The sequence below is a fragment of the Stenotrophomonas sp. STEN240 genome (genome assembly GCF_056756175.1).
Genome location: NZ_JBRRBO010000039.1, coordinates 1 through 41,071 on the forward strand (window position 1 = coordinate 1; position 41,071 = coordinate 41,071).

Below are 41,071 nucleotides of genomic sequence, written 5' to 3' on the forward strand. Positions count from 1 at the left end.
CCGTTGCTGTTTTGTCACTCAAACAAAAAAAAAAAACATTCGCCCTCCCCAATCGGGGACTTTTTTTTGGACCCACGGGTTGTCCCGAGGATGGCCCGGCACTACCGAAGACGCCTTGTCAGCTGGAGATTGCCAGCCGCTCCTGGCGGTAACGCCATACCGCCACTGCCCACAGCAGCACCGCCAGCAGCACCGAGGCGGCCAGATACACCGCCCACTGCGTGGCCGATGGCATCTCGCCGCGGGTGACCTTCACCAGCATCTGGTTCTGCGACAGGAACGGCACCGCGTACTGCCACAGCTGGGTGTCCTTCAGCGGGTAGGCCATCAAGGCGTAACCCGGCAGCATCGGCAGCAGCATCAACCAGACCATATGGCTCTGTGCCTCCTTCATGCTCTTGGAGCTGGCCGACAGGCAGGTCAGCAAGGCGGTACCAATGAGCACCAGCGGCAGCAGGATCACCAGCAGCTTGCCCATCGCCGCGAAGCTGACATCCAGTGAACGCGCTGCGCCGCCGCCGATGCTGGCACTGATCTTGAACGAGATCAGGATCAGCAACATCGAAGCCAGGCCCAGTACCACCGCCGCCAGCATCTTGCCGCTGACCAAGGCGCCGCGTGCGGCCGGTGTGGCCAGCAAGGGCTCCAGCGATTGCCGCTCACGCTCGCCGGCGGTGGTATCCATCGCCAGGTGCGAGCCGCCGATGAAGGCGAACAGCATCAACACCAGCGGCAATACCACCGACAGGAAGATGCCGCGCTTGGCCTCGGCCGTTGCAAGGTCGCGGGTACCGACATTGACCGGCGCGGCCACCATCGGGTTGACGCCACGCGCCAGCAGACGCAATGCACCCACCGACTGCCCGTAAGCACTCAGCACGCTGCGTACGCGAGCAATCTGCACCTCGCCGGTGCGGCGGGTGGTATCGGCCACGATCTCCACCTTGGCCGGCTTGCCGGCCTGCCAGTCGGCGGCGAAGTTCTCGTCGATCACCAGCGCCAAGTCTTCGCGCTGGCTGCGGATCAGGCTTTCGATGTCGGCCGGTGCTTCGGTGGCATTGATGCCGCGGCTGGCCAGGAACGCGACCAGATTCGGCGCGCGGGCGATGCCCACCACTGGGATGCTCAAGTCTTTTTCCAACTGCGTTTCAGCGCGCAGGTTGGTGAGCTTGTTCATGCCCAGGAACAGCAGCGGGTAAAGCAATGGTGCGGTCAGCAGGGTCAGCAGGAAGGTGCGGCGGTCGCGGGCGAAATCGCGCAGCTCCTTGCGCATCACCGTGAAGATCGCGCGGAAGTATCCGGTCGTGCTCATGCGTGCAGGCCCTCCTCGCTGCCGATCAATTTGACGAACGCGTCTTCCAGGTTGTTTTCGTGGGCCTGCTCGCGCAGTTCCTCCGGCGTGCCCTGTGCAACCACCCTGCCCTGCGCGACGATCACGATGCGGTCACACAGCGCGGCGACCTCCTGCATGATGTGGCTGGAGAAAATCACGCAGCGGCCTTCCTCGCGCAGTTCCTTGAGGAAGCCACGCAGGCCACGGGTGGTCATCACGTCCAGGCCGTTGGTCGGCTCATCGAGAATCACGTTGCGCGGGTCGTGGATCAGCGCGCGGGCAATCGCGGTCTTGGTGCGCTGGCCCTGGCTGAAACCCTCGGTTGCACGGTCGAGGAAATCCTCCATCTGCAGTGCCTTGGCCAGGCGCGCGGTGCGCTCGACGATGGCGGCCGAACTCATGCCATGCAGTTCACCGAAGTAGTCGATGTTCTCGCGCGCGGTCAGGCGCTTGTAGACGCCGCGTGCGTCCGGCAATACGCCGAGGCTGCGGCGCACCGCGTTGGGGTCGACGGCGGCATCGATGCCATCGACCAGCACGCGGCCGCTTTCCGGCGTCATCAGCGTGTACAGCATGCGCAGGGTGGTGGTCTTGCCGGCGCCGTTGGGGCCGAGCAGACCGGTGATCTGGCCGTCGTGGGCAGTGAAGCCCACGTCATCCACGGCAATCACCGGCGTCTTGTCCTTGCCCTTGCCGGGGAAGGTCTTGCGAAGTCGTTCTGCAACGATCATGGAAGCGGATTCCTCAGTGATGCGGTGATGTCACGGTTCCCAGCCATTGAAGCTGGTGAACGGCGGCACGTAGTTGAGTTTTTCCAGACAGGCACCGTCGAGCGCCTTCGGGTCGGTCTTTTCAATGAACTGCGCAAACAGCTTGGGCATGCAGCCGGCACCGATCACGTTGTGGCCCTGGCCACGCAGCACGAACAGGCGCGCGTTATCCAGGTGCTTGACCACTTCCTCGCCGTAGCGTGGCGGGGTCACCGGATCGAACTCGCCTTCCAGCACCAGCGCAGGCACCTTGCCGGCCAGCGGCTTGTGGAAGTCGGCTGGCGCCGTGCCCTTGGGCCAGCTGGCGCACATCGCGCCCATGGCTTCGGCCATCTGATTACCGAGCACGGTGTCGGCATCGGCGCTGTTGGCGACCATGCTTTCGTTGTCCTCGCTGCACACCACCGAGAGCTGCATGCCCATCGCCATGCTGTCCTTCATCTCGCCCTGCAGCATCTGCGTCAGCGCCATCAGATTGTCGTAGCGGCCGCCGTTGGCTTCGTGGATGAGCTTGGGCAGCAACGCACCGGCAGCCGGCATGTAGGCATACATGCGCACCAGCCCGGCTACGGTTTCCGCACGCAGCTCGCCTTCGCGCTGCTCGCCCGTGCCAGCATCGCGGTATTGCACCGTCACCGGCTGCGCACGCAGCTTGGCCAGCAGCACGTCCAGCTCGGCGCGCGGATCGCCCAGCTTGTCCTTGCACGAGGCGGTCTTGGTGCACTGTGCGAACTGCAGCGCCAAGGCGTCATCAAGGTTGCGCGCGAAGATGTTGCCCAGCTGCAGGCTGTTCGGCACCACCGAGTCCAGCACGATGCTGCGCGTGGCCTGCGGATGACGCATGGCGTACTGCTGGGCCACGCGGGTGCCATAGCTGACACCGACCAGATTGATCTGCGCCGCACCGATGGCCTGGCGCACCGCATCCAGATCCGCCACCGCCTCGGTGGTGGTGTAGAAGCGCAGGTCGGCCTTCTTTGCCAGCTCAGCTGCGCAGCTGCGCGCCACTGCCACCATCGAGGCCGTGCTGAAATCCGCATCGTCCGGCGTATCGCAGGCCAGCAGGTTCGACTCGCCGGTGCCGCGCTGGTCGACCAGGATCACGTTGCGGTGCTTGCGCACCTCGGCAAATGCCGCGTCCACCTGCGGGTAGGTGGCAACCGCCGCCTGCCCAGGGCCACCGGCCAGGAAGAACACCGGGTCCGGCTGCAGGTCGCTTTCCTTCTCCGGGGCGACCCAGGCGATGTTCAGTGCAATCTTGCGGCCCTGCGGGTTTGCCCGGTCTTCGGGCACTTCCAGCGTGGTGCACTGCGCTTCCAGGCTGTCGCGGCTGCCACTCGCGCTCAGGCTGCAGGGCTGGAAGTGCAGGCTGCCCAGCGTCTGCGGCTTGCCCGCAGCAACCGCGGCAGCGGCTGCCTGCGGTGCGGCAGGCGCGGGGGTATCGGTGGACCGCACCAGGCGGTAGCCGACGATACCGGCGATCACGGCCAAGGCAAGGATGGTTTGGGTCTTGCGGGACATCATCGGAACAGCCCCTCACGGTTGAAGGAAATTAACGGGTCTACCTGCATCCAGACGCGGGCGCGGCAGCTATGTGACATCAGGAAAGAAAATTTCTTCGATGCGGCTTTCATACAGGCGGGCAATGCGGAACGCCAACGGCAGGCTGGGATCGTATTTGCCCGTCTCCAGCGCATTGACCGTCTGCCGGGATACCTCCAGCTGCTCGGCCAGTTCGCCCTGTGACCAGCCCTTGGCCTCGCGCAGTTCGCGCAATCGGTTATCCATCGCCGGCTCTCAGTTGTAGCGCCGCACGACCACGGCCTTGGCCAGCCCGTAGGCCAGGCAGACCAGCGGGAAAACCCAGATCATCGCCACACCGGAAGGAATGTCGATCACCTTGGCGACCTGCAGGAACCCACCGGTCAGGTAGACCAGCGATACAAAGCCAGTGGCGAAGCTGACCGCCTCCAGCTCGATGCGTTGCTGCAGTTCATCCACATCGCGGATGTAGCGGACCATTGCCCGCAACATCAACACCACCGGCGGCACCGGCAGCAAGGCGACCAGCGCACGCAGCAGCGGTTCGTCCACGCGCTTGAGCAACAGGCTCGATGCCACCAGCAGCACCATGTAACCGGCCATGGCCAGCATCACTTCGCGGGTATAACGCTTGCGCAGCTTGGCCGGGGCGGCGTCGCAGCCATCGGGCATGAAGCGGCGCAGCAGCGCTGCCAATGCCAGGCCCAGGGCGATACCACACAGAATGCCGGCAAACTTCGGCTGCGCGCCCATCGGCTGCCACTGCATCACGACCCAGGCGAGGACTGCGGACACCGCCGCCGCAAGCAGCATGCCCACGGTCCAAGAAGTACGGCTCATCGCCCTGCCCCTTGCGCCCGCATCTGCGGGCCGGCGGCCAGGGTAAGCGACCGGCTGGCGACGGAACCCGTCGCGGTGGAACGGACAAGACAGCTGCAATGACCCATGGCCCAACTCCTGTAAAGCACGCTTGACACATCCTGGGGCCGGCACGGCCGACCTGTCAAGCATCCTTTACAGATGGAAACGACGATTACGCTGCCCCTTGCCCGGGCCAAGCCGGCAAGACCGCATCCACAACGAAGAAAGGCGCGAACGAAGCGTCGCGCCTTTATGCGGATCAAAACCAAACCGGGGCCGGACACGCCGGCTCACCGGGAGAGGCGACTGCAGCGCAGCCGCCAAGGATCACTTGCTGCTGACGTACTTCTCGCGGCGGATCTGCGGCATCGACAGCCCCGCTTGCTTGAGCACTTCCACGCAGGTATCGACCATGTCCGGGTTACCGCAAAGGTAGGCGATATCGCGGGCCGGGTCCGGCGCGATCTCCGCCAGCTGCTGCTGTACATAGCCCTTGCGGACATCCGGGTGCGGGTTTTCAGGCAGTTCCCGCGACAGGCAGGGCATGTAGCGGAAGCCGGGGTTGGCGGCGGCAAAGGCGTAGAAGTCGTCGCTGTAGAGCAGCTCTTCCGGCGTCCGCGCGCCCTGCAGCAGCACCACCTCCACGCCACGCTCGACCATTGCCTCATGCAACTGCGGCAGCATCGAGCGGTAGGGGGTGACGCCGGTGCCGGTGGCGATCAGCAGGTAGCGGGCATTGTGGTCGCCCGGCTGCAGGCAGAACCGGCCAAAGGGACCGCTGCCACTGACGTGGTCGCCCAGGTCCATGCCCTCGAACAAGGCCGTGGCAGCGCCGCCGGGCACGAAACTGACCGCGATTTCCACCGCCTCGCCCGGGCCCAGGGCACGGTCATGGATAGTGGCCAGGGAGTAGCTGCGCTTGGTCGGGGTGCCGTCGGCGTAATCGAAGTGAATCTGAATGAACTGGCCGGGCAGGAAATCCAGCGGCTGGCCGTCATCACGGACGAACTGGTAATGGCCGATGCTCGGCGCCAGCATGTGGCGGCCGACCAGCTTGAGGGGGAATTGGATTGGCACAGGAGGGGAACAGTGTGTAACCGGGCATGGACCACGGGGGCTCCTATAATACCGGCCTGCACTTATCCGACGCCTGTACTCGGCGCGAAGGCCAAAGATTGGACTCCCGTACCCCTGCTCCTCCCGGCACAGCCGCGCTGCGCATCAGCGACCTGCGCAAGACCTACGACAACGGCGTCGAAGCGCTGAAGGGCGTGTCGCTGGAAGTCGCCCCGGGCGACTTTTTCGCCCTGCTCGGCCCCAACGGCGCCGGCAAGTCGACCCTGATCGGCATTGTCTCTTCACTGGTCAACCTCAGCCAAGGCCAGGTGCAGGTGTTCGGCAGCGACCTGGTCGCCGAGCGCAGCGCCACCATGCGGCTGATCGGCCTGGTGCCACAGGAAATCAACTTCAACCTGTTCGAGAAGCCCTTCGACATCCTGGTCAACTACGCCGGCTTCTACGGGATTCCGCGTGCGGAGGCTGAAGTACGCGCCGAGGAAGAGCTCAAGCGTGCGCACCTGTGGGGCAAGGCGCAGATGATGAGCCGCACCCTGTCCGGCGGCATGAAGCGCCGGTTGATGATCGCCCGCGCAATGATGACCCGGCCGCGCCTGCTCATCCTCGATGAGCCCACCGCAGGCGTGGACATCGAGATCCGCCGCGACATGTGGAAGACGCTGCAGGAAATCAACGCCGCCGGCACCACCATCATCCTCACCACCCATTACCTGGAAGAGGCCGAGCAGCTGTGCCGCAACCTGGCCATCATCAACCACGGCCAGATCGTGGAGCAGGGGCCGATGCGCGGCCTGCTGGCCAAGCTCGACGTGGAAGGCTTCCTGTTCGACATCGACGGTGAACTGCCCGCCCAGCTGCCGCATATCGAAGGCGCCACCCTGGTCGCCACCGACGCGCATACGCTGGATATGGACATGCCGCGCGCGATGGACCTGAACCGTGTTTTCGACGCCTTGAATGCCGCCGGCATCCGCGTGCGTTCGATGCGCACCAAGAGCAACCGCCTGGAGGAGCTGTTCGTGCGGCTCACCGGCAACCTGGAGAACAGCGCAGCATGAGTACCCCCGTTCCCGTGACCGACAGCAGCCGCAACTGGGTGGCGCTGGGCACCATCGTTCGTCGCGAGGTCAACCGCATCCTGCGCATCTGGGGCCAGACCCTGGTGCCGCCGGCCATCACCATGACCCTGTACTTCCTGATCTTCGGCGGCCTGATCGGCTCCAAGATCGGGCAGATGGGCGGTTACAGCTACATGCAGTTCATCGTGCCGGGCCTGGTGATGATGAGCGTCATCCAGAACAGCTACGGCAACATCAGCTCCTCGTTCTTCGGCGCCAAGTTCGGCCGGCATATCGAAGAACTGCTGGTCAGCCCGATGCCGAACTGGGTGATCCTCGGCGGCTATGTAGCCGGCGCGGTGCTGCGCGGTTTGATGGTGGGCGTGATCGTGCTGATCATCGCCATGTTCTTCACTCCGGTGCGCATCCCGCACCCGCTGGTGACGCTGACCACGGTGCTGCTAGGCGCGACGATCTTCTCGCTGGCCGGCTTCATCAATGCGGTTTACGCCAAGAAGTTCGATGACGTAGCGATCGTGCCGACCTTCATCCTGACCCCGCTGACCTACCTGGGCGGCGTGTTCTACTCGGTGACCTTGTTGCCGGGCTGGGCGCAGGCGATGACCCATGCCAACCCGATCTTCTACATGGTCAATGCGTTCCGCTACGGCCTGCTCGGCAGCAGCGACGTGCCGTTGTGGGTGTCGTATGCCTTGATGCTGGGTTTTGTTGTAGCGCTGACCACCTTGGCACTCTGGCTGTTGAAGCGCGGCGTAGGCCTGCGCAGCTGAAAGAAGGCGCCGAAAGGCGCCTTTTTTTTTGGCTTTTGTTCTCGCATTTGTGGGAGCGGCATAAGCCGCGAAACTCGTACAACATCAGACCAAGCTGGCTCTTGCATCCAGACTATTGCAAACCCTGTTTTTCCTGGCCGGATGCAATGTCAGCTTCGCGGCTCACGCCGCTCCTACAACACCCCGAGCCCCTATGATGGCTTCACTCCCCACTGTTGATGGATATCCAAGCGATGCGCATCCTGATTCTCGGTGCCGGTGGTACCGGCGGTTACTTTGGTGGTCGGCTGGCCCAGGCCGGCGTCGATGTCACTTTCCTGGTGCGGCCCAACCGCGCTGCACAGCTGGATCGTGATGGCCTGGTAATCCGCAGCCCGCTCGGCGATGCCGCATTTGCGGTCGCCCACGTCACTGCCGACGCCCTGCCGCAACTGGCGAAGGAAAATCCCTTCGATCTGGTCATCCTCAGCTGCAAGGCCTATGACCTGGAGAGCTCCATCGACGCCATCGCAGCGGCAGTCGGCGTCACCACCAGCGTGCTGCCGATTCTCAATGGCCTGCGCCACTACGCTGACCTGGATGCACGCTTTGGACGCGAGCGCGTGCTCGGCGGGCTGTGCTTCATCAGCGCGACCAAGGCCGAGGACGGCGCCGTGCTGCACCTGGACAAGCCGGCCAAGCTGACCTTCGGTGAGCGCGATGGTGCGGCCAACAGCGCGCGTGTGACTGCACTCGCACAAGCCTGCGAACAGACCGGCATCGACCACGTTGCATCGGCCGACATCGCCCAGGAGCAGTGGATCAAATACAGCTTCCTGACCGCGTTGGCGGCTGGCACCTGCCTGATGCGCGCCGATGTCGGCAGCATCGTTGCCAGCGATCACGGCACCGCTTTCATGCAGGCCTTGTACGCCGAATGCCTGGCGGTCGCCGCGCAGGCCGGGCAGCCGATTCCAGCGAAGGCACAGGACATCGCACTGGGCGCCATCACCAAGCCCGGTTCGCCGATCAAGGCTTCAATGCTGCGCGATCTGGAAGCCGGTCAACGCGTGGAGGCCGCGCATATCGTCGGCGACATGCTGGGCCGCGCGCTTGCGGCCGGGCAATCCGCACCGCTGCTGCAGGCCGCGTACTGCCACCTGCAGGCCTACGAAGCGCAACGCGCCGTTTGAAGCCTGCGCCTGCCGTCAGACCGGCGGCAGGCGGAAGAAGGCGCGCGTCGCGGCGGTAGCATTGGCGGCGGTAACGGCCACGTCTTCGCCACGATCACGTGCCAGTTCCTCGACGATATGCGACAGGAACGCCGGCTCGTTGCGGCGATCCTTGGGCAGCGGCCGCATCGTGCGCGGCAGCAGATACGGTGCGTCGGTCTCGATCATCAGGCGCTCGGCCGGGATGTGCTTGACCAGCTCGCGCAGGTGCGCGCCACGGCGTTCGTCGCACAGCCAACCGGTGATGCCGATGTACCAATCGCGGTCCAGGTAATCGAACAACTCGCGGCGTTCGGCGGTGAAGCAATGCACCACTGCCGGGCCCAGCTTGCCGTCGAAGTTCTTCATCATCGCCAGGAAGTCATCGTGCGCATCGCGCTGGTGCAGGAATAGCGGCTTACCGGCAAGGTCAGCGGAAATCTGCAGCTGCCGCTCGAAGGCCTTGCGCTGGGCCGGGCGCGGCGAGAAATCGCGGTTGTAATCCAAGCCACACTCGCCCACCGCCACCACTTCCGGATGCGCCTGCAATGCGCGCATTTCGGCATCGCACTCGTCGGTGTATTCACTGGCGTGATGCGGATGCACGCCGGCGGTGGCGTACAGGAAACCGGGATGGCGCTGCGCCAGTTCCAGGGCCATCGGCGAGTGCTCGCGGCTGGCGCCGGTGATCACCATCTGCGCCACGCCGGCGGCCTTGGCGCGCTCCAGCACCGCGTCCAGGTCGCGATCGAAGGATTCGTGGGTGAGGTTGGCGCCGATGTCGATCAGTTGCATTGAGCTGGAAGTAGGCAGACAGAAAGCGTGATTGTAGAGGTTTGGTCCCAGCCCGGCCCCCAAACCATGAACGAAGCCCGGTAGCCCGGGTAAGCACAGCGCACCCGGGGCAGTTCGCTGAATCGTAGGGGCCGCGCGAAAAGCCCCGGGTGCGCTGCGCTTACCCGGGCTACAGGCTTACCCGGGCTACGCGGCTACCGGGCGCCTGGCGTGCGCGGCTTCTACAATGCGCCGATGGCAACTGCATTCCCCATCACCCCGCTGCTCCCCGACATACTCCAACAGCTGGCCGCGCATTCGCGGCTGGTACTGGAGGCGCCACCCGGCGCCGGCAAAACCACCCAGGTGCCGCTGGCGCTGCTGGAGGCACCGTGGCTGCAGGGCGGCAAAATCCTCATGCTGGAACCACGCCGCGTGGCCGCGCGCAGCGCCGCCACCTTCATGGCCAAGCAGCTGGGCGAACCGGTTGGCGAAACCGTTGGTTACCGCATCCGCTTCGAGAACAAGGTGTCCGCGCGTACCCGCGTGGAAGTGGTCACCGAAGGCATTCTGACCCGCATGCTGCAGGACGACCCGCTACTGGAAGGCGTTGGCGCGCTGCTGTTCGATGAATTCCACGAACGTCACCTGTCGGCGGATCTGGGCCTGGCACTGGCGCTGGACGTGCAGGCACAGCTGCGCGAGGACCTGCGCATCGTGGTGATGTCGGCCACGTTGGATGGCGAGCGGCTGGCGCAGTTTCTGGATGCGCCGCGCCTGTCCAGCGAAGGCCGCAGCTACCCGGTGGAAGTGAGCCATTTCCCGGCGCGGCGCGATGAGGCTCTGGAAGCACAGACCCGGCGCGCGGTGGAGCAGGCGGTGGCCGAGCATCCCGGTGATGTATTGGTATTCCTGCCAGGACAGCGCGAGATTGCACGGGTGCAAGCCGCTTTAAGCCCCTCCCCCTCCGGGGGAGGGGTTGGGGAGAGGGTCGGGGGCGCTGCCCACATCGGCCAACTACAGCAGGCTTCGCCCGCACCCTCATCCGCCGCTGCGCGCCACCTTCTCCCGCAGGGAGAAGGCTATGAGGTGCTCCCCCTCCACGGCGAGCTGCCGATCGAGCAACAAACCCGCGTGCTGCAGCCCGATCCCGACGGCCGTCGCCGCGTGGTGCTGGCTACCAATGTCGCCGAATCCTCGGTCACCCTGCCCGGCGTGCGGGTGGTGATCGATGCCGGCCTGGCGCGCGAGCCGCGTTACGACCCCAACAGCGGTTTCTCGCGCCTGGATGCGGTGAACATCTCGCAGGCCTCGGCCGACCAGCGTGCCGGCCGTGCCGGACGTGTGGCATCGGGCTGGGCGTGGCGGCTGTGGCCGCAATCGCAGCGACTGGAACCACAACGCCGTCCTGAAATGGCGCAGGTGGAACTGGCCGGGCTGGCACTTGAGCTGGCCGCCTGGGGCAGCGACCAGCTGCGCTTCGTCGATCCGCCACCGGCAGGCGCTCTTTCCGCCGCGCGCGAACTGCTGCGTGGGCTCGGCGCCTTGAACGAAGACAACAGCATCACCGCGCTGGGCAAACGCATGCTGGCGATGGGCACGCATCCACGGATGGCGGCGATGCTGCTGTCCGCGCACAATCCGCGCGAACAAGCCCTGGCCGCCGACCTGGCCGCGCTGCTGGAAGCCCGCGATCCACTGCGCCAGGGCGGCGATGCGCTGGCCGCCCGCTGGCGTGCCTTGGCTGCATTCCGCAGTGGCCGCGCGCCGCAGGATGCCAACCGCGGCGGTCTGGCGGCGATCGACGCGGCCGCCAAACAGTGGCGCCGACGCCTGCGCTGCGAGGCGCTGCCCCCGGCCGATAGCGAAGCACACGCGCTAGGCGACCTGCTGGCCCATGCCTTCCCCGACCGTATCGCCACCCAGCACCCTACAGATCCGCAACGCTATCAATTGGCCAACGGCCGCAGCGCGCGCCAGTTCGACAACAGCGACCTGCGCGGCGAACCGTGGCTGGTGATCAGCGAGCTGCGCCACGATCCGCGTGATGCACTGATCCTGCGCGCGGCACCGGTGGACGAGCGGCGCCTGCGCCGCGACTTCCCCGAGCGTTTCAAGACCCAGGACGTGGTGCGCTGGAACAGCAGCAAACGTGCCCTGGAAGCACGCCGCGAAAGCAGCTTTGAGCGCATCGTGCTGGACAGCCGTTCTGCCGGCCAGGTGGATCCTGCACGGGCCGCACGTGCATTGACCGACGCCGTCCGTGAGCTGGGGCTGGACGCCCTGCCGTGGACCGAAAACCTGCAGCAGTTGCGCTGGCGGGTGATGGGGCTGCGGCAATGGATGCCGGAACTGGAACTGCCCGACCTCTCCGATGCCGCCTTGCTGGCCACGCTGGATGACTGGTTGCTGCCGGCCTTCAACGGCAAGACGCGGCTGGATGCGTTGGCCGAGGAAGAGCTGGGGGAAGCGCTGAAATCGGGTCTTGATTGGAGCAAGCGGCAGCTGGTAGACAAGCACGCACCGCTGCGCGTCAGCGTGCCCTCGGGCATGGAGCGGCGCATCGAGTACGCGCTCGACGATGACGGCATCAGCCCGCGTCCGCCGGTGCTGGCGGTGAAGCTGCAGGAACTGTTCGGCCTGGCCGATACGCCGCGTATCGCCGATGGCCGCGTGCCCTTGTTGCTGCACCTGCTGTCACCCGGCGGAAAGCCGCTGCAGGTAACCGGCGACCTGCGCAACTTCTGGCAGAACACGTATGCCGAAGTGCGGAAGGAAATGAAGGGGCGTTACCCCAGGCATCCATGGCCGGACGATCCGTGGAGCGCTACGGCGACGCACAGGGCGAAGCCGCGGGGGACCTGATTGGGGTTTGGCGGGGCTGCGGCACAGGCGGAAGCGAGAGAAAAAACGAGAGCAAAAGCACCCCTCCCCAACCCTCCCCTTGCCTACGGCAAAGGGAGGGGCGGTTCTTGGCAATCTGTCAGCGTGCAGCGCAGCCGCACTGGCCCCCTCCCTTGCGCGTAGCGCAGGGGAGGGTTGGGGAGGGGTCGCCGTTGGTTTTGATCCTGCCTTTGACTCCGATCTAACCTTTGACGGTGATCCTACCGCTCGATGCGAGCCTTGCCGGCCGTGCACCTCCGCGTTGCCGTTGCTTCAGCTTCAGCCACCCACAACCCGTATTTGCGCTTCCCGGCTAACATCCCCTACACGCCCCTCTGGTAAAACTTAGGGTCTGACCTGTAACCACAAGGAGTCCCCCACATGAGCAAGTTCAGCGATATCACCGGACCGGCACTGGAACGCGCCCTGGAACTGGTCAACAACGCCGGCGGCGGCATCAAGCACGGCGGCTCCAGCGCTGCGGAATGGCTGAAGACCGGCGCTGCGATTGGTGCGATGAAAAGTGGTGGCCGCGCCGTTACCCGCGTCGCCAAGCGCAACCCCACCGCTACCGTCGCCGTTGCCGCCGTTGGCCTGGGCCTGTTGGGTTATGCGCTGTACCGCCGCAACAAGCGTGACAACGAGGCCATCGAAGCCAAGTCGCGGCAGATCGCGCAGCGCCGTCGTCATGCGGCCAGCGTGACCGATGAAACCAGCGATATCGGCAGCGACGCCTGAGTCTGGTTTTTTGGGCGGGGTGCTTGAGGTAAGAGCTACCCCTCCCCAGCCCTCCCCTTGCCGCAGGCAAAGGGAGGGAGGAGGTCCTGCAGCTTGCTAGAGACCTAGTTCTGCCAATACGGCTGCGGTGGATTCGCCGATGTCGTCGAGCTGCGGATTGATACGCCCCGGCTCGTTGGCGAATTTGATTGGAATGCCCAGGTGGGTACCGCCCTGCGCATCGGTCCAGACCATCTCACGCGCACGCGTATGCGGATCGTTGAAGGCCTCGGTAAGCGTCTTGACCGGCGCCCAGCACACGTCGATGTCGTGCAGGAACAAGGTCCATTCCACCAGCGTGCGCCGCGAGAAGGTCTCCGCCAGGAATTCCTTTACCGGGTCCTGACCGGGCCCAGGCGGCAGATGGCACAGATGGATCAGATCGGCACGGCCCAATGCGTTGAGCAGGTTCTCGGCAAACTTGTGCTCAGCGCCGCCCAGTGCGATCCAGCGGTCATCGGAACAGCGGTACAGCTTGTACAGCGCATTGCCGCCCCAGCTGCGTTCTTCCTTGATCACCGGGTCGCGGCCAAGCGCGAACGGCGGGCCCAGCACATTCGGCAGCCAGGCCATCAGCGCGTCCTGCATCGACAGATCGATGTAATCGCCTTCGCCGCTGCGTTCGCGGCGGAACAAGGCCATCAGAATTCCGTTGAGCGCCATCAGCGAGCCGGCCATATCGGCCACCGGCATATGCGGCATGGCCGGCGTGCCATCCGGTGCACGGTTGAGGCTGACCACGCCGGTATCGGCCTGCATGGCCAGATCGTGCGCGGGGCGGTTGACCTTGGGGCCGGTCTGGCCGAAGGCACTGATCGCGCAGTACACCAGCCTGGGATTGATGGCCTTGCAGCTGGCGTAGTCGATGCCCAGGCGTTTGGCCACACCGGGGCGGAAGGCTTCCACCACCACGTCGGCCCATTCCACCAGCCTGGCGAATGCCGCCTTGCCTGCCTCACTCTTCAGATCGAGCACGATGCAGCGCTTGCCGCGATGGGTGTTGCGGAACCAGGTGCTGACCCCGGCCTGCTTCAGGCCGACCTCGCGCACCGGTTCGCCGCTGGGCGGCTCGATCTTGATCACCTCCGCGCCGTGATCGGCCATCACCATGGTCAGGTGCGGGCCGGGCAGGAACAGCGAAAGATCCAGTACGCGTACGCCTTCAAGCTTCATCATCAACTCCCGTGCCTCACGCGCCGAGCAGGCGCGCGCGGTCTGCATCGTTGTAACCGAGCTCGCGCAGCAGCGCGTCGGCATCGGCGTTCAGCGGCGGGCAGGCGCTGCCGCTCAGGCGCTGGCCATCGAGCTTGATCGGATTGCGCAGCAGCCGCTGCGTGCCTTGTGCATGTTCGACGTCCTGCAACATGTCGACATCGCGCACATAGGGATTGTCCAGCGCCTGGGCAATATCCAGCACCGGCGCGATCGGAATGCGGCCAGCGAACAGCTGCGTCCAGTGCGCGGTGGGCTGGGTGCCGAGGATAGCGTCGACCAGCACGGTCAGTTCATCGCGCACCTTGCGGCGCTCGGCGAAGTTGGCGAAGCGCGGCTCGGCGGCCCAGGCCGGATTGCCGATACCTTCGACAAAGGTCTGCCAGAACTTCTCCAGCATGCACATCACCATCACCCAGCCATCGGCGGTGCGGTAGACCTGGCACGGCACGGTGGACGGATGCGCGCTGCGCGACAAGCGCTCGGTGCGGTGGCCCTCGTTGAGATACCAGGTGGCCGGGTAGCTGAGCTGGTGCAGGGCCACATCGAAAAGACTGACATCGACATCGCGGCCCTGGCCGGTGCGCATGGCACCGATGATGGCGGCCAGCAGGCCCATCGACATGGTGGTACCGGTCATGAAATCGACCATCGACAGGCCGAAGCGCGCCGGCGGCGCGTCGGGTTCACCGGTCAGCGCCATGAAGCCGGCCTCGGCCTGCATCAGGTAGTCATAGCCCGGCCACGCCGCGCGCTCGTTGTCGCGGCCATAGGCGGACAGATGGGCGCAGACGATCTTCGGGTTGAGTTTGGACAGCGTGGCGTAATCCAGGCCGAGCTTGCCGGGCTGATCACCACGCAGGTTGTTGAGTACGGCATCGGCGCTGGCGACGAGCTTCTCGAAGACTTCGCGGCCTTCGGCGGCCTTCAGGTCCAGGCGCAGCGAGCGCTTGTTGAGGTTGAAGGTCTGGAAGAACAGGCTGTCGCCTTCGCCGAGGAAATACGGGCCGGTGGCGCGCGAGACATCGCCGCCCGGCGGGGATTCGATCTTGATGACCTCGGCGCCGAGATCGGCCAGGTGCATCGAACCATAGGGGCCGGCACCGTACTGTTCGACGGCAAGGATGCGTAGTCCCTGCAGGGGAAGGTCTTTCATGTGTGGCCTTTGGTTTGCAAAAAGCACCGCGGCTGGTTGAGGACCGCGGCGAAGAGATGCTGCTTCCCTTCTCCCTTCGGGAGAAGGTGCCCCGAAGGGGCGGATGAGGGTTGGATCTGCTGCTAGCGCCGGTGCTTTGGCTTTGGCTTTGGCTTTGGCTTTGGCTTTGGCTATTGCTTTGGCTTTGGCTATTGCTTTGGCTTTGGCTTTGGCTTTGGCTATTGCTTTGGCTTTGGCTTTGGCTATTGCTTTGGCTTTGGCTATTGCTTTGGCTTTGGCTTTGGCTTTGGCTATTGCTTTGGCTTTGGCTTTGGCTATTGCTTTGGCTGTTGCTTTTGGCTGTTGCTTTTGGCTTTGGCTTCTAGCTGTTGCTTTGCTTCGTCCCTTCTCCCGCGTGCGGGAGAAGGTGCCCAAAGGGCGGATGAGGGGAGCTTTTAAAGCTTTGGCTCCGCTTGCTAGAAGCTTCCCCTCACCCCAACCCCTCTCCCGCAAGCGGGAGAGGGGCTACTAGGGCTCTGGTCTGCTTGGGCTTTCAGATCTTGTTTCTTGCCACCAGCTGCTTGGCGATGATGATGCGCTGCATTTCGTTGGTGCCTTCGCCAATGCACATCAGCATCGCATCACGGTAGAAGCGCTCGATGTCGTATTCCACCGAGTAGCTGTAACCACCAAAGATGCGCATGCCTTCCTGCGCACAATACGCGCCGGTCTCGGTAGCGAAGTACTTGGCCATGCCCGCTTCCATGTCACAACGCTCGCCCTTGTCATAGGCATTGGCCGCGCTCTCGATCAGCAGCTTGGACGCCTCCACCTTGGCCGCCATCTCGCCCAGCTTCAGCTGGATGGCCTGGTGCTCGGCGATCGGCTTGCCGAAGGTCATGCGCTCCTGCGCATAACGCACCGACAAACGCAGCGCGCCTTCGGCGATACCGCAGCCGCGTGCGGCCACGTTGATGCGGCCAAGTTCCAGGCCACCCACAGCGTGCTGGAAACCCTGCCCTTCCACACCGCCGAGCAGGCAGTCGGCCGGCACCTTGTAGTCCTGGAACACCAGCTCGCAGGTATCAATGGCGCGGTAGCCGGACTTCTTCATCTTCTTGGCAACGATGAAGCCCTCGCCCTTCTCGGCGATGAACATGGTCATGCCCTTGTGGCGCGGCTGCGCCTCCGGGTCGGTCTTGACCAGCAGCAGCACCATGTCGCCGTACATGGAATTGGTGATCCAGGTCTTGGCGCCATTGATGACGTAATGGTCACCCTCGCGCTTGGCAACACTGCGGATCGCCTGCAGGTCGGTGCCGGCGTTGGGCTCGGTCAGGCCCAGCGCGCCACGCAGCTCACCGGTAGCCATGCGCGGCAGGTACTTGCGCTTCTGTTCTTCGGTGCCGCAACGCTCGATGGCCGCGGCCATGATCAGGTGCGAGTTGAAGATGCCGGTCGGCGCCATCCATACCGCCGACACCTTGATCACGATCTTGGCGTAGATGCGCGCCGGCAGGCCGAGGCCACCGTACTCGGGCGAGATGGTGGCACCGAACAGTCCCAGATCCTTCATCTCCTCGACGAGGTGATGCGGGTACTTGTCTTCGAGGTCGTATTCCTGGGCGATCGGTGCAACGGACTTCTCGACCCAATGATCGATCGAATCCAGCAACGCCTGCTCTTCGTCAGGGCCCCACAGCTGTTCCTGTTCCGTGCTCATCATCGTGTCCTCAGTAGTTGACCTTGTCTTCCACCGAGTGACCCTGCTTGGCGATCAGCATGGTCCGGCTGAAGCTGCAGATCAGCTTGCCGTCCTGGTTGAAACCCTCGGTCTGCACGGTGACGATGCCGGCGCCCGGGCGCGACTTGGACTCGCGCTTGTCCAGCACCTTGGACTCGGCCACCAGGGTGTCGCCGACAAACAGCGGGTGGGTCATCTTGATGTCGCTCCAACCCAGGTTGGCCACGGCCTTCTGGCTGACATCGGTGACGCTCATGCCGACCATCAGTGCCACGGTGAACGGCGAGCAGACGATGACCTTGCCGAATTCCGAGGCCTTGGCGTACTCCTTGTCGAAGTGCATCGGATGGGTGTTCATCGTCAGCAGGGTGAACCAGGTGTTGTCGGTCTCGGTGATGGAGCGGCCGGGGCGGTGCTCGTAGATGTCGCCGACATTGAACTCTTCGTAGTAGCGGCCAAAGGTTTCGCGGAAGCGGTTTTCGGAGATCTGCTTGACGTTCTGAACCATGACAATGTCCTTTTGGTACGGGTTGGGCTGGCGCTGGGCGCAGCTTGGTCAAAGAGGGGCGTGAATCAGGTGTTCAATGGAGCGGTGAGGTCAGCCGGCGCGCACGCCAAGCGCACCCAGTGCGATGGCGCGTTCGGCGGCGATTTCGATGGGGCGGTCCACCAGCTTGCCGTCGAGCTGGATGGCTTCGCCGCCGCTGGCGGCAAGTGCCGCGACCACGCGTTGGGCACGGTCGTACTCGGCGGCGGTGGGCAGGTAACGGGCCTGGATGGAATCGACCTGGGCCGGATGGATTGCAGCTTTGGCGGTGAAACCAAGATCGATGACGCGGTCGGTTTCGCTGACCAGACCAGCGTCGTCCTTGATGTCCAGGTAGGGCACGTCCATGCAGGCGACGCCGGCTTCGGCGGCAATCGTTGCCAGCTGCACGCGCGGATGGAAGAAGCTCTCCCAGCTGGCGCGGCCACGCAACGCAACGATGTAGTCGAAGCCACCAAACATAAGCGCCTGCAGGCGCGGAATGGCGATGGCCAGCGCGCGCGCATCCAGCAAGCCCTTCGGCGTTTCGATCTGCGCGATGAAGGCGGTGTCGATTGCTGCCAGCGCGGCATCGGCCTGCTGCAGTTCGGCCACGGTTTCGACCTTGGGCAGCATGACGAAGGCCGGCTTCAGGCCCGAAGCGGCGAGCGCCTTCAGATCTGCCTGGCCCAGTTCGGTGGACAGCGGGTTGATGCGCAGGCCGATCTCGCTGCGGCTCTGCGGCAGTTCGGCGAGGAAGGCAAACAGCGAGGCACGCGCGCTTTCCTTGTCGCCCGGGGCAACCGCGTCTTCCAGGTCAATGCAGACCTGGTCGGCACCGGTGGCCACGGCCTTGGAATAACGCTCCGGGCGCGAGCCCGGCACGAACAGCAGGCAGCGGCGCGGGTTGTTCATCGATGCGCTCACGCCGCACCGACCTGGGAAGCGAAGTGTTCAGCGATCTGGCGGCGCGTTGCGTACCAGGTGCCCGGCTTCTGCGCCACGTACTGCAGGAACTTCTCGAACGCGCCGATGCGACCCGGGCGGCCGATGATGCGCAGGTGCAGGCCCAGCGACATCACCTTTGGGCTGTGCTCGCCTTCGGCGTACAAGGTGTCGAAGCTGTCGATGGCGTAGTCCAGCCAGTCCTTGGGCAGGTAGGACGGGGCCACCCACATCTTCATGTCGTTGGTGTCCAGCTGGTACGGCACCACGATCATTGGTTTGTCGCTGCCGTCGACATCGCCCCAGAACGGCGCATCGGCCGAGTAGTCGTCCATGTGGTACAGGAAACCTTCTTCCTGCAGCAGGCGACGGGTTGAAGCGGTGTGCAGGTAACGCGACAGCCAGCCCGCCGGGCGCACGCCGGTGGTCTTTTCGATGCTGTCGGCGGCATCGCGGATGAACTGCCGTTCCTGCTCTTCGTTGAAGCGGAACTGGTGGATCCAGCGGTGGCCGTGCGAGCAGACCTCATGGCGGCTGCCACGCAGGTAATCGGCGATTTCCGGCGCTCGCTCGAGCGATACCGCAGCGGCGGTATAGGTGCTGGTGACGTTGTATTTGTCCAGCAGCGCGGAAACGCGCGCATGGCCTTCGTTGACGCCGTAACGGTAATTGGATTCGTTGCCGTAGTTGCGCACCGGCTTGGACAGGGTCACATGCAGCTCGTCGACCGGCTCGGTGATCTTGTCACCCTGGCCGACGTTGTACTCGGACAGCTCTTCGACATTGACGACCACCGACAAGGCCAGGCGTGCGTTGTTGGGCCACTGGTAGACGGGTTTGGACATGGCAATCTCGTTACGTTTATGGGGTGCGTGGTGGGGACTGCGGTGCTGCTTTGTTCTCATGCCGTGCGTCGCGCGGGCGGGAACGACGCGCTAGAAGTGACGCGGCAATGCTTCAGTGGTTTTCCTCGCCACCAGAGACATTGATCGCCTCACCGGTGATGTAGACCGCGTCGTCCGAGCACAGAAACGCCGTAGCCGCCGCCGTATCCGAAGGCAAACCGGCACGCCCGGCCGGAATGCGCGCACGCATGTCCGCCAGGTATTGCTCCACGCTCTTGCCCTGCTTCTCGGCGAAATATTCGTTCTGCCACGCGCCCAAACCGGTAGTGACATGGTTCGGGCACACCGCATTGACGTTGATGCCATGCGTAGCCAGTTCCAGCGCCGCAACCCGGGTCAGGCCGACCAGGCCGTGCTTGGACGAGCAATACGCCGCTGCATGCGGGAATGCCGACTTGGCGGCCTGCGAAGCGATGTTGACGATGCGCCCGCCGCCTTGGGCAATCATCTGCCGGCCGGCGTGCTTGATGGTCAGGAAGGCGCCGCGCAGGTTCACGCCCAGCACCGCGTCCCATTCCTTGGCATCGATGTCGACCAGCGACTTCATCAGGTAACCGATGCCGGCGTTGTTGACCAGGATGTCGAGGCGGCCGAAGCGTTCCACCGTGGCCTTGACCACCGCTTCCACCTGCGCTTCTTCCAGCACGTCCAGCGCCATGGCCACGCACTCGCCACCGGTGCTGGCGGCCAGCTCGGCGGCCACCTGGGCCAACTCCTCGTCGGTACCGACGGCAGTGACCGGCATCTCCGCGCCACGCACCTGGCCGATGTCGGTCAGCACCACCTTGCAGCCTTCCTGCAGCAGGCGGCGGGCAATGCCCTCGCCCAGCCCGGCGCGGCGACCGGCGCCGGTGATGAGTGCGACCTTGCCCTGCAATTCGGGGAAACGAGCCATGACCAATGTTCCTTGTGCGCTTACAGCGCGCTGGTGAGGATGAACAACGGATTGTCAGCGTATTGCTGGAACTGCGCCGCACCGGCTTGAACCGCCGCATCGGCCATGTCGGCACCAAACGCCGCCATGTCCGGGATACGTATCAGCTCGATGTACGCGTACGGCGAGCTGCCCTCACCAATCAACAGACCGCTGGCCTTGAGTACCTCGAACTTCTCCACCGACGGCAGCGCATTGACCACCGGCAGGTCGCTGGCACGGGCCCAGGCCTCGTATTCCTCGGCGCTGACGCCGGGCTTGAGGTTGAACAGGACGATGACGGTTTGCATGGCTTCCTCCCAGGTAAAAGACTGTGGCACACTTTGTCCGGACAAAGTGTAGGCATGCCATCCGTCCCGGGTCAACGCCAGGGACGAACCCCCACCGGCATATCTACCTGCCGTAACCCACTCTTGAGGTGCTTGATGAAGATGAAGCGTTATTTCCCGTGGTTGATGGCACTGGTGGGGATGTTGGTGCTGCTGGTCTCCAACGGCTTGACCGTGACCGGCCTGACCGCCTTTGACGAATCCCTGCTCAAGGACTTCGGCTGGACCCGCAGCGAGCTCAAACTGCGCGACCTGATCACCCTGGTGCTGGCCGGCTGGATGGCACCGTTCCTGGGCGCGCTGATCGACAAGGTCGGCCCGCGCAAGCTGATCCTGGGCGGCATCGCCCTGCTGGCCGCGCTGTATGCGGCCTATGCGCATATCCATTCGCTGGCCCACCTGTACTGGATCCACGTCGGCTTTGCCGCGGTGCTGGTCGCCGCCGGCCTGAATGTGGCGGTGATCTTCGTCTCGCAATGGTTTGCCACCCATCGCGGCACCGCCATTGGTATTGCCCTGGTCGGCACCAGCCTGGGCGGCATGGTGTTCCCGAAGCTCGGCGTACATCTGATGCAGACCATGGACTGGCGCGCCGCGCTGCTGTGGGAGACCGCCGTTCCGCTGGTCTTCCTGGTGATTGCCTTCCTGCTGGTGCGCAGCCCGCGCCCGGGCGGCATCCAGCCGTGGGGCGCCGACACGCTGGCCGCCAAGGCGGCAGCAGGCAAGCCGGCTGCCGCCTCGCTGCCGGACCTGAGCTACCAGCAGGCCATGCGCACGCGCACCTTCTGGGTGCTGGCGTTCGTGGCGATGACCACCTTCTTCTCGATCATGGCGGTGGCCTCCAACCTGTTCCTGCACATGCGCGACCTCGGCTTTGAACCGGCCACCGCCGGCAACGGCCTGGGCCTGATGTTCGGCCTGGCGATGGTGGGCAAGTTCGTATTCGGTTTCCTTGCCGACGTGCTGCCGCCCAAACGCGTGTTCCTGGTCAACCTGGCCATCATGGCGGTGGGTGCGGTGATCCTGGCAACCCTGCGCGCCGACCTGATCTGGTATTCGCTGGCCCTGTTCGGGCTGGGCTGGGGCGGCCTGTACACGATGATCCAGCTGCTGGCGGTCAATGCCTTCGGCCTGAGCTCGGCCGGCAAGATCCTCGGCACCATCACCCTGCTCGATGCAACCACCGCCGGCCTGGGCATCTGGGTGACGGCCAAGATCTTCGACATCACCAAGAGCTACCACATCGCCTTCAGCCTGATCTGCGTGCTGATCGGGCTGGCCCTGCTGGCCGCAACGCTGGTGCGCGACGAACGTTCGCGCGCCACCCAGGCCTGACCCCAACCACTGCTGCAACGGAGAGACCCCATGCCCGTGATGGAAACGTCCAACCTCACTGCCCGCCAGTACTGGGAGCAGGTCAAGGCCAACCCGAACCGCGCCAAATTCGGTTTCGGCGCACGCCCGGCCATCGTCAACATCGATGTGCAGCGCGCCTATACCGACCTGGCCGCGTTCAAGACCGCGTACGAAACCGACCCGCGCCAGATCGAGCACATCAATGCGCTGTCGGCGCAGGTGCGCGCGCTCGGCCTGCCGGTTGTGTGGACGTATGTGGCCTATCTGGAATCGGGCGAAGACGCCGGCACCTGGGGCACCCGCACCAATACGCCCGACTCGCTGCAGAACATCAAGCATGGCTCCGAGCGCGCCCAGTTCGATCCGCGCGCCGACGTGCAGCCGGGCGACATCGTCATGCACAAGCGCATGGCCAGCCCGTTCTTCGAAACCAACCTGTGGTCGCTGCTGACTTTCCACAAAATCGACACGCTGATCATCACCGGCGGTTCCACCTCCGGCTGCATCCGCGCCTGCGTGATCGACAGCCTGTCGCGCGGCTACCGCAGCATCGTTCCTGAGGAATGCGTGGCCGACAAACACGAGATCCCGCACTTCGCCAACCTCAGCGACATCATGCTCAAGTACGGCGACGTGGAATCGGTTGAGCACGTGGCCGCCCAGCTGCAGGCATTGCGCGCATGAACGGCGCGCCGAAGTCCGACCCGGGCCTGTTCGATTACTGGCCCTACGACGGCCGGCCGAAGATCCAGTGGCCGGGCGGTGCCCGCGTGGCGTTGTGGATCGCGCCCAACATCGAGTTCTACGAGTACGCGCCGCCGGCCAACCCGCAGCGCAAGCCGTGGCCGCGCCCGTTGCCTGATATCCAGGGCTACGGCACCCGCGACTACGGCAACCGCGTCGGCCACCAGCGGATGATGCGGGTGATGGACCAGTACGGCCTGCGTGGCTCGGTGTCGCTGTCCACGGCCATGCTCAAGCACCATCCGGAAGTGATCCAGATGGCCGCCGAGCGCGACTGGGAATTCTTCAGCCACGGCATCTACAACACCCGCTACACCTACGGCATGGACGAGGCGCAGGAGCGGGAGATGATCGAACACTCGATGGAGCTGATTGCCGAGCACACCGGCCAGCACTGCGATGGCTACCTGGCGCCGGCGCTGTCACATTCCGACGCCACCATCGACCTGTTTGCCGAAGCCGGCGGCCTGTATACCTGCGACCTGTTCCATGACGACCAGCCGACGCCGGTGAAGACCCGCTCGGGCAAGCGCTTCGTGTCGGTGCCGTACTCGCTGGAGCTCAACGACACCATCGTTTACGTCACCAACAAGATCGAACCGCGCCGCTACGGGCAGATGATCAAGGACGCCTTCGACCGCCTGTACGCCGAAGGCGAGAACTCCGGCACGGTGATGTGCGTGCCGCTGCATGCCTACCAGGTGAGCCACCCGCACCGGCTGGCGGCGTTCCACGACGCGATGGACTACATCTGCAGCCACGACAAGGTGTGGAAGGCCACCGGCCGCGAGATCGCCCAGCACTACCTGGACAACCACTACGACGACGCGCTGGCCTCGATGGCGGCGATCAGCGCGGAGGACGCGGCATGAGCCTGGATCGCAGCTTCCTGGAATACCCGCATCTGCACTACGGCATGGACCACGACCGCTACAGCTGGTCGATGTTGGCGCAGCGCCCGCCCGTGCGCTGGCCGGACGACAAGCCGCTGGCGGTGTGGATCAACCTGAGCCTGGAGCACTTCCCGCTCAACCCCAAGGGTGAGGGCTTCAAGCCGCACGGCTCGATGGTCATGCCCTACCCGGACCTGCGCCATTACACCCTGCGCGATTACGGCAACCGGGTCGGCGTGTTCCGCGTACTGGACGCGCTGGAAAAGTACGGTCTGCGTGCCAGCACCGCGGTCAACGGCGAGCTGGCCGAACGCTACCCGGCCCTGCTGCGCCGGCTCAAGGCGCGCAGCGCCGAGCTGGTGGCGCATGGCTGGAACATGGACAGCGTGCACTACGGCGGGCTGGACCCGGCGCGCGAAGCTGAATACATCCAGCGCAGTTTGGCCGCGCTGGCCCCGTATTCGGACACCCCCATCCAGGGCTGGTTGTCGCCGGCCCGCTCACAGTCGCAGAACACCCCGGAACTGCTGCAACAGGCTGGCCTGCAATGGTTTGGCGACTGGATCAACGATGAGCTGCCGTACCCGTTCCAGACCGCCAACGGGCCGCTCACCGCCCTGCCGTTGTCACTGGAATTGGAAGATCGCTTCATCGTCGGCGAAAATCTGCATGCCGAGGCCGAGTATGCGGACCAGATGGTCGATGCCTGCGATTTCCTGCTTGAGGAGGCGCAGCGCACCGGACAGGGTCGCCTGCTCGCGCTCAACATCCATCCGTGGGTGATGGGGCAGCCGCACCGCATCAAGCACCTGGAACGCGTGTTCGCCCACCTGGCCGACCGCGCAGGGCTGATCTGGAACGCTGCGCCTTCGCAGATCATCGCCGCCTCACGTTGAGGCGGCGGTTCCAGGCAACCGTCGTCGCCACAAACGCGCCGGCCTTTACCCAAGAGCCCTTGCATGAACACTGAAGCCAACACCGCCCTGCCGCCGCGCGAAGCGATGGAATTTGACGTCGTCATCGTCGGCGCCGGCCCTGCCGGCCTGGCCACCGCCATCCGCCTGCGCCAGCTGGCCGTGGAGAAGGGCCAGGAGCTGTCGGTGTGCGTATTGGAAAAAGGCTCCGAGCCGGGCGCGCACATCCTGTCCGGCGCGATCATGGACCCGCGCGCGCTCAATGAGCTGTTCCCGGATTGGAAGGAACGCGGTGCGCCGCTGAAGCAGGCCGTCACCCGCGACGAGTTCCTGTTCCTGGACGAAACCAAGGCCAAGGCCACCCCGCACGCGCTGCTGCCGGAGTGCTTCCACAACGACGGCAACTACATCGTCAGCCTGGGCGAAGTGAGCCGTTGGCTGGCGCAGCAGGCCGAGGCGATGGAAGTGTCGATCTTCCCGGGCTTTGCCGCCGCCGAAGTGCTGTACGACGAGAACGGCGCGGTGATGGGCGTGGCCACCGGCGACATGGGCATCCACAAGGACGGCACGCCGGGCCCGAACTACGAGCGCGGCATGGAACTGCATGCCAAGTACACGATCTTCGCCGAAGGCTCGCGTGGCCACCTCGGCCGCCAGCTGATCAGCAAGTTCAAGCTCGACGCCGGCAAGGACCCGCAGTCCTACGGCATCGGCATCAAGGAGCTGTGGCAGATCGACCCGGCCAAGCACGAGCCGGGCCTGGTGGTGCACGCCGCTGGCTGGCCGCTGGACAACGACACCTACGGCGGCGCCTTCCTGTACCACGCCGACGGCGGCAAGGTGTCGATCGGCTATGTGGTCGGCCTGGACTACAAGAACCCGTGGCTGAGCCCGTTCGAGGAGTTCCAGCGCTTCAAGACCCACCCGGCCATCCGCAAGCACCTGGAAGGCGGCAAGCGCATTGCTTATGGCGCACGTGCGATCACCGCCGGCGGCATCCTGTCGCTGCCCAAGACGGTGTTCCCCGGCGGCGCGCTGGTCGGCTGCGAAGCCGGCTACCTCAACGTCAGCCGCATCAAGGGCAGCCACGCCGCGATCAAGACCGGCATGCTGGCCGCCGAGGCCGCGTTCGATGCGCTGGCCGCCGGCCGCTCGCGCGATGAGCTGAGCGCCTATCCGGAAGCCTTCGAGAACAGCTGGCTCAAGACCGAGCTGCTGCAGTCCAAGAACTTCAAGCAGTGGTTCAAGAAGGGCCGCACCCTGGCCACGTTGATGACCGGCATCGAGCAGTGGCTGCTGCCCAAGCTGGGCATCCGCAATGCACCGTGGACCATCCACCGGACCAAGGCCGACCACGAGTGCCTGGAGCCGGCTGCCAGCCAGCCCAAGATCGTCTATCCCAAGCCGGACAACGTGCTGACGTTCGATCGCTTGAGCTCGGTGTTCCTGTCCTCGACCAACCACGAGGAAGACCAGCCCAGCCATCTGACGCTGAAGGACGCCAGCATTCCGGTGAAGGTCAACCTGGCCACCTATGCCGGCCCGGAAGCGCGTTACTGCCCGGCCGGCGTATACGAATTCGTCGGTGAAGGCAGCGACACCCGCCTGCAGATCAACGCGCAGAACTGCGTGCACTGCAAGACCTGCGACATCAAGGACCCGACCCAGAACATCGTGTGGGTAACCCCACAGGGCGGCGGCGGTCCGAACTACCCGGCGATGTAAGCATCGCCAACCAACCACAGGAGTTTCGATGAGCATTGTCAGTCCAGGTGCCCGCTTCCGCGCGGCGCTGAAGGAAGAGAGCCCGCTGCAGATCCCGGGCGCCATCAACGCCAACCACGCGTTGCTGGCCAAGCGGGCGGGTTTCCGTGCGGTCTACCTGTCCGGTGGCGGCGTCGCCGCCGGCTCGCTGGGCCTGCCGGACCTGGGCATCAACACCATGGACGACGTGCTCACCGACATCCGCCGCATCACCGACGTCTGCGACCTGCCGCTGCTGTCGGACATCGACACCGGTTTCGGCCCGAGCGCGTTCAACATCGCGCGCACGGTGAAGTCGCTGATCAAGGCCGGTGCGGCGGCCTGCCATATCGAAGACCAGGTTGGCGCCAAGCGTTGCGGCCATCGCCCGAACAAGGAAATCGTGTCGCTGGGCGAGATGGTGGACCGGGTAAAGGCCGCGGCCGATGCCAAGACCGACCCGGATTTCTTCCTGATCGCACGTACCGACGCCATCCAGATGGAAGGTGTGGATGCGGCGATCGAGCGCTCGCTGGCCTGCGTGGAAGCCGGCGCTGACGGCATCTTCGCCGAAGCTTCGTATGACCTTGAAACCTACAAGCGTTTTGTCGACGCGGTGAAGGTGCCGGTGCTGGCCAACCTGACCGAGTTCGGGCAGACGCCATTGTTCTCCACCGAGGAGCTGGGTTCGGTGGGCGTGGCGATGTGCATCTACCCGCTGTCAGCGTTCCGCGCGATGAACAAGGCGGCGGAGAACGTGTACACCGCGATCCGGCGAGATGGCCACCAGCGCAATGTGGTGGAGACCATGCAGACCCGTGAGGAGCTGTATGAGCGGATCGGCTATCACACGTTTGAGCAGAGTCTGGATAAGACGCTTGCTGCGAAGAAGTGAGGGTGTTGGGCTGGGTGCGTTGAGGCTTTAAAGCTTTAAAGCTTGAAAGTCCTGAAGGACAGAGGCTTAAAAGCTGCCCTCACCCCTACCCCTCTCCCGTAAACGGGAGAGGGGATTACTTCGGCTCGGATTTGCATGGGCTGGCATTACTGACTTCGGCGTACTCCGCTAGCTTTTCCCGGAGCCGAAGACCCACACCTTCATCAAAGTATTGAAGCATTCCGGCCCCTGAACGCGACAAGCTCAACCCGCAACAGGTGAGAGGCTTTTGCTTCTGGCTTTTGCTTCTGGCTTTTGCTTCTGGCTTTTGCTTCTGGCTTTTGCTTCTGGCTTTTGCTTCTGGCTTTTGCTTCTGGCTTTTATCGGCAGACCCGAAAATGCATGAAGCCTCCCTTCTCCCGCTTGCGGGAGAAGGTGCCCGAAGGGCGGATGAGGGGGCTTCTGCTTCCGGCTTCTGCTTCCGGCTTCTGCTTCCGGCTTCTGCTTCCGGCTTCTGCTTCCGGCTTCTGCTTCCGGCTTCTGCTTCTGGCTTCTGCTTCTGGCTTTTTTCGACAGACCCGAAAATGCATGAAGTCTCCCTTCTCCCGCTTGCGGGAGAAGGTGCCCGAAGGGCGGATGAGGGGGCTTCTGCTTCTGCCTTTGCTTTCCCCTCCCAACACCCGCCATCATTGCCAGCGCCGTACAACCACGGCCGCCAACGCAATGAGTCAGCAATGTCCCGTCCGCTCTTGATCGCCCTTGTCTGCCTGGCACTCACCGCCTGCGGCCAGCGCGACGCCTTCAACCACAGCGCCAGCGCCGACCCGCACCAGCGCGAACTGCAACGCGCCTTCGCCATCTGCGCCGGCTGCCACGACACCCGCGCCGAGCTCGGCCATCGCGTCGGCCCCAATCTGCACGGCGTGATCGGCCGCAAGGCCGGCACCGCGCCGGGCTACAACTACTCTGCAGCGATGAAAGCCAGCGGCATCGTCTGGGATGCGCAGACATTGGATGCCTTCATCAAATCACCGGCCAAGCAGGTGCCCGGCAGCAAGATGGTCAATGCCACCGCCGACCCGGCACGCCGCCAGGCGGTGATCGAATACCTGTCCTCGCTACCCGACTAAGCCGGGCATCAATCCAGCGTCTGCACGCCACCGCCATTGACGAACAAAGTCTGGCCGCTGACCCAGTTGGATATCGGCGCGGCAAAGTACAGCACCGCACCGGCGATGTCGTCCGCTTCACCCAGGCGTTTGATCGGCGTATGCGACAGCATCCGCTGCTCGATTTCCGGCGTGAGCACGGTCGCCAGCGCATCGGTACGCACCGCACCCGGCCCTACCGCATTGACCCGGATGCCGGCCGGGCCATAGTCATGCGCCAGGTTCGCGGTCATGTGGTTGATCGCCGCCTTGGACGCGGCATACGCGCTGATTGCTGGGCTTTTGTTGATCGAACTCATCGACGACATGTTGATGATCGAACCGTAGCCACCCTTCTCCATGTGCGGCGCGCACAGCTGCGACAAGCGCCAGGCGCTGAACACATTGATCTGGAAGGGCCGCTCGAACTGCTCCAGGTTGATCTTGTACGGACTCTCACGGCCGGCACCACCGCCACCGGCATTGTTCACCAGGATGTGGATGCCACCCAGTTCATTGGCGGTGCGCTCGACCGTGCGCACCAGGTCTTCATCCTTGAGCACATTGCATTCCAGCGCCAGCGCCTTGCCGCCGGCGGCGACGATCTCCGCCGCCACTTTCTCGGCCGCCGCCAGCTTCAGGTCGGCGATGGCCACGGCCGCACCATAGGCGGCCAACATCAGTGAACTTGCGCGGCCTATGCCATTGCCGCCACCGGTGACGATGGCGACTTTTCCACTCAGGTCGAAATGCGCTTGCGGGATCATGGCTGTGTGCTCCGTTCCTGGCGATTCATTCGTCCCGCCACGATACACACAAGCCCGTACAGCAAGGTTAGCGCCCTGTGTTTTTGGTGCCGCGGACGCTGCCTTCAGGCGGCGCCGACGGTCACGTCACTCGCCGATGTTCCTGGCAAGAAAACCTTCCAACGCACGATAGAACGCTGCACTGTTGTCGTCGTTGTAGAACCCATGGCCTTCGCCGGCAACGGCCATCCACTGCGGCGGCCGGCCGGCGGCGACCAGTGCGGCACGCATCGCATTGGCCTGGGCGATCGGCGTACGCTCGTCGCGTTCGCCATGGGCAAGGAATACCGGTATCTGGATGCTCGCGGCCAAGGCCGCAGGCGAGTTGGCGACAAGCTCTGCATCACTGTTGCCGATTGCCCGCCGCAGGTAATTGCGGCCGTAGGCGTAGTCGGCGATATCACCCTTGTTGTACATCATCTTCAGATCGTAAACGCCAGCCAAGCCTACCGCGCAACGGAACCGCGTTGGCTGCCGCGCGGCCAGCATCATTGCCGAGTACGCGCCAAAGCTGGCGCCATAACTGCAGACACGGTTCGTATCCGCCAGGCCAAGTGCCACCGCTTGATCCAGCCCATCAATGATGTCCTGCTGGATGCGCGTTCCCCACTGCAGGTAACCGGAACGCTCAAAGGCATCGCCACGGCCGCCGCTGCCACGGTAGTTGACCTGCACCACCAGGTAGCCGCGATTGGCCAGGAATTGTGCATCGGTATCGTAGAACCAACCGTCGCGCACCCCATGCGGGCCGCCATGCGGCAATACCACGGTTGGCAAGGCGCGGCCTTCGCTGTTGCGTGGCACCGTCAGTATCGCTTCCAGCTCCATGCCGTCGCTGGCCTTGAAGCGCAGCGGGCGCCGCTCAGCCATCAACGCCGCATCTATTCCCTCATTGGCGATCAGCACCTTTTCCAGCTTGTTGCTGGAGCGGCGGAAGATCGACCAACTGCCGGGGTCGCGGTCACTGCCCAGGTGCACCAGCAGGGTCTGCCCGTCGCGGCTGCTGTCGACGAAACTCACTTGCTGTTCCGGCAGCAATCCGGCCAATGCCTGGTGCAGCTGCGCATCAGGCCGGCCAGGATCAAAGTAGCTCAGCACAGGGCGCCCAGCCAGCGGTGCGGCGGCGAACGGAATCGCCGGTGCATGCGTCCATTGCAGGCGGCCGACACTGCTGAACGCATCGCTGGCCAGCACGTCCGGATCTGCACCGGTCAGATCAGTGGAGACAAGCTGGGCCGGCCCATCATTACGCGCAAGCTGCCCGTACACACGCTGGTTGTCGGCCGAGAACGCCAGCGGCGTCCACTTGTACGGCAACTTCATCGGCTGCCATTGGCGGCCGTCCACCGACGCATACAGCAGGTAGTTGTCCTGCTTGTCCGCGCCCCAGGCATAGCGCGCCACGCCGGCACGGTCGATGACGAACTCCAGGTCGGGCACGTTGATGCTGGCGATCAGCTTGAAGGTGGGCCGCTGTGTATCCACCAGGTACAGCATCGATGAGGTGGGATTGCGCTGCAGTTGGCGCATATAGAAGCGGCCATCGTTGCTGTCGGCAATGCCGTCGATAAAGCCGAAACCACGATCCAGGCCGGCAGCGGCGTTCTGCTGTTCATAGCCGTAGATATAACGCTGGTTCTGTCCGTCGAAATCGCTGGCGAGGATCTCGCCCAACGGTATTGGCTTTTCCAGCGAACCCAGTTTGCGGCCCTTGGCCACCACCAGGCGTTTATCGCTCACCCAGCCAAGCTGGAACGGACTCTGGTACCGCGGCAGCCGCAGCACCGCGGTGCGCTGCATGTCGCTCAGCCGCAGTATCTGCACCGCATGGTTGCCCTCACCGAAATCGGTCGCCACCGCCAGGTATTCGCCGCCGGGCGACAGCGTTGGCATCGTGAACGGGCTGGCCTTGGCGAAGGCCTCCACCGGCACCTGCTGTGCGGCTGCCGGCCAGGCCAGACTTGCCAACATCAGCACGGAACAGAACAGCCACTTCCCCGCATTCCCCATGACGCGCTCCCCAACGGTCAGAATTCTGAATCGGAGCCTATGTCATTTCCCGGCCGGCTAGAAGATCCAAACAGTTGCGTCTCCGCTCGCCGACAACTGAGCCCAATGCGCGTCATGTGACCTTGCAGCTTTTCTTCCCGCGCCCATTCTGATATTTGTTTGTCCGGACAAATTGAAGGCACCCGCCATGCGGGCGAAGGACGGGACGTGGCTGCACTGCAGTATCCAATCCTGGTGTTCATGCACCTGCTGCTGTTCGTGCTGTGGCTGGGCGCCGATGTCGGCGTGTTCCTGCTCGGCCAGCACTTCCGTCGTCGCCACGCCTATTCGCTCGAGCAGCGCATCGCACTGCTGAAGCTGCTGGTGGAAGTGGACATGGTGCCGCGCAGTGCATGGGCACTGATGGTGCCAGTCAGCCTGAGCGTGGTGCATGTTGGCGGCTACTGGACGCTGCCGGGCTGGGCGCTGCTGCTGGCCTGGCTGATCGGTGGCTTCTGGTTGTGGCTGGTGTGGGATGCGCATCGCCACGACCAGACCCCGCGTGCGGCACGCGCGCGCCGCATCGAATCGGTACTGCGCTGGCTGCTGGCGCTGTTCTACCTGTGGCTGGGCCTGGCCTCGCTGCTGCAGGGCGCGCCGCTGGCGCCCACCTGGTTGGCCAGCAAGGCGCTGATGTTCGGCGTGATATTCGCTGCCGCCATCATGATCGACGTCAGCTTCAAGCCGGTCGGCGCGCAGCTCGGCGCCCTGCTCAAGCAAGGCAGCAGCGATGCCACCGAACTGCCGCTGCTGCGCACCATGAACCGCACCCGGATCTGGGTGTGGCTGGTCTACCTGATGTTGCTGGCCACCGCCTTCCTCGGCGTGGTCAAGCCTTTCTGACCCCCAACAGGATTTGTCATGCGCTCTTTGTTGATAGTCGTCGCCGCCCTGCTTGCGGTGGGTTGCAGCAAGCCGGCCGAACCGCCCTCGATGGCTGCCACGCCGCCCACCGCTGCAGGCGACGCGGTTGTGTCGGCCGCGCCCGCCGTTGTTGCGGTAGAAGCCACGCCAGCGGCCCCGGCAATCAGCGGTGAACAGGCCTTCGCCATGTGTGCGGCCTGCCACAGCCGCGATGCCGGTGCGCATCAGGGCATGGGGCCCAACCTGCACAACCTGATCGGTCGCAAGGCCGGCAGCAACCCCGGTTTCGACTATTCGCCGGCGTTGAAGGCCAGCGACATCACCTGGGATGCCAAGCAACTTGACGCCTATCTGAGCGCGCCAACGAAGCGGGTACCCGGCACCCGCATGGCCATCGCGGTGCCGGACCCGGCACGTCGACAGGCACTGATCGAGTACCTCTCGGCCCCCTGATTCTCTCTCCGTGGCAGTGCGGCTGCGGACACCGCTGCCGTTGCTGCCCTGCGCAGCAACGAGGAGTGGCATGAAACTTCAGTTCGAACGCTTCACCGTGTTCTGCCGTGATCTGGATGCATCGCTCGGGTTCTATCGCGATGCACTGGGCCTGGTGGTTGTCGAGGAAAAGACCCTGGAAGGCGCGATGGCAGGCGGCCTGCTGCAACTGCCCGCCTGCCGCATGCGCATCGCCCTGCTGGCGGCCGACGCGGATGCACCGGTCATCGTCGGTCTGTTCGAAATCAGCCAGACACCGCTTGCGGCGCTCAGCCCGCCACTGGGCAAACCAGCGCATGGGCAGAGCGCGCTGGTGCTGTCCACCGATCACTTCGACGCCCTGCACGCCGCGCTCAGCGCCGCCGGCCATCGCTTCCTGACGCCGCCGCTGGCCTACCCCAAGCGCGTGGCCAGCGCGCGGTCGCCGGCCGGCCTGTACCGCGAAATGATCGTCTACGACCCGGACAACGTGCCGGTGAGCATCCTGCAGATCGACCCGCTTCCCGAGGAGACCATGGCATGACCGGCATCGCCCGTTCCATCAGCGGCACCATCCAGTACACCAGCAACCAGAGCCACCGCCAGGGCGCCGAACGCGGCCGCGAGAACTTCCAGCTTGATGTGCACCGCGATGGTTCGCGGGTGCTGGCCGCACATTGCGAGATCGACGATGCACCGCCGGTGGTACGCGACGTCAACCTGCGCGTGGATGCGGACAACCTGCCGCGTGAGTGCTTCGTGCGCATTGCCGTCGGCGGCCAGTTCCGTGGCTCGGGCTGGTTCACCTTCGGCCCGACCGAGGCGCAGTGCGAATCCAACACCACGGTCGAAGGCCGGGTTTCGCAGCGCTTTCCATTGCAGTCACCGCTTCTGGCCTTCGGCAACCACGCCATCATCAACGATGCCTATGCGATGTCCTTGTATGACCTGTCGCAGGGGCCGGGCAAGCAGAGCTTCTTCATGCTGCTGTCCTCGCCAGATCATCGTGGCGCCACCGGGCCGATGATCTTCCCGGTGCAGCTGGCCATCGAGTACGTGGGCGAAGAGGAGATCGAGGTGATCGCCGGCCGCTTCAAGGCCCGCCACTTCCGCATCCTCGATGTCGGCATGCCGGAAGAACACCCCGACTACGATCTGTGGGTGACCGCCGACGAGCACTACATCGTGCTGCGCGCCACCGTCACCGGTTACATGCAGACCGCTTACGAACTGAGCAATTACACCGTGGTGGAGCACTGAGGTGCTGCTGCAGATCCTGCTGGTGGCGCATATCACCGTGCTCGGCTATTGGCTGGGCTCGGAGCTGGTGATCAACAGCACTTACCGCTATGTCTCCTACGGCAGCAACATCCCCTTCGCCGAGCGCAACCGGCTGATGGAGCACGTGATGCACGTGGACCAGCACGTGCGCTATGCGCTGGTGCTGCAGGCAGGCTTGGGCTTCGCGCTGGCCGCGCTGTATGGCCTGATCCCCGGCGCTGAAACCACCGCCAGCATCGCCGGCGTTCTTTGCGTGCTGTGGCTGGCGTTTGTCGAAGCGGTACATCGGCTGCGCCATAGCCGCATCGGTGCCACCCTTGGCGCGATTGACCGCGGCTCGCGCTACGTCTTCATGGCGCTGATGGTGGCGCTGGCCACCGGCCTGCTCGGCGGCAGCTGGGAGATGCCACTGTGGCTGCGCCTGAAGCTGGCGCTGTACGCCGGCGTGATGGCATCGGGCGTCGGCATCCGTCTTGCGCTGATCAGTCATTTCCGGACCTGGAAAGTGATGGCACAGGAAGGCCCGACCGATGCCACCAACGCCATCATTCGCCGCACTTACGTGAAGGCAACTTCGGTGCTGGGCGTGCTGTGGCTGTTCATCGCCGCCATCGTCGTTGTCAGCGTGTTCAAGCCGACATGAGCGTGGATGACAACGCCACGCTGCTGGCTGATCTGCGCGCCATGCTGGGTGAGGACGCCGTGTTGTGCGATGCCGCCACCCTGCAGCTGATGGCCGGTGATCTGTACAGCAGCGGGCCGCTGCCATTGGCGGTGATCCGCCCCTGTGACAGCGCGTCGCTGGCGCAGGCGGTCGCGCGGATCACCGCTGCCGGCCTGTCGGTTGTCCCGCGTGGCGGCGGCCTGAGTTATACCGGCGGCTATCTATGCGAAGACAGCGGTAGCGTGCTGGTCGATCTGTCGGCATTGAATCGCATCGAGCACATCAGCGCAGAAGACATGTATGTGGTGGCACAGGCAGGCGTGAGCTGGAAGCAGCTGTATGACGCACTCACTCCGCTGGGCTTGCGTCTGCCCTACTTCGGTACGTTTTCCGGTGCGGCTGCCAGCGTCGGCGGTGGTCTCAGCCATGGCGCGCTGTTCTTCGGCAGCGCGCGTTACGGTTCCGCCGCCGACAACGTGCTCGGCGTTGAAGTAGTTACCGCCGATGGCACGCTGCTGCGCACCGGGCAATGGGCGTTGAAGGCGGATGCGGAGCCGGTATTCCGCAATTTCGGCCCCGACACGACCGGCTTGTTCATGCACGACGGTGGCGCCTTCGGCATCAAGACCCGCGCTGCATTCCGTTTGATTCCGCTGCCCGCACACAGTGGCTACGCCTCATTTGCTTTCGCTGATTTCGAGGCTGCTGCGCGGGCATTGTCAGCGGTTGCCCGCGCCGGCCTGGCCGAGGAGGCCTATGTGCTCGATGCCGGTGCGGTGGCGGCCAATGCCGAGCGTGACCGCAGCCTGCGCGCTGCATTGCGGGCGCTGCGGCAGGTGCTCGGCAGCGCATCGGGCCTGCGCGGCAAGTGCAGGGCGCTGGCCGGCATGGCGAAGGCCGGGCGCCAGCTGGTTCCCGACAATGCCTTCAGCCTGCACCTGGTGGCGGCGGGCAACTGTGCAGCCGCAGTCGCACATGATCTGGCCTGCGCGCAGGCGCTGGCGCACCAGCACGGCGGCATCGACATCGCTGCGACCGTGCCGCGCATTGCCCGCGCCGATCCCTTCCCCGGCCTCGATGCGGTGCTGGGTGCCAACGGCAGCCGCTGGGCCGCATTGAATGTGAAGGTGGCGCATTCACGCGCACCGGCCTTGATCCACGCACATCAGCAACTGATAGCAGCACACAGCGCGGCCATCGAACGATGCGGTGTGCGGGTGACCTATCTCTGCTCGGCGCTGTGCAACTACAGCTTCAGTTTCGAAGCGGTGTTTCATTGGCAGGACAGCTGGCAGCCATTGCATGCTGCCGCACTGCCACCGGCACGCTTGCAGATGCTCACAGCGGGGCCGGACAACCCGGACGCGCGCGCCCTGGTCGCGCAGTTGCGGCAGCAGACCTGCGCCTTGTTCGCGCAGATGGGCGGTGCATCCAACCAGATTGGCCGCACCTACCCCTTCCTGTCCGAACTGGAGGCGCCGCCTGCGCGCCTGTTGCATGACATCAAGCATTTGCTGGATCCACAGCGGCGCATGAATCCGGGCGTATTGGGGCTCTGAACGCAAGTTGTGGCAGGATCAAGGCCTGACGCATCCATTCGGGGAATCGTCCACATGCCATTTGCTCCACCGGGATTGTCCCGGCCGCTGTTCGCCGTCGCCCTTTACCTGGCCTCGCCGCTGGCCATGGCCATGACCCAGTGCCCGCAGGAATTCGGCGAAAAATCCACCGCGTTCTGGCTGCTGGGCTGGGCGATATTCGCGCTGTTCGTGATCGGCGGCGTGGTCTTGATGCTGTTGATCTTCCGCGCCACCCGCCATGCGCAGCGACGCCCACGCTGGTTGCTGCGCATCGCCAGCATCCCGGCGATGCTGGCGCTGTGGATGCTGGGCTTCGGTATCTTCCTCAGCCAGTTCGTGCTGGTGTGCTGAGGCAGCGCGTCACGCTGCCGGGAACCACCATGGCGATGCGCTGCCGGTATTGATCAGCAAGGCACGCGCACGCACGAAGCGCCGGATCGAGGCGGTGCCCATGCGCGAGCCCCCCATGCCGGACAACTTGAAGCTCTGCTTTTCAGCGGTCTGCACCATGCCGGTCAAACATGCGTCGTTGATCGAGATGCCACCGGCCTGCAGCTGACGCGCAACGCGTTGCGCGCGCTCCGGGCTCTGCGTGAACACCGCTGCGGACAGGCCGAACTCGGTGTTGTTGGCGCGGGCAATGGCCTCGGCCTCGTCGGCCACCACCATCACCGGCAATACGCTGGCAAAGCTTTCATCGGCGACCACGGCCATCTCGTCGGTCACATCGACGAGCACGGTCGGCGGGCACCAGATGCCGCCATGGTCGATCAGCTCGCCACCGGTCAGCGCACGCGCGCCCTTGGCCTTGGCATCGGCCAACTGGCCGCGCACCAGCTCCACCTGCGATGCGGCAATCACCGGGCCGATCTGGCCCTGCTTCGGGTCTGGCCACGCCAGTTCCAGCGCGGCGGTTTCTTTCACCAATGCAGCGATGAAGGCATCGGCCACCGGCGCTTCGACGTAGACGCGCTCGATCGACATGCAGCTCTGGCCGCCGTTGACGAAGCTGCCCCACGCCAGTGCGCGCGCGGCATGGTCGATATTGGCATCGGACAACACCAGCGCCGGGTCCTTGCCGCCCAGTTCCAGCGAGGCCGGAATGAAACGGCGCGCGCAGGCTTCACCCACCTTACGGCCGGTGGCGACCGAACCGGTGAAGCAGATCTGGTCGCTGGCCTCGATCACCGCCTGGCCGGTGGCACCGGCGCCGGTGACCAGCTTGAATACCTCGCCCAGCCCCGCTTCTTCCAGCGCATCGCGCAGCAAGGGCACGAAGCGCGAGGTGACTTCGCTGGGCTTGGCCAAGATGCTGCAACCAGCAGCCAGTGCCGGCACCGCATCGATCAGTGTCAGCATCAGTGGGAAGTTCCATGGGCTGATCACGCCGACCACGGCGTAAGGCACCCAGGTCTGCTGGCTCTGGATGAAGGGGATGGCTTCCTGTTGCGCGGGCTTTTCCAGCAGACAGGCGGCAGCCTGCTGCGCCCAGCGGCGGATCGCACCCACCGTGCCGTCCACTTCAATCTGCGATTCATGCCAGCGGCCGGTATCAGCCAGCAAGGCATCAAGAAAACCGTCGCGGCGCGCCACCAAGGCATCGGCCAGGGCATTCAAATGCGCGCAGCGCTCCTCGATGCTGCGTTCGGCCCAGCCCAGCTGCGCCTGGCGCAGGCGAGCACCCAGCGCGGCGACGTCGGCGGCTGCGGTGATCGGCAGTTCGCCGTCAGATTGGCCGGTGCGCGGGTTGCGCAGTGGCAGCGTTGTGGCTTCAGTCATTGCCCAGAACTCCAGCGCTCAGCAGTGCATCAAGGGTGGCTTTCTGGCGGGCGGCGAAATCCGCCCGCTGCGGAATCTTCAGCGTGTCGCCGTCGAGCAGCGCATTGGGTTTCAACGCGGTGCTGCCGAGGCCGGCAGTGATCGCGGCCTGCGGCAGACGCGACAGGAAATTGCCCATGCCCGGGCGCAGGCGGCGACGGCGCAGCCCGGCGATATCCAGGTCGGCATAGGCCGCCATCGATTCACCGGTGCCGGCGGCCGACAATACGCGGCCCTGGTCGTCGACGATCTTGCTCATGCCATCGGCGCTGCCCAGGGGAATGTCCACGCCACTGATACCCGCCGTATTGGCCGAGACCACATAGGCCATGTTCTCCAGCGCGCGGGCGCGCTTGGCGATGTCCTTCGGGGTCAGTTCCGGGCTGCCGACTTCGCTGGTGGAATGCAGGAACACCTCGGCACCACGCAGGCCCATCGCGCGCGCGATTTCCGGGTAGAGGATTTCTTCGGAGGCGATGCACGACAAGCGCCCGATCGGCGTGCGTGCCACCGGGAACACGCCATCCACGCCATAGACATCCAGGTACTTGTCCCAGACATCGTGCGGGCTCGGCGCGTACAGGGAGATCAGCCGGCGGTAGCGCAGGATCTGGTTGCCGCTGTCGTCCAGGATCACCGAGGACTGGAAGTACAGCCCGGGGAAGTTGGGGTCACGCTCGTAGGCGTTGGAGCACAGGTAAACGCCGTTGTCCTGGGCGATGCGGCCCAGTTGTTCGTACTCGGCGCCGTCCATCGCGAAGCAGCCCTTGGCCGCCCAACCCGGAATGGTGTCGCCCAGCGGATAGCTGGTGGCGAAGTATTCCGGCAGCACCACCAACTTCAGGTCGGCGCCGATGAAGGCCTTGGAGGCGCGGATCTGGCGGCCGACACGTTCGATATTGTCGGCCACGGCGGCAGCCGCGTCTTCCGGCGTGGTGCAGCTGTTGATGGCGCGACAGGTGGTCTGCAGCGCCAACGCACGATAAGCATCGATCATGGAACCTTACCTTCGGTTGCGGTGTCGGGGAGGAGCTGGATCTGCACGCCGTCGGCCAGCAGCACGCGGAACGTGCCGGTACCGGCGCGCAGCGGTTTGATCGCGGCATATTCGGGGCTGTGCCAGAACGCCAGCGCGGCGGCGCGGTCCGGCCAGTGCGAGATCACGGTGCGGGCCGGGGCGTGTTCGCCTTCCAGACTCTGCTGCGCGCCGCCCATCACCAGGTACTGGCCGCCGTAGCGGGCAGCGACGTCCGGGGTTGCGCAGGCGTAGGCGGCAAAGCCCTGCGGGTCGGTGATATGCGCTTCGATGATCAGATAGGCGGACATGGCGGGCTCAGCTGAAGCGCGGGGCGCGTTTTTGCAGGAAGGCGGCAGCGCCTTCGACAAAGTCACTGCTGCTGAAGGCATCGGTGAAGCCCGCATCGGCCTGTGCCAGGGAGATGCTGGCGTCGCCACCCAGGTGGCCGAGCACGGTCTTGATCGCGCGCCGGGCCTGGCCGGAGGTGGCCAGCAACTGCTGTACCTGTGCCTGTTGCAGTACGTCGATGCCCTCCTCGCCCGCCAGCTGGTTGATCAGCCCCCACTCCAGCGCGGTGGCGGCGTCGAGCAGGCGGCCGGTGAGCAGCATTTCGCGGGCGCGGGCCATGCCAACCGTGTTGACCAGCCGGCGACTGTCATCGGCGCTGTAAACTAAGCCGAGCTTGGCTGGGGTGATAGCGAAGCGGCTGCGGCTGCTCGCCAGCCGCAGGTCGCAGGCCAGGGCCAGGCCAAGGCCGCCGCCCACGCAGGCACCGTCGATGACGGCCAGCGTGGTCTGCGGCAGGCGTTGCAGTTTGAGCTGGGTGCGTTGCACCTGGGCGTTGTTGGCGGCAAAGGCGGCCGGAGCGGTGAGCAGCTGACCGAGTTCGTCGATATCGGCGCCGGCACTGAACGCCCCCGGCACGCCCGACACCACCACGATCTGGGCGTCACTGGCGGCAATGGCATCCAGTGCGGTTTCGATCGCGGCCCAGTGGCGGGTGGCCAGGGCGTTGCGCTTGTCGGGTCGTTGGATGTCGATGCGGGCGAGCGCGCCGTCACGGCTCCAGCAAATCACGGCTTCTTCAGTGACCATGGCCTATCCTATTTGTTCTATCGTTATAGCATTAAGCCAAAGGAGGGTGAAGCGAGATGTCCCAAGACACACTGGCCACACTATTGAGTGCCAACGCGCACAAGCTGCTGCGTAACGACTTGCCGACGCCGCTTTACCACCAGATGTTCAGCCTGCTGCGCGACCGCATCCTCAATGGCGAGATCCCGCGCGGCGCACGTATTCCTACCGAATTCGACCTGGCCGACGGCTTTGGCGTGTCGCGCATCACCGCCAAGCGGGCGCTGGACGAGCTGGCCGCTGAGGGCCTGGTGGAGCGCCGTCGCGGCAAGGGCACCCACGTCATCCACCGCTCGCGCCCCAAGCCCATGCACAGCCCGCTGACCGGGCTGCTGGAGAGCCTGGAAGTGCTGGCCGAGCACACCAAGGTGCAGCTGCTGCAGTTCCGCCGTGCGGTACCACCGGAGCCGATCCGGGCCTTGTTCGATACCGGCCCGCGCGATGTGCTGGTGCACGCCATCCGCCTGCGCCTGCGCGGCGACACCCCGTTCGGCTACTACAACAGCTGGACCAATACCGATCACCCGGACTTCAACGAAGCCAAGCTGGCCAACAGCTCACGGCTGAAGCTGTTCCAGGCCGCCGGCATCCAGATCAAGCAGGTGGAGCAGGTTTTGTCGGCGGTCAACGCCGATGCGATTGCCGCCCTGCACCTGAAGGTGGAGCCAGGCACCGCCCTGCTGGCGCTGGAGCGCCGCTCCTATGACGGCGACGGCAACATGGTCGACCTGCTGAGCGTGCAATACCGGCCGGATCAGTTCACCTACCAGATGACGCTGGATGTGGATGCCGGCGGCCACGACTGAAGGCAGGCAGGCCATGTAGTGCCGAGCCATGCTCGGCATGGGGCGATACCCATGTAGTGGGGGGGGGGGGGGGGGGGGGGGGCGAGAAGGCGCGCCGACCGACAGGCACCGGGGGAGCTGAG

The 41,071-nt window shown here is 64.8% G+C and carries 42 protein-coding genes; 21 read left to right on the plus strand and 21 right to left on the minus strand.

Annotation, left to right across the window (positions count from 1 at the left end; genetic code table 11):
- Nucleotides 1–118: 118 nt before the first annotated feature.
- The 6 genes from ACVOKO_RS14905 to ACVOKO_RS14930 form a co-directional block, all read right to left on the minus strand.
- Nucleotides 119–1,312, minus strand: a complete 1,194-nt coding sequence (locus tag ACVOKO_RS14905; RefSeq protein ID WP_346499677.1) for an ABC transporter permease — start codon at nt 1,310–1,312, stop codon at nt 119–121.
- A complete protein-coding gene (locus ACVOKO_RS14910) occupies nt 1,309–2,064 on the minus strand; it encodes an ABC transporter ATP-binding protein (protein WP_346499678.1) in 756 nt (251 codons plus the stop codon). The genes ACVOKO_RS14905 and ACVOKO_RS14910 overlap by 4 nt, the downstream gene beginning before the upstream one ends.
- A gap of 30 nt (nt 2,065–2,094) precedes the next feature.
- Nucleotides 2,095–3,624, minus strand: a complete 1,530-nt coding sequence (locus ACVOKO_RS14915; RefSeq protein WP_346499679.1) for an alpha/beta hydrolase — start codon at nt 3,622–3,624, stop codon at nt 2,095–2,097.
- A gap of 69 nt (nt 3,625–3,693) precedes the next feature.
- Nucleotides 3,694–3,891, minus strand: a complete 198-nt coding sequence (locus tag ACVOKO_RS14920; protein WP_057629134.1) for a helix-turn-helix transcriptional regulator — start codon at nt 3,889–3,891, stop codon at nt 3,694–3,696.
- Between the two features lie 9 nt (nt 3,892–3,900).
- Nucleotides 3,901–4,485: a hypothetical protein gene (locus ACVOKO_RS14925; protein WP_346499680.1), complete on the minus strand. Its 585-nt coding sequence runs from the start codon at nt 4,483–4,485 to the stop codon at nt 3,901–3,903.
- Nucleotides 4,486–4,833: 348 nt separating this feature from the next.
- A complete protein-coding gene (locus ACVOKO_RS14930; RefSeq protein WP_346499681.1) occupies nt 4,834–5,583 on the minus strand; it encodes a ferredoxin--NADP reductase in 750 nt (249 codons plus the stop codon).
- A 98-nt stretch (nt 5,584–5,681) separates the two neighbouring features.
- Here ACVOKO_RS14930 and ACVOKO_RS14935 point away from each other — a divergent pair, with 98 nt between their 5' ends.
- The 3 genes from ACVOKO_RS14935 to panE all read left to right on the plus strand — a co-directional run bounded on the left by ACVOKO_RS14935 (nt 5,682) and on the right by panE (nt 8,604).
- Complete coding sequence (locus tag ACVOKO_RS14935; protein WP_346499682.1) at nt 5,682–6,641, plus strand: ABC transporter ATP-binding protein; 960 nt, start codon at nt 5,682–5,684, stop codon at nt 6,639–6,641.
- Nucleotides 6,638–7,432 carry an ABC transporter permease gene (locus ACVOKO_RS14940; protein ID WP_346499683.1) on the plus strand — a complete coding sequence of 265 codons (795 nt, stop codon included), beginning with the start codon at nt 6,638–6,640 and terminating at the stop codon, nt 7,430–7,432. The genes ACVOKO_RS14935 and ACVOKO_RS14940 overlap by 4 nt, the downstream gene beginning before the upstream one ends.
- Nucleotides 7,433–7,665: 233 nt before the next feature.
- Nucleotides 7,666–8,604: a 2-dehydropantoate 2-reductase gene (gene panE, locus ACVOKO_RS14945; RefSeq protein WP_346499684.1), complete on the plus strand. Its 939-nt coding sequence runs from the start codon at nt 7,666–7,668 to the stop codon at nt 8,602–8,604.
- A gap of 15 nt (nt 8,605–8,619) precedes the next feature.
- Here the strand turns inward: panE and ACVOKO_RS14950 are convergent, their stop codons facing one another.
- A complete protein-coding gene (locus ACVOKO_RS14950; protein WP_346499685.1) occupies nt 8,620–9,417 on the minus strand; it encodes a TatD family hydrolase in 798 nt (265 codons plus the stop codon).
- Between the two features lie 234 nt (nt 9,418–9,651).
- Here ACVOKO_RS14950 and hrpB point away from each other — a divergent pair, with 234 nt between their 5' ends.
- Nucleotides 9,652–12,261, plus strand: coding sequence for an ATP-dependent helicase HrpB (hrpB, locus tag ACVOKO_RS14955; RefSeq protein WP_346499686.1), 2,610 nt, complete (start codon nt 9,652–9,654; stop codon nt 12,259–12,261).
- Nucleotides 12,262–12,660: 399 nt separating this feature from the next.
- Complete coding sequence (locus ACVOKO_RS14960) at nt 12,661–13,017, plus strand: hypothetical protein (protein WP_346499687.1); 357 nt, start codon at nt 12,661–12,663, stop codon at nt 13,015–13,017.
- A gap of 96 nt (nt 13,018–13,113) precedes the next feature.
- On the opposite strand, the gene ACVOKO_RS14965 is transcribed toward ACVOKO_RS14960, so the two are convergent.
- Nucleotides 13,114–14,277, minus strand: coding sequence for a CaiB/BaiF CoA transferase family protein (locus ACVOKO_RS14965; protein ID WP_346499688.1), 1,164 nt, complete (start codon nt 14,275–14,277; stop codon nt 13,114–13,116).
- A complete protein-coding gene (locus ACVOKO_RS14970; RefSeq protein WP_346499689.1) occupies nt 14,246–15,424 on the minus strand; it encodes a CaiB/BaiF CoA transferase family protein in 1,179 nt (392 codons plus the stop codon). Before ACVOKO_RS14970 ends, ACVOKO_RS14965 begins: the two co-directional genes overlap by 32 nt.
- Before the next feature lie 103 nt (nt 15,425–15,527).
- Here ACVOKO_RS14970 and ACVOKO_RS14975 point away from each other — a divergent pair, with 103 nt between their 5' ends.
- Nucleotides 15,528–15,935 carry a hypothetical protein gene (locus ACVOKO_RS14975; RefSeq protein WP_346499690.1) on the plus strand — a complete coding sequence of 136 codons (408 nt, stop codon included), beginning with the start codon at nt 15,528–15,530 and terminating at the stop codon, nt 15,933–15,935.
- Between the two features lie 21 nt (nt 15,936–15,956).
- Here the strand turns inward: ACVOKO_RS14975 and ACVOKO_RS14980 are convergent, their stop codons facing one another.
- The 6 genes from ACVOKO_RS14980 to ACVOKO_RS15005 all read right to left on the minus strand — a co-directional run bounded on the left by ACVOKO_RS14980 (nt 15,957) and on the right by ACVOKO_RS15005 (nt 20,747).
- The gene (locus ACVOKO_RS14980; protein WP_346499691.1) at nt 15,957–17,126 is read right to left on the minus strand and encodes an acyl-CoA dehydrogenase family protein; all 1,170 of its coding nucleotides are present in this window, start codon (nt 17,124–17,126) and stop codon (nt 15,957–15,959) included.
- 10 nt (nt 17,127–17,136) lie between these two features.
- Nucleotides 17,137–17,655: a MaoC family dehydratase gene (locus tag ACVOKO_RS14985; protein ID WP_062171143.1), complete on the minus strand. Its 519-nt coding sequence runs from the start codon at nt 17,653–17,655 to the stop codon at nt 17,137–17,139.
- 90 nt (nt 17,656–17,745) lie between these two features.
- A complete protein-coding gene (locus tag ACVOKO_RS14990; RefSeq protein WP_346499692.1) occupies nt 17,746–18,588 on the minus strand; it encodes an HpcH/HpaI aldolase/citrate lyase family protein in 843 nt (280 codons plus the stop codon).
- An 8-nt stretch (nt 18,589–18,596) separates the two neighbouring features.
- Nucleotides 18,597–19,463 carry a polysaccharide deacetylase family protein gene (locus tag ACVOKO_RS14995; RefSeq protein ID WP_346499693.1) on the minus strand — a complete coding sequence of 289 codons (867 nt, stop codon included), beginning with the start codon at nt 19,461–19,463 and terminating at the stop codon, nt 18,597–18,599.
- 112 nt (nt 19,464–19,575) lie between these two features.
- Nucleotides 19,576–20,418, minus strand: a complete 843-nt coding sequence (locus tag ACVOKO_RS15000) for an SDR family NAD(P)-dependent oxidoreductase (protein WP_346499694.1) — start codon at nt 20,416–20,418, stop codon at nt 19,576–19,578.
- A gap of 20 nt (nt 20,419–20,438) precedes the next feature.
- Nucleotides 20,439–20,747, minus strand: coding sequence for an REDY-like protein HapK (locus ACVOKO_RS15005; protein ID WP_057629148.1), 309 nt, complete (start codon nt 20,745–20,747; stop codon nt 20,439–20,441).
- A 135-nt stretch (nt 20,748–20,882) separates the two neighbouring features.
- On the opposite strand from ACVOKO_RS15005, the gene ACVOKO_RS15010 reads away from it, so the two are divergent.
- From ACVOKO_RS15010 to ACVOKO_RS15040, 7 genes are all read left to right on the plus strand, one after another.
- Complete coding sequence (locus ACVOKO_RS15010) at nt 20,883–22,121, plus strand: MFS transporter (RefSeq protein WP_346499695.1); 1,239 nt, start codon at nt 20,883–20,885, stop codon at nt 22,119–22,121.
- Nucleotides 22,122–22,151: 30 nt separating this feature from the next.
- Nucleotides 22,152–22,826, plus strand: coding sequence for an isochorismatase family protein (locus ACVOKO_RS15015; RefSeq protein WP_062171132.1), 675 nt, complete (start codon nt 22,152–22,154; stop codon nt 22,824–22,826).
- Nucleotides 22,823–23,758: a polysaccharide deacetylase family protein gene (locus tag ACVOKO_RS15020; protein ID WP_346499696.1), complete on the plus strand. Its 936-nt coding sequence runs from the start codon at nt 22,823–22,825 to the stop codon at nt 23,756–23,758. The genes ACVOKO_RS15015 and ACVOKO_RS15020 overlap by 4 nt, the downstream gene beginning before the upstream one ends.
- Nucleotides 23,755–24,675: a polysaccharide deacetylase family protein gene (locus tag ACVOKO_RS15025; RefSeq protein ID WP_346499697.1), complete on the plus strand. Its 921-nt coding sequence runs from the start codon at nt 23,755–23,757 to the stop codon at nt 24,673–24,675. Before ACVOKO_RS15020 ends, ACVOKO_RS15025 begins: the two co-directional genes overlap by 4 nt.
- Before the next feature lie 63 nt (nt 24,676–24,738).
- Nucleotides 24,739–26,418: an electron transfer flavoprotein-ubiquinone oxidoreductase gene (locus ACVOKO_RS15030; protein WP_346499698.1), complete on the plus strand. Its 1,680-nt coding sequence runs from the start codon at nt 24,739–24,741 to the stop codon at nt 26,416–26,418.
- 28 nt (nt 26,419–26,446) lie between these two features.
- On the plus strand, nt 26,447–27,331 hold the full coding sequence (gene prpB / locus ACVOKO_RS15035; RefSeq protein ID WP_057629153.1) for a methylisocitrate lyase: 885 nt from the start codon (nt 26,447–26,449) through the stop codon (nt 27,329–27,331).
- A gap of 713 nt (nt 27,332–28,044) precedes the next feature.
- The gene (locus ACVOKO_RS15040; protein WP_346499699.1) at nt 28,045–28,440 is read left to right on the plus strand and encodes a c-type cytochrome; all 396 of its coding nucleotides are present in this window, start codon (nt 28,045–28,047) and stop codon (nt 28,438–28,440) included.
- A gap of 8 nt (nt 28,441–28,448) precedes the next feature.
- Here the strand turns inward: ACVOKO_RS15040 and ACVOKO_RS15045 are convergent, their stop codons facing one another.
- Both ACVOKO_RS15045 and ACVOKO_RS15050 read right to left on the minus strand, forming a co-directional pair.
- Entirely contained in the window at nt 28,449–29,225 is a 777-nt protein-coding gene (locus ACVOKO_RS15045) for a glucose 1-dehydrogenase (protein ID WP_346499700.1), read from the minus strand.
- Between the two features lie 126 nt (nt 29,226–29,351).
- Entirely contained in the window at nt 29,352–31,274 is a 1,923-nt protein-coding gene (locus tag ACVOKO_RS15050; protein ID WP_346499701.1) for an alpha/beta hydrolase family protein, read from the minus strand.
- Between the two features lie 159 nt (nt 31,275–31,433).
- Between ACVOKO_RS15050 and ACVOKO_RS15055 the strand changes: the two genes are divergently transcribed.
- The 7 genes from ACVOKO_RS15055 to ACVOKO_RS15085 all read left to right on the plus strand — a co-directional run bounded on the left by ACVOKO_RS15055 (nt 31,434) and on the right by ACVOKO_RS15085 (nt 36,524).
- Entirely contained in the window at nt 31,434–32,156 is a 723-nt protein-coding gene (locus tag ACVOKO_RS15055; protein ID WP_346499702.1) for a hypothetical protein, read from the plus strand.
- Nucleotides 32,157–32,174: 18 nt separating this feature from the next.
- On the plus strand, nt 32,175–32,630 hold the full coding sequence (locus ACVOKO_RS15060) for a c-type cytochrome (protein ID WP_346499703.1): 456 nt from the start codon (nt 32,175–32,177) through the stop codon (nt 32,628–32,630).
- A gap of 70 nt (nt 32,631–32,700) precedes the next feature.
- The gene (locus ACVOKO_RS15065; protein WP_346499704.1) at nt 32,701–33,192 is read left to right on the plus strand and encodes a VOC family protein; all 492 of its coding nucleotides are present in this window, start codon (nt 32,701–32,703) and stop codon (nt 33,190–33,192) included.
- Entirely contained in the window at nt 33,189–33,908 is a 720-nt protein-coding gene (locus ACVOKO_RS15070; protein WP_346499705.1) for a DUF3108 domain-containing protein, read from the plus strand. Before ACVOKO_RS15065 ends, ACVOKO_RS15070 begins: the two co-directional genes overlap by 4 nt.
- A 1-nt stretch (nt 33,909) precedes the next feature.
- Entirely contained in the window at nt 33,910–34,572 is a 663-nt protein-coding gene (locus ACVOKO_RS15075; RefSeq protein WP_346499706.1) for a hypothetical protein, read from the plus strand.
- Nucleotides 34,569–36,152 carry an FAD-binding oxidoreductase gene (locus tag ACVOKO_RS15080; RefSeq protein WP_346499707.1) on the plus strand — a complete coding sequence of 528 codons (1,584 nt, stop codon included), beginning with the start codon at nt 34,569–34,571 and terminating at the stop codon, nt 36,150–36,152. The genes ACVOKO_RS15075 and ACVOKO_RS15080 overlap by 4 nt, the downstream gene beginning before the upstream one ends.
- Nucleotides 36,153–36,206: 54 nt before the next feature.
- The gene (locus ACVOKO_RS15085) at nt 36,207–36,524 is read left to right on the plus strand and encodes a hypothetical protein (RefSeq protein ID WP_346499708.1); all 318 of its coding nucleotides are present in this window, start codon (nt 36,207–36,209) and stop codon (nt 36,522–36,524) included.
- Nucleotides 36,525–36,533: 9 nt separating this feature from the next.
- Here ACVOKO_RS15085 and ACVOKO_RS15090 read toward each other — a convergent pair whose 3' ends face one another.
- Genes ACVOKO_RS15090 through ACVOKO_RS15105 form a run of 4 tightly spaced genes read right to left on the minus strand, consistent with a single transcriptional unit; the run spans nt 36,534 to nt 40,104 of the window.
- A complete protein-coding gene (locus ACVOKO_RS15090; RefSeq protein ID WP_346499709.1) occupies nt 36,534–37,952 on the minus strand; it encodes an aldehyde dehydrogenase family protein in 1,419 nt (472 codons plus the stop codon).
- Complete coding sequence (locus ACVOKO_RS15095; RefSeq protein ID WP_346499710.1) at nt 37,945–38,988, minus strand: nitrilase-related carbon-nitrogen hydrolase; 1,044 nt, start codon at nt 38,986–38,988, stop codon at nt 37,945–37,947. Before ACVOKO_RS15095 ends, ACVOKO_RS15090 begins: the two co-directional genes overlap by 8 nt.
- Entirely contained in the window at nt 38,985–39,317 is a 333-nt protein-coding gene (locus ACVOKO_RS15100; RefSeq protein ID WP_346499711.1) for a DUF1330 domain-containing protein, read from the minus strand. The genes ACVOKO_RS15095 and ACVOKO_RS15100 overlap by 4 nt, the downstream gene beginning before the upstream one ends.
- 7 nt (nt 39,318–39,324) lie before the next feature.
- Entirely contained in the window at nt 39,325–40,104 is a 780-nt protein-coding gene (locus tag ACVOKO_RS15105; protein WP_346499712.1) for an enoyl-CoA hydratase/isomerase family protein, read from the minus strand.
- A gap of 56 nt (nt 40,105–40,160) precedes the next feature.
- Here ACVOKO_RS15105 and ACVOKO_RS15110 point away from each other — a divergent pair, with 56 nt between their 5' ends.
- Nucleotides 40,161–40,949: a GntR family transcriptional regulator gene (locus ACVOKO_RS15110; protein WP_346499713.1), complete on the plus strand. Its 789-nt coding sequence runs from the start codon at nt 40,161–40,163 to the stop codon at nt 40,947–40,949.
- The last annotated feature ends 122 nt before the right edge of the window (nt 40,950–41,071 follow it).

Bases quoted from the DNA above. Each gene is read 5' to 3' on its own strand.
- panE (WP_346499684.1), top strand. From the start codon at position 7,666: ATGCGCATCCTGATTCTCGGTGCCGGTGGTACCGGCGGTTACTTTGGT.
- ACVOKO_RS15015 (WP_062171132.1), top strand. From the start codon at position 22,152: ATGCCCGTGATGGAAACGTCCAACCTCACTGCCCGCCAGTACTGGGAG.
- ACVOKO_RS15050 (WP_346499701.1), bottom strand. From the start codon at position 31,274: ATGGGGAATGCGGGGAAGTGGCTGTTCTGTTCCGTGCTGATGTTGGCA.
- ACVOKO_RS14995 (WP_346499693.1), bottom strand. From the start codon at position 19,463: ATGTCCAAACCCGTCTACCAGTGGCCCAACAACGCACGCCTGGCCTTG.
- ACVOKO_RS15070 (WP_346499705.1), top strand. From the start codon at position 33,189: ATGACCGGCATCGCCCGTTCCATCAGCGGCACCATCCAGTACACCAGC.
- ACVOKO_RS15105 (WP_346499712.1), bottom strand. From the start codon at position 40,104: ATGGTCACTGAAGAAGCCGTGATTTGCTGGAGCCGTGACGGCGCGCTC.
- ACVOKO_RS15040 (WP_346499699.1), top strand. From the start codon at position 28,045: ATGTCCCGTCCGCTCTTGATCGCCCTTGTCTGCCTGGCACTCACCGCC.
- ACVOKO_RS15060 (WP_346499703.1), top strand. From the start codon at position 32,175: ATGCGCTCTTTGTTGATAGTCGTCGCCGCCCTGCTTGCGGTGGGTTGC.
- ACVOKO_RS14975 (WP_346499690.1), top strand. From the start codon at position 15,528: ATGAGGGTTGGATCTGCTGCTAGCGCCGGTGCTTTGGCTTTGGCTTTG.
- ACVOKO_RS14940 (WP_346499683.1), top strand. From the start codon at position 6,638: ATGAGTACCCCCGTTCCCGTGACCGACAGCAGCCGCAACTGGGTGGCG.
- ACVOKO_RS15030 (WP_346499698.1), top strand. From the start codon at position 24,739: ATGAACACTGAAGCCAACACCGCCCTGCCGCCGCGCGAAGCGATGGAA.
- ACVOKO_RS15100 (WP_346499711.1), bottom strand. From the start codon at position 39,317: ATGTCCGCCTATCTGATCATCGAAGCGCATATCACCGACCCGCAGGGC.
- ACVOKO_RS15020 (WP_346499696.1), top strand. From the start codon at position 22,823: ATGAACGGCGCGCCGAAGTCCGACCCGGGCCTGTTCGATTACTGGCCC.
- ACVOKO_RS14985 (WP_062171143.1), bottom strand. From the start codon at position 17,655: ATGGTTCAGAACGTCAAGCAGATCTCCGAAAACCGCTTCCGCGAAACC.
- ACVOKO_RS14905 (WP_346499677.1), bottom strand. From the start codon at position 1,312: ATGAGCACGACCGGATACTTCCGCGCGATCTTCACGGTGATGCGCAAG.
- ACVOKO_RS14920 (WP_057629134.1), bottom strand. From the start codon at position 3,891: ATGGATAACCGATTGCGCGAACTGCGCGAGGCCAAGGGCTGGTCACAG.
- ACVOKO_RS15065 (WP_346499704.1), top strand. From the start codon at position 32,701: ATGAAACTTCAGTTCGAACGCTTCACCGTGTTCTGCCGTGATCTGGAT.
- ACVOKO_RS14980 (WP_346499691.1), bottom strand. From the start codon at position 17,126: ATGAGCACGGAACAGGAACAGCTGTGGGGCCCTGACGAAGAGCAGGCG.
- ACVOKO_RS15110 (WP_346499713.1), top strand. From the start codon at position 40,161: ATGTCCCAAGACACACTGGCCACACTATTGAGTGCCAACGCGCACAAG.
- ACVOKO_RS15095 (WP_346499710.1), bottom strand. From the start codon at position 38,988: ATGATCGATGCTTATCGTGCGTTGGCGCTGCAGACCACCTGTCGCGCC.
- ACVOKO_RS14910 (WP_346499678.1), bottom strand. From the start codon at position 2,064: ATGATCGTTGCAGAACGACTTCGCAAGACCTTCCCCGGCAAGGGCAAG.
- ACVOKO_RS15045 (WP_346499700.1), bottom strand. From the start codon at position 29,225: ATGATCCCGCAAGCGCATTTCGACCTGAGTGGAAAAGTCGCCATCGTC.
- ACVOKO_RS14965 (WP_346499688.1), bottom strand. From the start codon at position 14,277: ATGCAGACCGCGCGCGCCTGCTCGGCGCGTGAGGCACGGGAGTTGATG.
- ACVOKO_RS15005 (WP_057629148.1), bottom strand. From the start codon at position 20,747: ATGCAAACCGTCATCGTCCTGTTCAACCTCAAGCCCGGCGTCAGCGCC.
- ACVOKO_RS15000 (WP_346499694.1), bottom strand. From the start codon at position 20,418: ATGGCTCGTTTCCCCGAATTGCAGGGCAAGGTCGCACTCATCACCGGC.
- ACVOKO_RS14915 (WP_346499679.1), bottom strand. From the start codon at position 3,624: ATGTCCCGCAAGACCCAAACCATCCTTGCCTTGGCCGTGATCGCCGGT.
- ACVOKO_RS15010 (WP_346499695.1), top strand. From the start codon at position 20,883: ATGAAGATGAAGCGTTATTTCCCGTGGTTGATGGCACTGGTGGGGATG.
- ACVOKO_RS15085 (WP_346499708.1), top strand. From the start codon at position 36,207: ATGCCATTTGCTCCACCGGGATTGTCCCGGCCGCTGTTCGCCGTCGCC.
- ACVOKO_RS14990 (WP_346499692.1), bottom strand. From the start codon at position 18,588: ATGAACAACCCGCGCCGCTGCCTGCTGTTCGTGCCGGGCTCGCGCCCG.
- ACVOKO_RS14925 (WP_346499680.1), bottom strand. From the start codon at position 4,485: ATGAGCCGTACTTCTTGGACCGTGGGCATGCTGCTTGCGGCGGCGGTG.
- ACVOKO_RS15090 (WP_346499709.1), bottom strand. From the start codon at position 37,952: ATGACTGAAGCCACAACGCTGCCACTGCGCAACCCGCGCACCGGCCAA.
- ACVOKO_RS14950 (WP_346499685.1), bottom strand. From the start codon at position 9,417: ATGCAACTGATCGACATCGGCGCCAACCTCACCCACGAATCCTTCGAT.
- ACVOKO_RS14970 (WP_346499689.1), bottom strand. From the start codon at position 15,424: ATGAAAGACCTTCCCCTGCAGGGACTACGCATCCTTGCCGTCGAACAG.
- ACVOKO_RS15025 (WP_346499697.1), top strand. From the start codon at position 23,755: ATGAGCCTGGATCGCAGCTTCCTGGAATACCCGCATCTGCACTACGGC.
- hrpB (WP_346499686.1), top strand. From the start codon at position 9,652: ATGGCAACTGCATTCCCCATCACCCCGCTGCTCCCCGACATACTCCAA.
- prpB (WP_057629153.1), top strand. From the start codon at position 26,447: ATGAGCATTGTCAGTCCAGGTGCCCGCTTCCGCGCGGCGCTGAAGGAA.
- ACVOKO_RS15080 (WP_346499707.1), top strand. From the start codon at position 34,569: ATGAGCGTGGATGACAACGCCACGCTGCTGGCTGATCTGCGCGCCATG.
- ACVOKO_RS14960 (WP_346499687.1), top strand. From the start codon at position 12,661: ATGAGCAAGTTCAGCGATATCACCGGACCGGCACTGGAACGCGCCCTG.